61 protein-coding genes are annotated in these 55,107 nt (G+C 71.1%); 35 read left to right on the top strand and 26 right to left on the bottom strand.

What is annotated here, in order from left to right; genetic code table 11:
- The first annotated feature begins 303 nt into the window (after nucleotides 1-303).
- The 3 genes from TR50_RS18070 to TR50_RS18080 all read left to right on the top strand — a co-directional run bounded on the left by TR50_RS18070 (nucleotide 304) and on the right by TR50_RS18080 (nucleotide 2,049).
- The gene (locus TR50_RS18070; RefSeq protein ID WP_160311128.1) at nucleotides 304-1,149 is read left to right on the top strand and encodes a hypothetical protein; all 846 of its coding nucleotides are present in this window, start codon (nucleotides 304-306) and stop codon (nucleotides 1,147-1,149) included.
- A 301-nt stretch (nucleotides 1,150-1,450) separates the two neighbouring features.
- The gene (locus TR50_RS18075) at nucleotides 1,451-1,762 is read left to right on the top strand and encodes a hypothetical protein (RefSeq protein WP_042422138.1); all 312 of its coding nucleotides are present in this window, start codon (nucleotides 1,451-1,453) and stop codon (nucleotides 1,760-1,762) included.
- Nucleotides 1,762-2,049, top strand: coding sequence for a hypothetical protein (locus tag TR50_RS18080; RefSeq protein ID WP_042422140.1), 288 nt, complete (start codon nucleotides 1,762-1,764; stop codon nucleotides 2,047-2,049). Before TR50_RS18075 ends, TR50_RS18080 begins: the two co-directional genes overlap by 1 nt.
- A gap of 6 nt (nucleotides 2,050-2,055) precedes the next feature.
- Here TR50_RS18080 and ku read toward each other — a convergent pair whose 3' ends face one another.
- The 7 genes from ku to TR50_RS18115 all read right to left on the bottom strand — a co-directional run bounded on the left by ku (nucleotide 2,056) and on the right by TR50_RS18115 (nucleotide 9,659).
- Nucleotides 2,056-2,946, bottom strand: a complete 891-nt coding sequence (ku, locus tag TR50_RS18085; protein WP_042422142.1) for a non-homologous end joining protein Ku — start codon at nucleotides 2,944-2,946, stop codon at nucleotides 2,056-2,058.
- 191 nt (nucleotides 2,947-3,137) lie between these two features.
- Complete coding sequence (locus TR50_RS18090; RefSeq protein WP_152648459.1) at nucleotides 3,138-3,389, bottom strand: hypothetical protein; 252 nt, start codon at nucleotides 3,387-3,389, stop codon at nucleotides 3,138-3,140.
- 71 nt (nucleotides 3,390-3,460) lie between these two features.
- The gene (locus TR50_RS18095; protein WP_042422146.1) at nucleotides 3,461-5,704 is read right to left on the bottom strand and encodes a DEAD/DEAH box helicase; all 2,244 of its coding nucleotides are present in this window, start codon (nucleotides 5,702-5,704) and stop codon (nucleotides 3,461-3,463) included.
- A 58-nt stretch (nucleotides 5,705-5,762) separates the two neighbouring features.
- A complete protein-coding gene (locus TR50_RS18100) occupies nucleotides 5,763-6,245 on the bottom strand; it encodes a hypothetical protein (RefSeq protein ID WP_042422148.1) in 483 nt (160 codons plus the stop codon).
- Between the two features lie 35 nt (nucleotides 6,246-6,280).
- Nucleotides 6,281-6,973 carry a hypothetical protein gene (locus TR50_RS18105; protein ID WP_042422150.1) on the bottom strand — a complete coding sequence of 231 codons (693 nt, stop codon included), beginning with the start codon at nucleotides 6,971-6,973 and terminating at the stop codon, nucleotides 6,281-6,283.
- The gene (locus TR50_RS18110) at nucleotides 6,970-9,150 is read right to left on the bottom strand and encodes a hypothetical protein (RefSeq protein ID WP_042422151.1); all 2,181 of its coding nucleotides are present in this window, start codon (nucleotides 9,148-9,150) and stop codon (nucleotides 6,970-6,972) included. The genes TR50_RS18105 and TR50_RS18110 overlap by 4 nt, the downstream gene beginning before the upstream one ends.
- Entirely contained in the window at nucleotides 9,150-9,659 is a 510-nt protein-coding gene (locus TR50_RS18115; protein ID WP_152648460.1) for a DNA-binding protein, read from the bottom strand. Before TR50_RS18115 ends, TR50_RS18110 begins: the two co-directional genes overlap by 1 nt.
- A gap of 329 nt (nucleotides 9,660-9,988) precedes the next feature.
- On the opposite strand from TR50_RS18115, the gene TR50_RS18120 reads away from it, so the two are divergent.
- From TR50_RS18120 to TR50_RS18135, 4 genes are all read left to right on the top strand, one after another.
- Entirely contained in the window at nucleotides 9,989-10,603 is a 615-nt protein-coding gene (locus tag TR50_RS18120; protein WP_042422155.1) for a hypothetical protein, read from the top strand.
- Nucleotides 10,604-10,779: 176 nt separating this feature from the next.
- Nucleotides 10,780-11,289: a hypothetical protein gene (locus TR50_RS47915; RefSeq protein WP_063775096.1), complete on the top strand. Its 510-nt coding sequence runs from the start codon at nucleotides 10,780-10,782 to the stop codon at nucleotides 11,287-11,289.
- The gene (locus TR50_RS18130; protein WP_042422157.1) at nucleotides 11,289-12,344 is read left to right on the top strand and encodes a hypothetical protein; all 1,056 of its coding nucleotides are present in this window, start codon (nucleotides 11,289-11,291) and stop codon (nucleotides 12,342-12,344) included. The genes TR50_RS47915 and TR50_RS18130 overlap by 1 nt, the downstream gene beginning before the upstream one ends.
- A gap of 208 nt (nucleotides 12,345-12,552) precedes the next feature.
- Entirely contained in the window at nucleotides 12,553-13,179 is a 627-nt protein-coding gene (locus tag TR50_RS18135; protein WP_152648461.1) for a hypothetical protein, read from the top strand.
- A gap of 117 nt (nucleotides 13,180-13,296) precedes the next feature.
- Here the strand turns inward: TR50_RS18135 and TR50_RS18140 are convergent, their stop codons facing one another.
- A complete protein-coding gene (locus TR50_RS18140; protein ID WP_042422162.1) occupies nucleotides 13,297-14,496 on the bottom strand; it encodes a competence protein CoiA family protein in 1,200 nt (399 codons plus the stop codon).
- A gap of 157 nt (nucleotides 14,497-14,653) precedes the next feature.
- Between TR50_RS18140 and TR50_RS18145 the strand changes: the two genes are divergently transcribed.
- The 3 genes from TR50_RS18145 (at nucleotide 14,654) to TR50_RS18155 (ending at nucleotide 16,050) form a co-directional block, all read left to right on the top strand.
- Nucleotides 14,654-14,980, top strand: coding sequence for a hypothetical protein (locus tag TR50_RS18145; protein ID WP_042422164.1), 327 nt, complete (start codon nucleotides 14,654-14,656; stop codon nucleotides 14,978-14,980).
- Between the two features lie 133 nt (nucleotides 14,981-15,113).
- Entirely contained in the window at nucleotides 15,114-15,455 is a 342-nt protein-coding gene (locus TR50_RS18150) for a hypothetical protein (protein ID WP_152648462.1), read from the top strand.
- Nucleotides 15,456-15,660: 205 nt separating this feature from the next.
- Nucleotides 15,661-16,050, top strand: coding sequence for a nuclear transport factor 2 family protein (locus TR50_RS18155; protein ID WP_042422168.1), 390 nt, complete (start codon nucleotides 15,661-15,663; stop codon nucleotides 16,048-16,050).
- Between the two features lie 58 nt (nucleotides 16,051-16,108).
- Here TR50_RS18155 and TR50_RS18160 read toward each other — a convergent pair whose 3' ends face one another.
- The 3 genes from TR50_RS18160 to TR50_RS18170 all read right to left on the bottom strand — a co-directional run bounded on the left by TR50_RS18160 (nucleotide 16,109) and on the right by TR50_RS18170 (nucleotide 20,130).
- Entirely contained in the window at nucleotides 16,109-16,657 is a 549-nt protein-coding gene (locus TR50_RS18160) for a hypothetical protein (protein WP_042422170.1), read from the bottom strand.
- A 125-nt stretch (nucleotides 16,658-16,782) separates the two neighbouring features.
- A complete protein-coding gene (locus TR50_RS18165) occupies nucleotides 16,783-17,349 on the bottom strand; it encodes a hypothetical protein (protein ID WP_042422172.1) in 567 nt (188 codons plus the stop codon).
- Between the two features lie 96 nt (nucleotides 17,350-17,445).
- On the bottom strand, nucleotides 17,446-20,130 hold the full coding sequence (locus tag TR50_RS18170; protein WP_042422173.1) for a P-loop NTPase family protein: 2,685 nt from the start codon (nucleotides 20,128-20,130) through the stop codon (nucleotides 17,446-17,448).
- Nucleotides 20,131-20,298: 168 nt separating this feature from the next.
- Here TR50_RS18170 and TR50_RS18175 point away from each other — a divergent pair, with 168 nt between their 5' ends.
- Nucleotides 20,299-20,562 (top strand): hypothetical protein, encoded by a 264-nt coding sequence (locus TR50_RS18175; RefSeq protein ID WP_042422175.1) that lies wholly within the window; start codon nucleotides 20,299-20,301, stop codon nucleotides 20,560-20,562.
- Nucleotides 20,563-20,610: 48 nt separating this feature from the next.
- Here the strand turns inward: TR50_RS18175 and TR50_RS18180 are convergent, their stop codons facing one another.
- Both TR50_RS18180 and TR50_RS18185 read right to left on the bottom strand, forming a co-directional pair.
- Complete coding sequence (locus tag TR50_RS18180) at nucleotides 20,611-22,428, bottom strand: zeta toxin family protein (protein WP_042422177.1); 1,818 nt, start codon at nucleotides 22,426-22,428, stop codon at nucleotides 20,611-20,613.
- Nucleotides 22,429-22,522: 94 nt separating this feature from the next.
- Nucleotides 22,523-23,443, bottom strand: coding sequence for a hypothetical protein (locus TR50_RS18185; protein WP_042422179.1), 921 nt, complete (start codon nucleotides 23,441-23,443; stop codon nucleotides 22,523-22,525).
- A gap of 108 nt (nucleotides 23,444-23,551) precedes the next feature.
- Between TR50_RS18185 and TR50_RS18190 the strand changes: the two genes are divergently transcribed.
- The 5 genes from TR50_RS18190 to TR50_RS18210 all read left to right on the top strand — a co-directional run bounded on the left by TR50_RS18190 (nucleotide 23,552) and on the right by TR50_RS18210 (nucleotide 26,486).
- Nucleotides 23,552-23,740 (top strand): hypothetical protein, encoded by a 189-nt coding sequence (locus tag TR50_RS18190; protein ID WP_152648463.1) that lies wholly within the window; start codon nucleotides 23,552-23,554, stop codon nucleotides 23,738-23,740.
- Nucleotides 23,741-23,879: 139 nt separating this feature from the next.
- On the top strand, nucleotides 23,880-24,239 hold the full coding sequence (locus TR50_RS18195; RefSeq protein ID WP_042422183.1) for a hypothetical protein: 360 nt from the start codon (nucleotides 23,880-23,882) through the stop codon (nucleotides 24,237-24,239).
- On the top strand, nucleotides 24,236-24,487 hold the full coding sequence (locus TR50_RS18200; protein WP_042422185.1) for a hypothetical protein: 252 nt from the start codon (nucleotides 24,236-24,238) through the stop codon (nucleotides 24,485-24,487). The genes TR50_RS18195 and TR50_RS18200 overlap by 4 nt, the downstream gene beginning before the upstream one ends.
- 85 nt (nucleotides 24,488-24,572) lie before the next feature.
- A complete protein-coding gene (locus TR50_RS18205; protein ID WP_042422187.1) occupies nucleotides 24,573-25,826 on the top strand; it encodes an RNA-guided endonuclease InsQ/TnpB family protein in 1,254 nt (417 codons plus the stop codon).
- Between the two features lie 246 nt (nucleotides 25,827-26,072).
- Nucleotides 26,073-26,486 carry a hypothetical protein gene (locus TR50_RS18210; protein WP_042422188.1) on the top strand — a complete coding sequence of 138 codons (414 nt, stop codon included), beginning with the start codon at nucleotides 26,073-26,075 and terminating at the stop codon, nucleotides 26,484-26,486.
- 484 nt (nucleotides 26,487-26,970) lie between these two features.
- On the opposite strand, the gene TR50_RS18215 is transcribed toward TR50_RS18210, so the two are convergent.
- From TR50_RS18215 to TR50_RS18235, 5 genes are all read right to left on the bottom strand, one after another.
- A complete protein-coding gene (locus TR50_RS18215) occupies nucleotides 26,971-29,799 on the bottom strand; it encodes a S1 family peptidase (RefSeq protein ID WP_084700508.1) in 2,829 nt (942 codons plus the stop codon).
- A gap of 11 nt (nucleotides 29,800-29,810) precedes the next feature.
- Complete coding sequence (locus tag TR50_RS18220) at nucleotides 29,811-30,146, bottom strand: trypco2 family protein (RefSeq protein ID WP_152648464.1); 336 nt, start codon at nucleotides 30,144-30,146, stop codon at nucleotides 29,811-29,813.
- A 153-nt stretch (nucleotides 30,147-30,299) separates the two neighbouring features.
- Nucleotides 30,300-30,719, bottom strand: a complete 420-nt coding sequence (locus TR50_RS18225) for a hypothetical protein (RefSeq protein ID WP_042422366.1) — start codon at nucleotides 30,717-30,719, stop codon at nucleotides 30,300-30,302.
- 41 nt (nucleotides 30,720-30,760) lie between these two features.
- Nucleotides 30,761-31,132 (bottom strand): hypothetical protein, encoded by a 372-nt coding sequence (locus TR50_RS18230; RefSeq protein ID WP_042422193.1) that lies wholly within the window; start codon nucleotides 31,130-31,132, stop codon nucleotides 30,761-30,763.
- Nucleotides 31,129-31,404, bottom strand: coding sequence for a hypothetical protein (locus tag TR50_RS18235; protein WP_042422195.1), 276 nt, complete (start codon nucleotides 31,402-31,404; stop codon nucleotides 31,129-31,131). The genes TR50_RS18230 and TR50_RS18235 overlap by 4 nt, the downstream gene beginning before the upstream one ends.
- Before the next feature lie 156 nt (nucleotides 31,405-31,560).
- Here TR50_RS18235 and TR50_RS18240 point away from each other — a divergent pair, with 156 nt between their 5' ends.
- Nucleotides 31,561-33,315, top strand: a complete 1,755-nt coding sequence (locus tag TR50_RS18240) for a hypothetical protein (protein WP_042422197.1) — start codon at nucleotides 31,561-31,563, stop codon at nucleotides 33,313-33,315.
- Nucleotides 33,316-33,420: 105 nt separating this feature from the next.
- Nucleotides 33,421-33,762 carry a hypothetical protein gene (locus tag TR50_RS18245; RefSeq protein WP_042422199.1) on the top strand — a complete coding sequence of 114 codons (342 nt, stop codon included), beginning with the start codon at nucleotides 33,421-33,423 and terminating at the stop codon, nucleotides 33,760-33,762.
- Nucleotides 33,763-33,920: 158 nt separating this feature from the next.
- Here the strand turns inward: TR50_RS18245 and TR50_RS18250 are convergent, their stop codons facing one another.
- The 5 genes from TR50_RS18250 to TR50_RS46755 form a co-directional block, all read right to left on the bottom strand.
- Entirely contained in the window at nucleotides 33,921-34,415 is a 495-nt protein-coding gene (locus TR50_RS18250) for a hypothetical protein (RefSeq protein ID WP_042422201.1), read from the bottom strand.
- Nucleotides 34,416-34,634: 219 nt separating this feature from the next.
- Entirely contained in the window at nucleotides 34,635-34,919 is a 285-nt protein-coding gene (locus tag TR50_RS18255) for a hypothetical protein (RefSeq protein WP_042422203.1), read from the bottom strand.
- On the bottom strand, nucleotides 34,868-35,845 hold the full coding sequence (locus tag TR50_RS18260) for a DUF6042 family protein (protein WP_369405753.1): 978 nt from the start codon (nucleotides 35,843-35,845) through the stop codon (nucleotides 34,868-34,870). Before TR50_RS18260 ends, TR50_RS18255 begins: the two co-directional genes overlap by 52 nt.
- Nucleotides 35,846-35,869: 24 nt before the next feature.
- Complete coding sequence (locus tag TR50_RS18265) at nucleotides 35,870-37,495, bottom strand: hypothetical protein (RefSeq protein WP_152648466.1); 1,626 nt, start codon at nucleotides 37,493-37,495, stop codon at nucleotides 35,870-35,872.
- Nucleotides 37,496-37,602: 107 nt separating this feature from the next.
- Nucleotides 37,603-37,941 carry a hypothetical protein gene (locus TR50_RS46755; protein WP_042422209.1) on the bottom strand — a complete coding sequence of 113 codons (339 nt, stop codon included), beginning with the start codon at nucleotides 37,939-37,941 and terminating at the stop codon, nucleotides 37,603-37,605.
- A 539-nt stretch (nucleotides 37,942-38,480) separates the two neighbouring features.
- Here TR50_RS46755 and TR50_RS18275 point away from each other — a divergent pair.
- On the top strand, nucleotides 38,481-39,119 hold the full coding sequence (locus TR50_RS18275) for an HAD family hydrolase (RefSeq protein ID WP_042422210.1): 639 nt from the start codon (nucleotides 38,481-38,483) through the stop codon (nucleotides 39,117-39,119).
- A gap of 6 nt (nucleotides 39,120-39,125) precedes the next feature.
- Nucleotides 39,126-39,953, top strand: a complete 828-nt coding sequence (locus TR50_RS18280; RefSeq protein ID WP_042422212.1) for an NAD(P)-dependent oxidoreductase — start codon at nucleotides 39,126-39,128, stop codon at nucleotides 39,951-39,953.
- A 16-nt stretch (nucleotides 39,954-39,969) separates the two neighbouring features.
- Here TR50_RS18280 and TR50_RS18285 read toward each other — a convergent pair whose 3' ends face one another.
- From TR50_RS18285 to TR50_RS18295, 3 genes are all read right to left on the bottom strand, one after another.
- Complete coding sequence (locus TR50_RS18285) at nucleotides 39,970-40,539, bottom strand: phosphotransferase-like protein (protein WP_042422214.1); 570 nt, start codon at nucleotides 40,537-40,539, stop codon at nucleotides 39,970-39,972.
- The gene (locus TR50_RS18290; RefSeq protein WP_042422216.1) at nucleotides 40,536-41,549 is read right to left on the bottom strand and encodes a P-loop nucleotide/nucleoside kinase family protein; all 1,014 of its coding nucleotides are present in this window, start codon (nucleotides 41,547-41,549) and stop codon (nucleotides 40,536-40,538) included. The genes TR50_RS18285 and TR50_RS18290 overlap by 4 nt, the downstream gene beginning before the upstream one ends.
- A gap of 186 nt (nucleotides 41,550-41,735) precedes the next feature.
- Complete coding sequence (locus tag TR50_RS18295; protein WP_042422219.1) at nucleotides 41,736-42,479, bottom strand: GntR family transcriptional regulator; 744 nt, start codon at nucleotides 42,477-42,479, stop codon at nucleotides 41,736-41,738.
- A gap of 402 nt (nucleotides 42,480-42,881) precedes the next feature.
- On the opposite strand from TR50_RS18295, the gene TR50_RS18300 reads away from it, so the two are divergent.
- The 15 genes from TR50_RS18300 (at nucleotide 42,882) to TR50_RS42635 (ending at nucleotide 54,944) form a co-directional block, all read left to right on the top strand.
- A complete protein-coding gene (locus TR50_RS18300) occupies nucleotides 42,882-43,463 on the top strand; it encodes a hypothetical protein (RefSeq protein ID WP_052441074.1) in 582 nt (193 codons plus the stop codon).
- 187 nt (nucleotides 43,464-43,650) lie between these two features.
- Complete coding sequence (locus TR50_RS49750) at nucleotides 43,651-43,773, top strand: hypothetical protein (RefSeq protein WP_269084803.1); 123 nt, start codon at nucleotides 43,651-43,653, stop codon at nucleotides 43,771-43,773.
- Between the two features lie 29 nt (nucleotides 43,774-43,802).
- A complete protein-coding gene (locus TR50_RS18305; RefSeq protein ID WP_042422369.1) occupies nucleotides 43,803-44,252 on the top strand; it encodes an ATP-binding protein in 450 nt (149 codons plus the stop codon).
- 140 nt (nucleotides 44,253-44,392) lie between these two features.
- On the top strand, nucleotides 44,393-44,644 hold the full coding sequence (locus tag TR50_RS18310) for a WhiB family transcriptional regulator (protein WP_042422221.1): 252 nt from the start codon (nucleotides 44,393-44,395) through the stop codon (nucleotides 44,642-44,644).
- Between the two features lie 32 nt (nucleotides 44,645-44,676).
- Nucleotides 44,677-45,156 (top strand): hypothetical protein, encoded by a 480-nt coding sequence (locus TR50_RS18315; RefSeq protein ID WP_042422223.1) that lies wholly within the window; start codon nucleotides 44,677-44,679, stop codon nucleotides 45,154-45,156.
- 52 nt (nucleotides 45,157-45,208) lie between these two features.
- Nucleotides 45,209-46,576 (top strand): coiled-coil domain-containing protein, encoded by a 1,368-nt coding sequence (locus TR50_RS48895; protein ID WP_236654466.1) that lies wholly within the window; start codon nucleotides 45,209-45,211, stop codon nucleotides 46,574-46,576.
- The gene (locus tag TR50_RS48900; RefSeq protein WP_236654467.1) at nucleotides 46,576-47,358 is read left to right on the top strand and encodes a hypothetical protein; all 783 of its coding nucleotides are present in this window, start codon (nucleotides 46,576-46,578) and stop codon (nucleotides 47,356-47,358) included. The genes TR50_RS48895 and TR50_RS48900 overlap by 1 nt, the downstream gene beginning before the upstream one ends.
- A gap of 104 nt (nucleotides 47,359-47,462) precedes the next feature.
- Entirely contained in the window at nucleotides 47,463-47,654 is a 192-nt protein-coding gene (locus TR50_RS18325) for a hypothetical protein (RefSeq protein WP_042422225.1), read from the top strand.
- A gap of 1,015 nt (nucleotides 47,655-48,669) precedes the next feature.
- The gene (locus tag TR50_RS18330; RefSeq protein ID WP_042422229.1) at nucleotides 48,670-49,104 is read left to right on the top strand and encodes a hypothetical protein; all 435 of its coding nucleotides are present in this window, start codon (nucleotides 48,670-48,672) and stop codon (nucleotides 49,102-49,104) included.
- A complete protein-coding gene (locus tag TR50_RS18335) occupies nucleotides 49,104-49,472 on the top strand; it encodes a hypothetical protein (protein WP_042422231.1) in 369 nt (122 codons plus the stop codon). The genes TR50_RS18330 and TR50_RS18335 overlap by 1 nt, the downstream gene beginning before the upstream one ends.
- 114 nt (nucleotides 49,473-49,586) lie before the next feature.
- Entirely contained in the window at nucleotides 49,587-52,115 is a 2,529-nt protein-coding gene (locus tag TR50_RS18340; protein ID WP_042422233.1) for a hypothetical protein, read from the top strand.
- A gap of 94 nt (nucleotides 52,116-52,209) precedes the next feature.
- Nucleotides 52,210-52,434 carry a hypothetical protein gene (locus tag TR50_RS18345; RefSeq protein WP_042422235.1) on the top strand — a complete coding sequence of 75 codons (225 nt, stop codon included), beginning with the start codon at nucleotides 52,210-52,212 and terminating at the stop codon, nucleotides 52,432-52,434.
- Between the two features lie 70 nt (nucleotides 52,435-52,504).
- Nucleotides 52,505-53,089: a hypothetical protein gene (locus TR50_RS18350; RefSeq protein ID WP_042422237.1), complete on the top strand. Its 585-nt coding sequence runs from the start codon at nucleotides 52,505-52,507 to the stop codon at nucleotides 53,087-53,089.
- 181 nt (nucleotides 53,090-53,270) lie between these two features.
- A complete protein-coding gene (locus TR50_RS42630) occupies nucleotides 53,271-53,942 on the top strand; it encodes a hypothetical protein (protein ID WP_052441075.1) in 672 nt (223 codons plus the stop codon).
- A gap of 201 nt (nucleotides 53,943-54,143) precedes the next feature.
- On the top strand, nucleotides 54,144-54,944 hold the full coding sequence (locus TR50_RS42635; RefSeq protein WP_052441076.1) for a hypothetical protein: 801 nt from the start codon (nucleotides 54,144-54,146) through the stop codon (nucleotides 54,942-54,944).
- The last annotated feature ends 163 nt before the right edge of the window (nucleotides 54,945-55,107 follow it).

A 55,107-nucleotide genomic window follows, 5' to 3' on the forward strand; every position in this document is an offset into this window, starting at 1 on the left:
GACGGCACCGCGGGCGAAGCTGCCGAAAAGCCAGACCTGCTGCACCAGGCTCGCCGGCCAGCTCGGGTCTGCGTCCAGTCGCTTCAGCATCTGCTCAACCAGCTCGATCGCCCGCGCCCGCTTCACGGCCTGCCTCCATCTCGTTACTGAGCATCAGCATAGGCAGGGGGTCCGGCCGCGATGGCCGTCTCGCAGCAGTCCACTCGATCGTGCCCGCGCGGCGAGCGCCGCCGTGGCCGGCGGGCGGCCAGGGCGCGGCCCGGTTCCTGGACTGCGACTGGTCCGGAGCGGTACTTGTACCGGATGCGGCTGAACTGGGCGGAGGTCGAGCAGCGGGCCCGCGAGATCGTCGCGGAGTACCCGCCCGCGAGCGTCACCTTGAGGCAGCTGTACTACCGCTTGCAGTCGGCTGGCGTGATCCCGGCGAAGGCATCGGTGTACCGGAGGCTGTCCTCCCATCTCGCGCAGGCCCGGCGCGAAGGCCGGTTCCCGGACCTGGTCGACACCGTCAGGCGGATCCACGTCCTACCGCACTGGGATGATCATTCGCAGTTCCTGGCGCAGATGCCACAGTGGTTCCGGCTCGACCGGACGCGCGGGCAAGAATGCGCGCTCTACCTCGCTGCGGAGAAGGACACGCTGCGGTCGATGTTCACCTCCTGGGTCGAGGACCTGGGCATCCCGGTCGTCGTGGTCCGCGGCTACGGGAGCCAGTCCTACGCGCAGCAGGTCCAAGAGCGCGTCGCCCGCGATCCGCGCCCCGCCTGGCTCACGATCTGCGGGGACTTCGACGCGTCCGGGGAGGACATCCAGCGGGACTGGGTGGAGCGGACCGGGTGCTGGGCAGGCGTGGAGCGGCTGCTGCTCTCCTGGGAGCAAGTCCAGGAGTACGGGCTGCCCGCGACGGAAGGTAAGCGCGGAGATCCTCGCTGGCCGGCCTTCGCCGAGCGGTACGGCTTCGATGTGGAGAACCCCGTGCAGTGGGAGGTCGAGGCGCTGCCCCCGGAGGAACTGGAGCGCCTGGTCCGCCGCGCCGTCGAGCCCTTCGTCGACCGGGCGGTACTGCGCGAGGTCCTGGCCGAGGAAGCCCAGCAGCGTGCCGAGCTGGACGCCTTCCTTGGCACCTGGCAGTCGCCGGGAACTGCGTAGCGGTGGTCAGCGTCGGCAGTGCCGGGCCGGGGAGTCGGTCGGCACGGGGCTGTCGGCCACGCGGGCCGGGCCGGGTCTCGTCGTCCCCGGCCCGGCGCGCGGTCGGCCCGGTGCCGCGAGAGGGCGCCGGTTGGTTGGCCGCGCCTGGAAGTTAGCGTGCCCACGCCATTTGAGGAAATGGCGCGCTCGTCGCCCGCCTGGCAAAATCGAACGTGTGTCCGCAGTAGATGACTCCTGGCCCGCCGATCTTCCCCGCCGTCGCGACGGGGACCGGGCTTGGCCTGCGTTGGCTCGCGCCTGGGTGGCCGGCGTCGCGCCGCCGTACCTGGCACAGGACCCCGATCTGGTTCCTCACCCGACGCTGCTGTGCTCGCTCACCCGGCACCACGTCGCCGGGCAGCTCGCCGGCTGCCGGGAAGCGTGGACCCGCATCAGGACGCAGTTGAACGACGACCAGGTGCTGCCGGAAGTGGCCGCACGGATTCTGGCGGCCACGGAGGCGGAGGGCCGACGCCTCGCCGAGCTCGAACAGCAGCTGTTGAGCGTACGCAGCGAGCTGGCGATCGCGAACTGGGCGACGATCCCGTACAAGAAGCGCAGCGGAGGCCGCTGATGGAGGGCCACGTCGACCTGACGGGGGTGGCGGCCGAGCTGGAGGCGGCGCTCGACGCCGCCGGCGTCTCCCATCGGCTGACGGCGGGAGACGGCTGGCTCCAGATCGAGCTGTCCTCGGCGACGGACAACGCCCCTGCTCCGGGGCTCATCAGTGCGCTGCACCGCGCCGACGAGTACGCAACGAGCCACAGCACGCTCCACACCGCGTGCGTCTACCCGGCGCAGGCCCGCTGGCTCGCCGAAGGCCTGCGCGCGCTGGTCGCCTCGGGGGCAGCCCCGCGGTGACCGTGGTCAGGAAGCGCGTTTCGGAGCGGTGCGCCTTGGCGTCTTCTTGGCTGCGGGCTTCTTCGCCGAGGCAGGGGCAGGGGTGGTTTCACGCTGGGCCTGGGTCTCGGCGATCGAGGCGCGCAGGGCGGCCATGATGTCCATGGGCGGCGCCGCGCGCTCGGGCGCCTCGGCGGCGTGCTCGACCTGGCCGCCGCCGGCCTTCGCGGCCAGCAGCTCCTGCATGGCGACGATGTAGGCGTCGCGCTCGGCGTCCAGCTCGTAGGAGTCCGACATCGCCTCGGCGAGCTGGAGCACCATCTTCACCTCGTTCTTGTGGACCGGCTCGTCCGCCGTGGGCACCTTGATGCCTTCGGTGGGGCGTACTTCGTCGGGCCAGCGGATCGTCTGGAGCATGAGGACGTCGTCCAGGACGCGCAGCACGGCCAGCGACTCCCGCTCCCGCAGCGTCACCTTCGTCACCGCTACCAGGCCGGAGTCGCGCATGACGTCTCGCAGCAGCAGGTAGGGCTTGGCGGGGGCCTTCTCGGCGAGCCCGACGAAGTACGGGGTGTCGAACAGCAGCGGGCTGATCTGCCCTGCGGGTACGAATGCCAGCACGTCGATGATCCGCTTACTGGGGACCGGCAGGGACGCCAGGTCCTCCTCGGTCAGGACTACCACGCCGCCGTCCGGGGCGTCCCAGCCCTTGGCGACGTCGCCGTAGTCGATCTCGCGGTTCTCGGCTTCGCACCACCGGCGCAGCCGGACTCGGCTTCCGTCTATCTTGTGGACCTGGTGGAGCTCGGGGCCTACGTGCGACTCAGTGGCCGGATACAAGCGCACGGGCACGGCGACCAGGCCGAACGTGATGCTGCCCGACCAGGCGGGACGTGCGGCGGCTGCCGGTGTGGCCATACCGCAACGCTATGCCCGGCCCCGACCGGCCGCCTCCGGGCGTCGGCGGGCATGTCTGCCGATCGCCGCCTGGGACAGGTCGGCGCCTGGTCGTTGCGACCGACGGGCTGCCCCCGCCGTGGGCTGCCGGAGCTCGCATCGAGGTATCCGAGGTTTGCCGGACCGGTTCGGGGCGCCCTCGTCGGCAGGGCTCAGGCGCCGACCGGCGCGTCGGCTGTCCGCGTCATGCGGCTCAGGTGGGCGTGGAGTGCATCCATCGCCGGGGCGAGCGAGTCGACCTCGGCGCTGTCAGGGTGGTGCGCCTTCAACTCGCGGTAGTGGGCCTCGGCCAGTTCCAGCAGACCGAGGGCCCGGACCATGGGTGCGGAGCGCTCGCTGGATTCGGATTCGACCAGCCAGCGCATGGCGAGCGCCCGGGGGCCTGTTTGTGACGGATAGTTCATGCGGCGATTGTGCCTGATGCCGGCTGCGTGGTCGCCGTGGTTCGTGCTGAAGGTGCCGGCCGCTGGACCGCTTACAGGTTCCGCCAGGTGCCGAGACCGTCGAGGAGCTCGATCTGGTCGGGGTGGAGCTTGTCGGCCTGCTTGATCTGCTGGTGCTGCCACACGCCCGGGCGGAAGGCGGTGTCGTCGCCCAGGCCGGGGCGGTTGCGCGGCCCGGCGAGCGTGCCGCCGGCCGCGAGGTAGGCGGCCAGGCGCCGGTAGCCGCGCTGCCACTTGGGGTCCCAACGCCACAGCGGGTCCAGGTCGTCGAGCAGCTGCTGCTGCTCCTTCGTCAGATCCGGGTTCAGGCGCTGGACGCGCATCCAGCGGCCGACGGTGTAGCCGTCGAGCTTGGCCGTGGCGGGGATGGCGAGGTCGCCGTAGATGGTGAGCCACGCCTTCGCGTAGGCGTAGCCGCGGGCCCAGGCGTGGGCGTGCTTGTCCCAGATCATGCCGATCCGGTCGAGTTCACTGATCCGGGCCGCGTCGAGCCGCCCGGCCGCGTACTGCTCGCGCTGCCGGTTCAGCCAGTCGACGAGGTCGCCGTCGCGGACGTCGAGGTGGCCGTGCAGCTTGTAGAAGGCCTCTGCCTGCTCGTACCACTTCTCCCACTCGGTGGTGCGGGGGCTGAGCGTGCGCAGTTTGAGGGTGCGCAGGATCTGGTCCTCGTAGGCGGTGGTTTCGATGCGGAGCCATTCGACGTCCTCGGTGGGGAGGTTGTCCTCCAGCTCCCCGGGGTCGGCGTCCTCTTGCAGGCCCGGTTCGGCGGTGTGGGTCCGCTGCTGGGTGACGCCGTAGCGGTTGGTGCGCAGCTCGGTGATGCGGGCGGTCACGCGTTCGTCGTGGGCGGCGAGCGCGCGCAGGACCTGCCAGACCGTGGCGAAGGCGCTGCGGTTGAGTTCGGTCTCGGTCTCTTCGCGGTCCTCGGCCTGGTCGCCGGTGGCGGCTGGGAGGTAGACGGGGATGATGATGCGGGCGAGCTTGCCGGTGACGCCGAGCGGGACGCGGAAGGCGCGGCCGGCGCCCTGGACGATGTCGACGGTGGAGTTTTTGGGGTCGGCGAAGACGACTGCGTCGACGGCGGGGAGGTCGATGCCCTCGGCCAGCAGCCGGGAGTTCGCGATCAGGGCGCAGCGGTGGCCGCCCTTGGCGCTCTCCTTGGCGAAGGTGGCGAAGGCGTGGCGGCGGTCCTTGAGGCGGTCGCTGCCGGCGACGGCGACGCAGTACATGTGCTGCAGGCGTTCGCTGGGCGGGAGCAGGCGGGCGGCGTGGTGCAGTGTGCCGATGAAGTCGCGGGCGCCGCGGATGCGGGAGTGGTAGGAGATGACGCGCTCGAGGTCGTAGGTGTCGATGGCGCGGCAGGTGGCGATCTGCAGGGCCAGGCGCTGGAGTTCGTCGTTGCTGCGGCGTGAGCGCAGGTCGGCGATGCCCGGCTCGTTGAGGAGTTCCTGGAGGTCCTGGTCGGTGATGACCGGGACGACGACCTCGTAGTCGGCGATGAGACCGTCCGCGATGCCCTGGGCGACGGGGTAGCGGAACTCGGTGTTGCCGAAGGTTTCGGGGTCGTCCATGGAGCAGATCGTCTTGACGCCGTTGTCGTCGAGGCCGATGCCGGTGCCTTCGGCGATGCGCGGGGTGGCGGTGAAGTAGAGCCGCCGCGTGGCGGGGATCTGGCTGTCGTCGTGGACGGCCGACCAGGGCTTCCCGGCCGCGCCCGCGGTGCGGTGGGCCTCGTCGACGACCATGAGGTCGAAGCCGGGCATCGCGTGCAGTCCGTGGGCCTCGACGACCTTGTTGATGCTGGCGTAGGTGGCGAACACGGTGACGGGGCCGCCGGCGGCGGACCGGACCAGGTCGGCGATCTTGTGGGGCTCGGTGGTGATGTGCGCCTCCACCTTGAGGCCGGCCTCTTCCAGCTCCCGGTGTTCGGAGGAGGAGCAGACGATGACGAAGGTGCCGTGGCGGCCGCCGTGCTTCGCCCAGACGCCGGCGGTCTGCCAGACGAGCTCGATGGTGGGCATGGTGGCCAGCACCGAGCCGCGGGCGGCCATGCGGCGGGCGCTGGCCGCGGCGATGAGGGTCTTGCCGGAGCCGCAGCAGCATTCGATGATCGCGCGCCCGCCGTCGCGGACCGCCCGCCAGGCGGCGGTGACGGCCTGCTTCTGGTGCTCGCGCAGCGGCATCAGGAAGGGACCGGCAAGTTGGGGGGCCCGCTGGCGCGGTGGGGCCTGATCGGCGCTCGTCTGGACGGGGTGGGGAGCGTCGTCGGTGTCCACGGGTTCCACTTCCTGATCCCTTTCCATCGGCTTGTCCGGGTATGCGGGGGTGATTACGTCAGCTGGCCTGCGGTGCGGCGCCGCTGCGGCGGAGCGCGAGGTCGAAGTAGCCGCGGGCGAGCAGGGACACTTCGCGTCCCAGATGGGTGCTGTGGCGGCCGTTCGGATACCAGGCCCCGCATCCGCACTCGGCCTCGATGCCTGTCTGTCCGATCCGGGTGAGCCCGCTCGGGGAGTGGTTGGAGACGAAGGTGTCGGCGCGCTGGTCGAGGTCGTCCGGGACTGTAGGGGTCGGGTCGACCTGCGGGGTGACGTAGTGCCAGGTGACCCACGTGCCCGCGTCGGGTGCTCCCGGGTCGTGGTCCGGCTCCCATTCCTGGGTGTGCAGGGCGCCGCGGTCGGTCCGGAACCGAAGGAGCTGTCCCGTGTCCGGATGGACCGTTTGATGCCAGGCGTCGTGATGATCGGCCGTCAGGGTGCACGGGGCGCCGAGCGCGTAGTGGGCGACGGGACAGGGGTGGGTCTTCGGGTCGGTGGGCATGGCGCTCCTCGCTCGCGGTCAGGTGCGGTACGGGGTCATCGGCGGGGAACCCAGCCACGGACCTCGATGTAGAGGATCTCGGCGTCCTCGGTGGCGCGGCCGGTGTCGATCAGCCAGTTCAGGACGGCGGCGGTGACGTCGCCGCCGGTGGCGGCGACCATCGCCGACCATTCGCGGGCGTCGAAGCCTCCGGACACCTTGGAGCCGTAGGAGCGCTCTTCGGTGCCATCAGCGCGCGGGACCACGCCTCGGCGCAGGCCCGGGGAGTCGTCCTTGGAGCCGGAGGACAGGGCGAAGTGGCGCTTGCGCATGCGCACGGTGACGGCGACGCGGCCGCCGCGTTCGGCGGTGTCGTGGATGACGCCCGCCAGGTGTCCGGCGCCGTGGGCGATGGCCTGCCGTCCGGCGCGGCCGGCCATCGACCCGCCCGGGGTTTCCAGGACGTCGCGGCCGCGGACCCGGGCGACGCGGCCGTCGCGGGTCAGGCGCCGACTCACGTTCTGCTGGGCGATGGCGCGCAGTGCCTCGGGGTCGCGTTCGCCGCCTTCGACGGCGCGGGCCAGCTGGCGCAGCGCCGGGACGAAGCTGGCGCCCTTGTTCTTGGTGAAGAACTGGGAGACCAGGCTCGCGTTGCGGTCGAGCATGTCGGCGATCTGGCGGCGGTTGAACCCGGCGTTGATCAGCTGCTGGGCCAGGCGCGCGGCCTCTCCGGGCGGCGGCGTGGTCACAGCGCACCCCCGGCGGCGAGGGCGGCGCGGCCCTGGTCGCGCAGCGCGAGAAGTTCGTCCTCACTGCCGGGTGCCGGGACGGGGCCGGCGAGGTGGCCCTTGAGGAGGTATTCGCCGGGCTGGCCGTGGTAGGGCCAGTCGTGGCGGGCGGTCAGGTAGACGGCGTCGGTGCGGAACGCGACCACCTGGCCCGCGGGGACGTGGAGGGCGCCGACGTGGACGCCGTCGTTCTTCATCTTCATCGACAGCAGTGCGGCCCGGGCGGAGGACCAGACGTAGGCGGACCACTCGGGGTGGGCCGCCTCGTCCTTCCGGAAGCCGCTGACGCGCTGCCAGGTCACCTTGTGCTCGTCGTGGGTGAGGATCTCGGCGCCTTCGGGGACCAGGTGCAGCTCGTTCATGGGGGTGGTGCCGGTGACCATGCGGGGGCGCTGCGCGAAGCCGCCGATCCCGAACAGCAGGATGGAGCGCACCGCGCGGGCGGCCAGGTAGTTGGCCTGCCGCTGCCTGGGGTCCTCGTGGACGCGCGCTACCGCTGACAGCTGGTTCCAGGCGTCCTTGAGGTGTAGGGACCACTTGTCGATCGGCTCGCCGTCCTGAAAGACCAGCGCGTCGAGGATCTCGATGCGCCACGGCTTGATCGGGTTCGACAGGGCGGTGTAGACCTCGGGCGCGCCGGCCCAGGTGGTGAACGTCTGGCCGGGGGTGGATGGGTACTCCCAGTGGCGGTCGCCGCTGATCGGCGCGGGCAGTAGCCCGATGTGCTCCCAGCCGTGCGGCACGGTGACGCGGATCCGCAGGTGGGCGCAGCCCATCAGCAGCTTCTTCTGCTCCGCCTCGCTCATCTTCGCGAACGCGGCCGCCGTGACGTGGCGCGGGGTTCCGACCGGGCCCTTCCAGGTGTGGCGGGCGTAGGCGAAGGTCCGGTCGTACTCGACCAGGCCCGGCAGCTCGGCGGGGACCTTCGGCGGAAGGATCAGCTCGGTGCGGCCCTGCCCGGCGGTGGCGTGGAACAGGCCGCGCAGTTCCTCCGAGAGCACCGGGAAGCCGTCCGCCCACTGGCCCTTGATTGGGATGGTCCGCGCCCACAGGTCCTTGCCGGTCTGCGAGGGCGAGCCCAGCAGGACGGCGTCGGGCCAGAACTGCCGCAGGGTCTTCCACAGCAGCAAGAACACCTCGCGGACCAGGTGGGGGTCGGCCCCGGCCGGGTCGAGCCACTCGTTCACCGCACGGATCTCGACGTGCTCGGCGTTCCGGTCGGCGCCCGCGCGGGTGTAGCGGCCGACCGGCAGACGGGCGTTGCTGGGGACGAAGTGCCCGGCCAGGCGCTCCTTGTCCCAGCTGGTGTCCTCGATCCAGCGCTCCGAGGGTGTGTGCAGCCAGGCGGTGACGGCCTGCTTCATCGTCGGGTAGCGGTCGGCGTCCGCGTGCCACGGGGCTCCGGCGGTGATGTAGATGCGCTCGATGTGCGACGAGACCGCCATGACCGCGTCCAGGATCTCCCCCGGGGTGCGCGTGCCGAGATCCAGGTGGGCGACGCCGCGCCCGACCAGCACGCCGGTGGTCGCGTCGAGGAACGCGGTCTCGCGGGCCTTCTGCTGGAAGGGGGGCCGCTTGGAGAACAGGCCCTTCGTTGCCGCGGTGTATCGCGCCGCCTCCGGGCCGTCCGGGATCGCCGGCAGTTCGATCCGCTCGCCCGGCTCCTTGAACGGCGACGGCACCAGCGGCGCGGTCGCGGCCGGGGCGGGCTCCTCGGTCGGGGTGGTGGGAGCGGCTGGGGCGGCATTAGCAGTCGCGTCGGGCCGGGCGGTTCCGTGCGCGGGCAGCGTCGGAGCGATGGCGCCCTCCGGCTCGGCCAGCTGCTCCCCAGCGGCCTCGGGCGCCGACGTGCCGCCGGTAGCGGGCGCGGCGTGCAGCTGGGCACGGGCGTGCTCGGGCGTCGGGTCCAGGCGCGGCACCAGCGCCACGACGTCACCGATGCTCACCCCGGCGGCCTTGGCGAGCACGCTGGCCTTCGCCGGTTCGAAGGCGCCGAGCCTGACGATCCGCCCGTCGCGGTCGCGGTGGCGCTTCTCGATCTCCTTGTTCAGCTTCGCGGCCTCGCGCTCCAGCTTGGCGATCTCCTCGCGCAGCGGACGCAGGTCGGCGAGCCCGTTGTTGTAGGAGGCGGAGTCCATCAGCTGTCTCCCTTGTCTGCGGCCGCCGGACCGGCGGGAACGTAGGCGATCGGGCCGCCGGAGACCGACGGCAGACGAGCCCCCAGCAGTGGCTGCACCAGGAGTCGTTCGGCGGCATTCTGGTCTGCGGGGTAGCACGCGGCGGACGGGTCGGTGAGATCGGTCAGCCATCCGGCCAGGCGCGCCTTGGTGAACTTGTACCGCAGAGTCTGGCGAGTGCCGCCGTTGTGCTGCGGGGCGGCGAGGTCTGTGAGGACGGCGACGACGAACTCGGAGACGGTGACGACCAGGAGGCCTCCGGCGGCGACGCGGTCGGGGTCGCAGCGCCACCACCCCGAGAGGGCGTCGGTCAACTGGCCGGGGCTCAGATCGGCGCGGTAGCCCATCCAGTCCCGGTCGTCCTCGTTCGCGGGTGTGGCCGCGTCCGCGCGCAGCACGGCGACCTCCGGCTCGGGCAGTGTTGACAGGTCGCAGTGAGGCGCGTTCTGCAGCATCTGGAGGGCTTTCAAGGGGAAGACCTGGCGCCCCTGGGACGCTACGCCGGGCACGGCTCCGGATGCGATCAGCTTCCTGACCAGCGGGATCGAGACCCCGAGTGTCCGAGCTGCTTGACCGGTCGTGACCAGCATCCCCAACCCCAATGTCTATCCAGCTAAATCTATAGACGTAAGCGTAGCGGACCGACTACGGTCAGGCAATGCCTATCCAGTAGAAGTCATGAGCAGCCGATGGTCGGTGTCCGCGTGCGGCGCGGACACCGCCGCCGCATGCCAGCGGGCCTCGCGTCAACGCACGCAGCACCCTGGATATCAGTCAAATCCCATGAGACGGAGCAGACTTGACTATCGTCGCCTGCGCACCACTGCACCGAACCTCGGCGCCAGCGCAAGCTGCTGCGCCCATCAGGCCGTTCTACGGGCGGATCCTCTACTGGAAGCCCGACGCCCGATACACCGCCGGCGAGCGCGTCGCGCGCCGGGTCCGCAGGCGGGCCCTGGCGCTCAGCGCCACCGGCAGCCTCACGATAGACCTCGTCTGCTGTGCCAGCACCGCCGACCTCCTCGCCGAGCTCCCCGTTCACGCGGACTTCGTCATGCTCACCGGCCACAGCTGGTGGCACGGCGGCCGGCCCACCCACCTGCTGGGCAACGACCTGCACGTCATGGCCGGCCTGATCGACGCCGACGCCGTCGTGCTCGATTCCTGCTGGATGGCCACCTGCCCGGCCGACGTCGCCGCCCTGCTGGCCCGACCGACTCCGGTGGTCGCCTGCGACGAAGCCAGCGAGTTCCGCAAAGCCCCTCTCCTGCTCGGCCCGCTCCTGGCAGATCTGGCTGCCCAAGTGCCGATCACCAACTGGCCGGGCGCCGTCGGCAGAGCGCTCACCGCAGCCCAGGCTGTTGCGCGCACGCAGGTTCGGTCGAAGGTCTGGCAGGCCTGGCGTGTCGTGTAGCGGTCGTCGGGCGCCGCGCCGCCCGGCTGCTCCTGCGCGCTCTCCCCGACGGGGTACCCCGGCCCGCAGGCAAAGGCCCGGGGTACCCCACACGGGTGAACATTGCCGGGTCGGCTGCGCCAGTGGAAGGAGCGTCACCAGGCTGGAACCAGCAGCCGCCCTGGCCGGAGGTCACCATGCCTACCTGCGAAGCCATCCACCCTGAGGACCACACCGCGTGCGAGGGACCGCAGGACGCGGTCCGCGTCAGCGACCAGCTCGGCGGCTCGGTGCTCGCCTGCGTTCATCACGGTGCGCGGATCCTGGCGACGGTGACGGCCGCGACCGTGGCTCCCGCCGCCGTACGAGGCGCCGCGATCGAGGCCTACCGCAGAGCCAAGGAGACCCCGCCGCTCGCCTTTCAATGGGACGACGAACCGATGACCCTCGTCGAGCACGCCGTCTGGAAGGGCATCGACTGGGAGCCGACCCAAGCCGAGTGCGTGCGTGACGCGATCATGCTCCTGCGCTTCCGCGTCCCCGGTATGAGCCCGGACCGCGCCTTCCTCCTCGGCACCACGCAGATCGAGGCCAGCGACGCCGACCTGGCCCTTGTCGCCGCCGCCCTGGGCGTCACCCTCGAGAAGCTGCTCGCCGGGGACTTCCCGTGGCGCGCCCCGCGCGAGAACACCGAGGAGAACCACTGATGGGCAAGGCCAGCCGACGACGCCAGCAGCGACGCACGGACCGGCAATGCCGGAACGGGGACGGCGTCTCCAAGCTGTACCGCGCCACCCCTTCGGCAGTGATCGCCGACAGTGAGGAGGTGCTCCGCGCCTACACCGAGCACCGCGGCCTCCGACTCACCGACCCCGCCGTCCTCGCCGGATGGGACGCGATCATCTACGCGGAGAGCGCCGCGCTCGAGGCGCTGTCCATCCTGGCCGACCAACGCGATTCCACCGCCGACCTGTACTTCGCCGAGCTTCTCGACGAACCGGAGATCTCCCATCTGACCCCCGTGATGCCCGCGCTTCTGAGCTTCCTGCGCGCCCGCCTGGCCGAGCAGGACCCGGTCCTGCGCCTGGAACACGACACCCCGCGGCTCGCCCTCACCCTGCTCCTTCTGGCCGCGCACGCGCTCAGGCAAGCGACCGACGCACCCGCCGGTTCCCCGCAGGTTGCGGCGCTGGTGGATGCCTGCCTGGACCGCCTGGCCCGTGATCCCCTCAACGACCGGCTCCCAGCCGGGGACCTCTGCTTCGCGCTCTCGTCAGAGGAACGGCAGCACGCTCCCGTGGACCGGCTCGTCCGGGACGAGATCCGCAAGATCCGCAACAAGGCGCTGCCACCGAAGCACGTCGTGGTGCTCCCCGACCAGCCGCCCCTGCTCGTGCTCGAGCTCGGCGCCCGCCCGGACATCCAGGACCTGCTGCGCATCCTGGAGACCGACCCCCCAGCAGACGGCGCGGACACCGCCAACTGGTGGCAACTCCTCCCCCTGCCGCATCAGATCCTGCTGCGCCTGCAACTCGACTGGCTCGACCCGGTCCGCGCGCAACTCGTCCTGCTGCTCGACGCCGACACGCACCGCGACGCCCTGACCCGGATCGCCGATCACGGCTGCCTCGACATCACAGCCGGCCTCCCCGACGACCCCGCCACCTCCTTCTTCCGCGCCCGGGTGCTCCTGGACGGCAACCACCTCGCGGACCTTCTCCACCTTGCCGAGACACGCCGCGCCGAGCTCACGAAGGCCTGACCGGCCAGGACGCGCCCGCGAGTCCAGCGCACGGGTGGTTCGGTGGGAGCGGCCTCTCGAACCGGCTGCTCGCTGAGACACTGTCAGCAGGCACTGACGGAACACGGGGGTAAGCGTGACGGTGCACATGAGCGCGGACGTGCGCCGTGCCCTGGGTCCTTTCGGAGTCGCACAGGCCGAGCGCGAAGCCCAGACAACGGACTGCGTCATGTGCTCCCACCGGGTCGAGCCCGGGCAAGGTGTGAACGTCCAGGTCGTTCGTGACCCCCTCGGGAACCTGAACGTCTGGTTCACCCACCCCGGCTGCGGGCCGTCACGGCTCGTCGACGGCACCAAGACGCTCGCGCCGGACCCGGACGGCGAGGACATGCGGATGACCGCGCTGCCGCCGAGGACCGGACACGGCCTGCCGATCCTGGCGGCCCAACTCGTCCGGCCCGTCTTCACCAAGCCCGAGGAGCAGGGTGGTGAACTCACCGAGGTTCTGGCGCCGTACCTCCTCTCCCAGGGCTTCTCCATGCTGGGCGAGCTCGACTCCACTCCCCCGCACCTGGAGCAGTGGATCGCGGTCCTGATCGCGCATCCCGCCCCCGACGCCGGAACGGCGCGACTGCTCATCCTTGACCCCGAGGCCAGCCAGTTCTTCTCCGGCGTCGTCTGCACACCGGGCGGCTGGTGTCGTGAGGCGCTCGCCCGAGGCGGAGCGGCGCTGTACGTGGGCGACGCCGGCCTCGACCCGACCAGTCCCCATGTCCACCAGCAGCACGAGCGCCTGGCGCGCGCCGCGCGCCAGGGGCGGCTGCTGGCCGCCACCATCTCCGTCATCGAGCGTTGAGCAGAACAAGGGGGGCCGAGCGGTCTAGGCCTGGCCTTGATCGGCTCTGACAGCCTCGGGTCCGCCTGGCGGTCGATCAGCGTCTGCCCGCACGGGGGTCCCGGCGAGGCGGGGTCGCTAGCTTGAAGCCTCGGTGTCCCGGCCCGGATCGTCTTCCCCGATCGGTGGGAAGGCCGGAGGGGTGGACGGCATCGGCGGCACGTCCACGCCGATCTGCCGCGCGACGTCCTCCCACCATGGTCCTGCCTCAGCGGGCGGCGGGGCGGGCGTCGCGTCGGTCGGCGGCTCCAGCTCCACGGTCCGCGCAGGGTCGGCTTCCTGGGTGGGTTCCGGGTCCGGGATGATCTCCGGCACGGGGGCCGGTGTGGCGGCGGGCTGCTGGTGGCGCTCCTGGTAGAGCGCGAAGGCGCGGTTGCGGCGCCAGTTGTGCCGGGCCGATTCGGCGCGGGCCAGGCTCTCCATCACCTGGTGGGCCTGCGCTGGGCGGAACCTGGCCTCGGTGCGCGTCAGCGTTGACAGGGGAAGGGGAACCAGGCCCCAGGCGTCTGCGCCGATGCGGGGGCGGGGGTGGCTGAGGCGCCAGTCCTTGCGCGGGTCCTCGCCGCGGCGCCAGCGAGGGAAGTCCCAGTCCTGCTTGGCGCGGACCGGGTGCAGGAACCAGTGGACGCCGTACGGGACCTGGACGAGCTGGCCGTCCAGCCAGTAGACGCTGCCGCCGGACTCCGCGATCGCTTCCTGCTGCTCGGTCGGCGCGACGGTCTCGTGTTCTTCGTCCTTGCCGTCGATGCGGACCTGCAAAGTGCCGACCTTGCCGAACTGGAACCGGTCCCGGCGCAGGAACCACACGTGCTCGGCTCCGCCGTGACCGTCGCGCACTGCGGTGATGCGCCGGCGGATCTTCCCGGTGCCGGGCAGCTCGATCCCGGGCCGCTCCACCACGACGGTGGTGCCCGGGGCGGTGCACACGATGAGGGCAGGCGGCAGGCCGATCGGATCGGTTGGGTCGTCGTCGCCCGGTGCGGCGAGCGTGCACGTGATCCCCGGGTTCGCCTTGCGCAGGCGGTCGCGGAACTTGATGACGACCTCCAGTTCGGCGTCCAGTTCCGCCTCCCGGCCCGGGTTGGGGCAGGGACCGCCGCTGATGTGGGAAAAGTGGGGAACGACCTGCGAGTCCTCCTTCAAGCCCCGCAGCGTCAGCGCCGACCCGCACGAGCGGCAGCGGTATCGGCCCCCGGCCATCAGGGGTTCCAGGCCCTCCACTCCGTCCGTGAGCCGGATGATCCGGCCGGTCGCCGTGTCCTTCGCGCTGTAGCTCACGCTCCGCCTCCCCCATGTCGGTCAACCGATCATGCGCCCTTTGACGCACGCTGATCAACCGTGGGCGGGTGTGCGGCGACACGGTCCCGGCCGGGTTCACCCGGCTGCCGCTCGCGCCGCTTGCAGATGTGTCAGTGCCAGCCTCTAGCATCCCCGGGTGCCCGACGACATCGTGATCCCCGACGACTTGATCGACCTCCAGTGCGAGGCCTACGCCGCCCAGGCCCTCGTGGAAGCGTTCAGTAACACCGTCGACGCCGAGTTCCGTGAGGTGTTCCCCGAAGAGGAACGGTGGCGGCAGCGCATTTGGCCCGAGGACGGAGACGAGCGCGCTGAACTCCAACGGCTTCGCGCGGAACGCAACACCGCGCTGGACCGGATCCGCGACCATCCCGCGATGGCCGCCGCACGCGCCGACGGATCGCGGGTCCAGCTCGACGCAGCTCTGAAACGCGCGGGCCAACGACGGCTGTCGGGCGCGTAGGAGGCGACACCGCAGGCTTGGGAGCGCCGGGTCACCCCTACCAGCGGGATGATCATCCCCGCTGGGACGGAAGGAGTCGCGCTTCTTCCTTGAAATGCTCCGCCCGGCAGGGGCGAATCGGCACACTGACCCGGTGACTACTTGGCTGCTGCGCCGCTGGATTGGGCTGTGGACCTGGGTGCACGAGAACGTCGACAGCGCCGATCCCGTGTCCAAGTGGGGCTCGCGCGCCGCCGGGACGCTGCTGACGGCGGCGGTGATCACCTCACTCGGCCACACCGTCGTATGGGCGTCCCAATCAGCGGGTGCGTCTGCGGCCGTGACCGCATGGCTCGCTCTGTGGGTTGTCGTCGCCGTGTTCGTCGTCGCTCTGGTCGCGGTCCTGGAAGGGCCGGGCCGTACCCGAAAGCCAGCGTTGATCGCATTCGCCGCTGTGAGCGCTGTCGTCGCGCTCACGTCCTGGCCCTGGCACTGAAACGCCGAAGTCGACCCAGACGCCTGACCGCCCGCTGCCACCTCGACAACCAGGCGCCGGCTGGCTGCGCGAGAACCGACGGACGCGCGACCACGTAGCCTTCCCGGCGCCCCCGGGGAATAGGCTGTCGATGCATGGCCCTCCACCGACAGGAGCACGCATCGCCGCAGGCCGACGGGTCTGACCTGCCAGAACAGGAGAAGCGATGAGCGGGACCGCAGAAACGTTGGCCGGCCGGTTGACGGAGGCCTTTGGCACCAGCAACCTCGCGTTGCTGGGCGAGTTGCTGAGCCCGGACGTGCGCTGGGGCGGCGAGGAGGAGACGCCCGAGACCTGCCACTCGCGCTCCGACGTTCTGGCCTGGTACGGCCGTCTCAACGCCTCGGGCCTGCGCGCCCAGGTCACCGAGACCATCGTGCGCGTCCAGGCCGTCGTCCTCGGCCTGGACGTGAGCGGACCCGAACGCGGCCCGGATGGCGAGCGCCCCAACCAGGTCTTCCGTATCGCCGACGGGCTGGTCGTCGACATCCGCGGCTACCCGCAGCGCGCGGTGGCCCTGCAGGTCGCCGACACCCCGGTTCCCGCCCAGGGATAGCTGGTGCTCGGCCCGGTCAGCGCGAGGTGAGGAGCCCGATGTGGCACTGGGGCGCTCTTCACGGTCGGCGCCGTCGCCACCAGCGGCTCGGATGGGGCGCGGGCTGCCGTTGAGGCGCGGCTTCCTGTTCAAGAAGGCGGTCCATCGACCCGTCCTGCACCTCGGTCCGCTGCTCGCAGGACTCTGCGAGCCACTCCAGCTCCTTGATCGGGATCGTCGCCCAGGTCCAGGGCTTGCCACCTCCGCGCCGGCACAGGTTGATGCTCAGGACACCGGAGTCACGGATCCGGAGGATCGCGGCCTTGCGGCGCTCCAGTTCTTCTGTGGGTTCCGGGGTAGGCGCGGCGGGCTCCGGCTCCAGGACCAGATCCGGCTGCGGGCGGCTGTCGCCGGCGGAGGCACTCCCGTCGTGGACCGTGCGCTCGCTTGTCTCCGCGAGCGATTCGAGCTGCTCGATGGGGATCGTCGCCCAGGTCCAGGCCTCGCCAGCAGGGCGGCACAGGTTGATGTCCTGGACACCGGCGGCGCGGATCCGGAGGGTGGCGGCCTTGCGGCGCTCAAGTTCCCCAGCGGACTGGGTCCTGGTCGTGGTCGCGGCGGTGTCCATGAGCTTCCCCGTTCTGATGCATCAGAAGGTCACCGTACATGCCTTAGTGCCCTGACCAGCACGTACCTGCCCGGGGGCGGTGGTCGTGGACTGCGGGGAGACGGGGTTCCGCGCGCTGAAGTCGGTCAGATGGTCCAGGGGGCTTCCAGGGAGGCGGCCACCAGGTACTGGAGGACGTCGTTGAACTGGATCTCGTCGGTGCTGAGCTGCATCAGCGCGAGGGAGTAGGTCAGTGCGCGGTACTCGCCGGCCCCGGGGTGGCGCAAGCCGACCAGTTGCTGGGCGATGTTGCCGGTGTTGACCGCCCGCGTGGCGTAGGCCTTCAGGTCTGCGGCGGACATCTGCTCCATCTGCTCGTGGTCCAGCATGGCCACCAGGGTGCGGGTGACGTGTTCGGGTGTGACCTGGTGGGGCATGATCCGGTCGAGCACCGGTACACCGTGCTCGTCCCGCGCATCGTCGGGAGCGTTCGCGGTGATCTGCGAGATGAAGAGCCCCAGTAGGTCGAACTGGACCTCGCCGCCCCACTTGCGGTCGAGCTCAACCAGGGTCCACCGGTACAGCAGACCGGGTTCCCCAAGGCCCTTGTCGAAGATGTTCCGCAACTGGACGGCGGCGGCGATAACGTCCCGGCGCTGCTCGGCGGCCTCCTCGGCCGTCGGTCCGCCCCAGTAGTCGGGGATCTCTCCCACCGTCAGCCTCCCCGTGGTGATCGTCGTGAGCGGCCGAGCCTATCTGTGACCAGGTCATCCGCCCGGATCGGGTCTCCCGGCTTTCCGCGCAGCGGTCTACGCGGTCGGACCGGCCGGACGCAGAGCTGTGCGACGGCGGTCGGCGACGGTGGACCAGCGCTGCCGGACGGTGGCCTCGGGCTCGAGCCACATGGTCGTCGACGGGGCGGGCAACGGGCGGCCGGCCATGAAGCAGGCGATGTCCACGTAGTACGCGAAGTCGCCGTTCGCGGTGACCTCGCGCAGGCGGGCGATGGTGGCGGTCAGCTCGTCCTGGGTCCCGCGGACGGTGTGGTGGAAGGCGAGAGCGGTCTCCAGCAGGGGGATCAGCCAGGGCAGGCCGGCGACGTCGATCTGCGTGCGCAGGACGGTGACGCGATCGGTGAACCCGCGGTCGGTGCCGGCGTCACGGACCAGGGTGGCCACCTGGAGCAGCAGGTCGGTGGCGCGCTGGTCCAGGGGCTCCAGGAGCTGGCGGGCGAGGGCGATTTCCTCGTCCGCCCGATCCGGGTCGGTGAACGCGGTGACCAGGGCGAGGCGCGTCTGCGTGATGGCTCGCTCGCCGGGCGCAGCGTGCTGCTCGGCCTGTTCCCTCCCGGCCTCGAAGGCGCGGGCGGCGGCGCCGAACTGGGCGTGCGGCCACAGGACGTCGCCGTGGACGCGGTGCTGGCGGCCCTTCCAGTCCAGCGTGGGAATCACGGCCTGGGCGGTGGGGAAGTCACCGGCGATGCGGGCGAGGTTGGCCATGCCGCGCCGGGCACGCGAGGCAAGGCGGCCCCCGGCGTCGGCGACATGGCGCATGCCCTGGAGGGAGTCGGCGGTGCGGCCGAGGTCCTTGTCGGCCTTGGCCCGGTAGTACCAGGCGAGCTCGGCCAGTTCACCGGACAGCAGGCCGCCCTCGAGGACGGCGGTCAGCCGGCGAACGGTGCGTTCCCGGTGTTCGTGCTGGCGGCGGCTGATTGCGGTCAGCAGCTCGGCGAGGGCGTCGGCGGGCGTGTCCGTGGCCGGACCGGCGGCCGCCGCGGAGACAGGCGGGGCGATGGGCTCCCACACGGAGTCGTCGACGTAGGCGAAGGCGGCCTCGGTGAGCCAGGCGAGATCATCGAGGTGGTGGTCGCGGGCCAGGCGCAGGCCTTGGCGCAGGCACGCGACGAGAACGGCGCGGCTGCTTGCCCGGGTCTGGTGGCGCTGCCACTGCGCGCCGAGCGCGGCCAGGGCGCGGGTGGCGGCCTGGTGCCAGTCGGCGCTGGTCCACCGGTCCGCGGTGTGGGTGTCGTCGATGCACAGTGCGTCGCGGACGGCGCCGTGCAGGTGGTAGGGCCAGATCGCGTAGGGGTCTTCGCTGATCATCGGCCGTTCCACCAGGCGGCGGGCGGCCGCCTGGTGGGTCAGGCCGGCGGCGGCGGTGGCCAGGTCAAGGTCGAAGGCGTCCAACAGGCTGGCGGAACGCAGCACGTGGCGTTCGTCCGCGGTCAGGTCGGACAGGGTACGGGCGATCAGGGCGGGGAAGGTGTGGTCGAAGTCGGCCGCGGCAGGGGTGCGGCCGGTGCGGCGGATCTCCAGGTAGCGGCCGACGGCGAGGTCGAGGTGGAGGGGCAGGCCGTGGGAGCGCGCGGTGATGACCGCGCGGATGTCCGGGCCGATGAGCGGCTGGCCGTCGTGGGTGAGTCGGCGGGCGAGGTAGCTGTCGCAGTCCTGCACGGAGAAGTCGCCGAGCAGGTGCTGGGCCGCTCCCCCCGCCGCGCGGGCCGGGTGCTCGCCGTGCGGCGCGAGTCCCGGCCAAGCGGCCGGGCCGGTGTAGTCGAGCTGCCCTTCCAGGGTTTCCTCGCCCCAGGACAGGCGGTTGCGGCCGGCGATAACGAAGAAGCAGTTGGGCATCAGCCACACCAGGCGCTGCAACAGCCGCTCCAGGTCACGGTGCCGGTCCTCGGTGTCCTCGAACGTGTCCAGCAGGATGACCGGCGTCACCGCCTTCTTGGCGGGCAGGCGGCCGATGTCCCACGCCAGCAGGTGAGGGTAGAAGGACAGCGCCTCCAGGTCAGGGGTGGCCTCCAGCAGGGCGGCGGTCCGGGCGGCGCCGGCCAGGGCGCGCGCACGTTCGTGGCGTGCGCGCAGGGCGTGGACGAGCGCGGTGGTGACCTGCCCGGCCGCCGAGCCGATGATGCCCGGCAGCTGCAGCTGACTGGCGACCTCGCCGACCGCGGCCCGCAGTTCCTCGGGCAGCATCTGACCGGCCTTGCCCATCAGGCCGGTTCGCCGCAGGTACTCCTCCAGCGGCTCGCCAGGATGCGCCACGTCCCAGTACCGGCGCAAGGCCAGGTCGAATCCGGGCAGGGGACGTCCGACCGCGCCGGCCAGGGCGAGACGGATCGCCAGAACCACCCGCTCGAAATCAGATCCACTCGACACCGCGCGGGACAGGTCGATGCGCACCGGCAGCAACCGCTCCCCGGCCCCGAGACCCGAGCCCCACTGCGGAGGTCGCTGGTCCGCGGCCGTGAGCGCGGCCTCGATCTTGCGCAGCAGCGTGCTCTTCCCAACGCCGCCGACACCGTAGAACGTGATCACGTTCGTCCGCGGGGTCTCCAGGTCCTCCACGTCGAAGCCCGGGGACGCGACGGTGCGCAGGTGCTCTTCCACCGCCGCGGCAACCAGGCTCCACTGGACGTGGCGGTTGGTGAACGCCTCCGCGCTCTCCGCCGCCGGGTCGTTGGAGCTGAACAGCGCGCGAAGGTCGGCCACTTGAAGTCCCCCCAGGACAGATCATCTGCGCGCCCAGTATGCCTTGGACGACGTCGCAGGGCAGGATCGCGACCAGACGAGGCCGGGAGGCAGCGGCCGGCTCCCCCGGAACCGGCCGCGGCGGCATCCTGGCCGCAACGACATGCGACAACCTGAGGTGGCCCAGCCGTGCACGCACCCGAACCCGCATCCTCCGACGGGGACACAACCACGGAGGCCGTCCAGCGGCTGATCAGCGCTGTCATCACCCGGCGCCAGGCGCAGCTGCTGACCGCCCGACGCTCCGGCGACCAGCAGCGCCAGGACGAGATCGACACACGCCTGCAGGCCTGCCTCCAGGACCAGAACCGGCTCGCCGAGGCCGGGCCCGAGGAACTCGAGCGCCTCGCCGCCCAGTACACCGAGCAGCTCAACGCCCTCAGGACCGAGTAGCCGGCGCCGTCCGGTCAGGCCGGCACCGGCCAGCAGGCGGTCCCGGGCCTACCCGGCGCGGCACAACGCAGGCAACGCAGCCACGCGACCGTACAGGTCGAGTCGCCGCGGCTGCCGGGCATAGGGCATGAGGGCAATGGCCCGGGCCGCGATGTCGACCAGGTCGTCGCGGTACTGCGGCATCACCTGGTGCAGGTGACGCTGGATCGCCCAGAACTGGGCGGCCTCCTGGTCGGTGTAGGGGCGGGACTGCTCCGCCAGCAGCGCCAGCGCCGCCCCGGCATGCCGCAGTGAGCCCTCAGCGGTCGGGTCGCTGCGGTAGAGGGCGCTCGCGTCGCGCCGCATCACGGTGACCTGGTCCACGACCGCCAGCCGCTCCGCCGCCGCGACCACGTCAGGCAGCACCTGGAAGACGGCGTCATGGCCGGCCCCGGTGGTGAAGCGGGCAGGCGCGCCGAGCTTGGTCACCCGGGCGTAGCGGTGGGCAGTGCCCTGCCGGGAGTCGGCAGCTCGTACGGCCAGCACCAGCAGCTCAACCCGGTACCCGGCCCGACGGAACGTCAGTGCACCCGCGACGAAGGAGGCGGCGTCTTCGGGCGTGGTCTCGATGAGGAGAGTCCCGCGGCGCTCGCGCACGTACGCCTCGGCCTTGGCCTGCCAGGCCCGGTAGTCCGCCCGGATGGCCGCTGAGGCTCGGCGCGAGCCCGAGGTGAGCAGGTCCCAGTAGTCCGGGTGCAGAGCCTTGAAGTGGTCGCCGGACAGGTGCACCACGTCCGGAAGGGTTCGGTGCACCAGGAAGGCGGCCCGGGTCTTCCCGGCACCGGGCTGCCCGGCGACGTAGACCACCCGCGGCCGCTCCTGGGCGACGACCTGCTTGAGCATCATCCCCGCGACAACGTGCTCGAAGACGAACTCGTGCTCGTCCGCGTTGAGCCGGTGGTAGTCCACCCCGGGGGCACGCGTCAGCGGCTGAGCGGTCCGGCGCAGCGGCTCGGCCAGCGCCGCAGCCCGCTCGACGTCCCGGCGTACCGCCAGCGCCCAGTCCTCGGGCAGTCGCGGGTCGTTCACCCTCCGGTCGGCGGCAGCCAGCTCCCGGCGGAACCGGCCCGTCTGCGCCGCGTCCCACGGGCGCCGGCGCTCAGCCAGCACCGCCTTCGCCGCCCCTGCCGGGCGCACCAAGCACCCATCGGCGCCGACCTCGTTGACGTACACGGCCTCCAACGCCAGGTCGGTGCTGCGCCGTACAACGGTGACCCGGTCGGCCAGCCCCTCCGCCTCCACCACCTCCAGGACCGCGGGCAGCGCCGCGGCGCAGGCGTCATGGTTGTCCCAGCCCACAAACCGGGGCCGGCCCTGCTTGGCTAGACGCAGGTAACGGTCCAGCACCCCGAGCACGCTCAGTGCCTCCGGCACGGCCAGCGCCACCAGCTCCACCCGGTAGCCCGCCCGCCGGTACGCGGCGACCTCGTCCAGGAACTCCTCCGGGCGGCCCAGCGGGGCCTCCACCACCGCGTCGAACCGCCTGAGCCGGACCTGCTCCTCCACCCGGGCCGCCCACGCGTAGGTGTCGGCTCGAACGCGTACCCCGGCCGTGCGCACGTCCTCGGCCAGGAGCCGGTCGTAGCCCGGGTGGGCCGTCTTGTAGGCGTCGCGGTCCACGCGCACCGCGCCTCCTCGGGCGGCGAGCGCCGCAAGCACCAAGTCCACGACCATCGTCTTGCCGCTGCCCGCCTGCCCGGCGACGAACACCGCCACCGGCCGCCGCTGCGGTACAGCGCCGGCCAGCACTGCGGGCGCGAGCTCCTCCGCGAGGATCCGCGCGCCCTCGCTCGGGTCCAGCTCGTCAAAGGCATCCCCCGCCTTCATCTAGGACTCCAGTCGGGGACGTCGATGGCCAGCGCGGCCCTCATGCTGCTCCTCTCAGGTGGCCCCGCCCCGTGGGCGGAGCCGGGGTGGTCGGTCAGTTCTCGGCGTTCGGGTCGTAGCTGGCCGGTGCGACCACGGGGACGATGAACCAGTCCGTCGCGACGGGCTCGTCCCGCCACTCCACGGCGTGGAGGCGGACCATGCCGGGCTCGTCCTCGTGCCAGCCCTTCCAGGAGAGGCTGTCGTTCGCGCCGAACCGCCGGGTGTACTCGGTGATCCCGTGGGCCTTCGCCGCCTCGCAGTTGGCGTAGAGACCGCGGCTGACCGACTCGTCGAGGGTTCCACGCCGCAGCGAGTAAACCGTCACGTCGGCCATGCGCTCGCTGTCCTCGACGTCGTCCTCGGCCTCGTCGACGGGGAACGTCGGGTCGAACTTCCTGGCCAGTGCGAGCATCTGGTTCAGCTCCTCCAGAGCGGCCTGCCACTGCGGGTTCTTCGGGTCGAGGAGTTCGCGGACCGTCTCGGCGGCGGTGGTGGAGCGGTTGCGGATCGCCCACAGCGCCGTGTTGGTCGCGGCCGTCAGGTCCTTCTCGTGCCCGGTCTCCTCCTGGTGGGCGTCCAGGCCGGCGGGGGTGTCGAACACGGCACCGCAGGCAAGGCAGAACCGGGAGCCGATGTCGGTGGCGTGCACGACCTCCAGGCCCTCCAGCCGCACGGCCTCGACGCTGCGCCCGTCGGAGAGGACGACGTTGTGGGTGCCGCTGGTCCAGGGCTCGCGGTCCACCGTCACGGTGATGCGGCCGGGGTTCGGGGTGTTCGTGGTCAAGGTGCCGGTGACCGTGTCGCCGGCCTTGATGCCGAAGGCGTCGAGCCGGTTCTTGGCGTCGGCCTTGGCCTGGGCGTCGGTGCTGGTGGTGTAGGCGGTGACGTCCTGGTCGAGCCGGGCGTCGTGGACGACGAAGCCGGCGGGGATGCGCTCCTGGACGGTGAAGCGAACGGACTCTTCGGCGGTCATTCCTGACTCCTCGGGGTATCGTTATCGCTGTTCAGGGGTGGTCAACCACCTCTGAACATGTAAGCACACCCTTGCGAGGTGGTCAACCACCCTGTCACCATGGCTTTTATGGCCAACCAGCACTCGCACAAGCTGCGGGGTATCCGACAGATCCCCCAAGACCTCTGGGACGAATTCGAAGCCGCCGCTGCCGAGATGGGCAGCGATCGGAGCGACATCACCAAGCGCTTCTACGAGTGGTTCGTGTGCCGGCCCGGCGCCCAGCTCCCCGACCGACCCGAGCCGAAGCAGAGCTAATGAGCGGGGACGTGACGGGGCCAGGGCCGCGCCGCAAGCGATCGGACCCCGAAGCCCTCGTCGCCACCTGGGTCCCGAACGCACCGAGGCCCCAAGCTCCTGGGTACGCTGAACCAGGCCAGGCACCTGGGAGGACACAGTGAGCACCCACCACGCGCACCCCGAAGACGCGGAGCTGATCCCAGCCCCGGCGCATACCCCGGAGGCACTGCGCGCCGCGCTGGCCAAGGTCGCGCCACACCGTCTGCCCGAGATGGAGCAACAGAAGAACGAGGTGTTCGCGCTCGCCGTCGAGTCCGGGTCGATCACGCCGCTGCGCACGTTCATTCTGACCTGGGCCGCCCACATCGAGATCGCCCGGAACCTGGAGACGGCTGCCCGGCTGCGGGCCGCCGAGCACCTCATGCAGGTCCTGGACCCGGCGACCGAGCAGTGGCGCGACGCGGCCCGCGAGTGCACCACGCTCTTCGACACCGCCTACGCGACGGTCAGCGCGTGACCTGGTCCTGGGAGTACAACCCCAGCGAGGAGTACCTGACCGAGGGAGCCCCGGAGGCGTTCATCGCGGAGGTCGAGGCCAAGGCCGACGAGCTGGTCCGTGCCGCCCACGCTCTCCATCTCGACGGCACCACCTACCAGGGCGCCGGGGAACCGATGAAGACCGCGATCGTCCCGAGCGGCTTCTTCCTCTACACCGTGGTGCCGCGCAGCGAGCGCGTCTACATCCTGCGCCTCCACGCCCTCTGATCGTGATGGGAGCCGCGAAGCGGCGGAGCGACCTTCGGAGGTTCTGACGTGAGCCGTTGTCAGTGCCTGCCGGTAGGTTGATCGTGTGCATCTCCGGTACGCCTACCGCATCTACCCGACGGCGGGTCAGCGCACTGCGCTGGCCCGGACGTTCGGGTGTGCTCGGGTTGTCTACAACGACGCTCTCGCAGCACGGAAGGAAGCCCGGAAGAGCGGCCTTCCCTATCCGAAGAGCACCGAGTTGCAGAAGCAGGTCGTCACGGCGGCGAAGAAGACTGCCGAGCGGGCGTGGCTGGCATCCGTGGGTGTGGACCCGCTGATCCAGTCCTTGCGGGATCTGGACACGGCCTACCGGAACTTCTTCGACTCAGTGTCCGGCAAGCGGCAGGGCCGTCCTGTGGGGCTGCCCCGGTTCAAGTCCCGCAAGGACGCGCGACAGTCCCTCCGGTTTACGCGCAACGGGTTCCGCGTCCGGTCCAATGGGAAGCTGAACCTGGCGAAGATCGGCGACGTGCGGGTTAAGTGGTCGCGGGCACTGCCCGCTGAGCCGTCCTCGGTGACGGTCGTGCTGGACCCGTCCGGCCGCTACCACGCCAGCTTCGTCGTGGACGTAGAGTCGGATGCGCTGCCCGAGCTGGACACCGAGATCGGCATCGACCTCGGGCTGACCACCTACGCCGTCCTCTCGGACGGCGGCGTGATCGACAACCCGCGCTTTCTTCGCAAGGCGGAGAAGCGGTTGAAGGCCGCTCAGCGGGAGCTTTCCCGTAAGGCCAAGGGGTCGAAGAACCGGGCGAAGGCCCGGCGCAAGGTCGCCAAGGTGCACGCCAAGGTTGCCGACACCCGCCTGGACTGGCTACACAAGCAGACCACCAAGTTGATCGGCGAGAACCAAGCCATCTACCTGGAAGATCTGAACGTCCGCGGGCTCGGCCGTGGCCGGCTGGCCAAGTCCGTCCATGACGCCGGATGGTCCACCTTCCGGCGACTTCTCGAAGAGAAGGCAGCCCGGTACCGGCGCATCGTCGGCGTCGTGCACCGCGCTTTCCCGTCCTCTCAGCTCTGTTCGGCGTGCGGGCACCGCGATGGACCCAAGCCCCTCGCGGTCCGCGCGTGGGCATGCGGCTCGTGTGGTGTGCTGCATGACCGTGACCTCAATGCTGCTCGAAACATCCTGGCCGCCGGGCAGGCGGACAGGCTAAACGCCCCTGGAGGGCCGGTCAGTCCAAGCGTGGCAATCCCACGCCAGGCACGGCCCGTTGAACGGGGAACCCACCTCCGCGACCTGCCACGCACGGGTGTCCGTGCCGCAGGCGCGGGAGGAATCCCCGTCCTTTAGGTCGGGGAGGATGTCAACTGGATGTTTTCGCCGAACTGCGCGGCGCCTGCGGGCAGCAGGCCTGGCTGACGCACTGTGTTCCTGCCGGGATGCCGTGGTCCCAGCTGGGAGACCTGTAGGGCCCGTCCCTGCAGCGGGCGCGCGATCTGGTTCCCGCGCCCCGAGATCCGCAAAAAGACTGGTCAAGCGTTCGAATATCGGCAATGATCACCGACCACCACCAGCACGATGCAAGGGGGTAGGGGCATGGGCGCCGCACCCGAGAACACTGCGACCACCGAACAGGCCCGCGCCGAGCTCGGCGCTCAACTGCTGGACGACTACGAGGCCCGCGTGAGCGTCCGCCTCCCGCGCCATACCAGGACTGCCGCCCGCGTCCACAAAGTCCAGGCCACCGCCGCTTTCGTGGTGATCCCCGCGTGGAGGCGAGGCGCGATCCTGGCCAGGGTGGACATCCGTGAACTGATCACCGCCACCGGACTGATCCACCAACAGATGAAGGGCCGCGAACTGACGGTGGAGGTGCGCCTGGACGCCCTCTTGGAGGAGGAGCTCGACGCTCGGGGGTGGCAACTGGCCCGCCCCTCCTCCGTGGACTCAGGGTCCTGGCGCCGCGCCGATACGTCCTCCGAACCGCTGAGCTGGCCGGAAAGCGCCTAGGAGGCACGCGCCGCCCAGGTAAGGCCGCCGGTGTTGCACAGGGTCGGCGGCTCCAGGATGACGGTGGCTGGCGTCTCCCGCCCGGACGGGCCGACGGGGCGGCCCGAAGGCCGGTGCTGTTTTGCCCAGGGGCAGTTGAAGTTCTACGCCGTCCGGCGGGGGCGGGCGTATCGTCGCGGACATGCTCCCCAATGACGACGACGAGCTCGTGGCAGTTCGGCAGCAGCACAGACCGGAGATACCTCGGCTGCGGATCGCGCCCCCCGAGATGCTGTTCGACCGCCCGCGCCGGGACGAGCACCGGGACGTCCTTGACCCCCTCGCTGCGCTCGGCTGCCCCGCCGACCAGCGTTGCTGAGCGTGATCGGGGCGCGCGTACACCCGCCACGCCAAGGTCTTGTGACAGGCTGACCGGCGGCCCACCCAAGGCGTGCCGTGCCCGAGCTCTCGGTGCGAGGACGCAGCGCTCCTCCAGGCCCGCTCGTCATGCTGGGAGGGGAGGGTCGTCATCGGAACCGGCCTGTTGCTGCGGCTGGAGTCGATATTCGAACTGTCCGAACCACATCCGGGCCGCCTGGATCGACACCGCCGTGCCGACGAGGGTGACGGCCAACCAGATCCCGGCGCCGGCGATGTTGTACGGGACGGGGCCGTGGTGCTCGCTGAACATCATCGCGCAGGCGGTGGCCAGGCCCGAGTTGATCAGCAGTGCAGCCGCGCGGGTGGGAATCGGCAAGTCCGCTTGCGGCCCAAACAGGAGGGCGACGGCCACGTTGGTGAGAACTGCCACCACGGGAATGCCCCAGAGCGACAGGTCGGCGCCGTGCAGGGGCAAGGTCAGACACGCGCTGACGGTCAGATAGCCGAGCAGAGCGGTGTAGGTCAAGGCTGCTGTCGTCATGGTCCAGCGCAGGGGTCCACCACGCGGAGCGGCGACCAAGGCCCGCACGGACAGCAGCCTCGGGCGGGCCGGAGGCAAGGCGCCGAAATCAACCCGTTGGTACGGGCCTGCTGCCCGAGGCACCGGGGTCGCGGCCGGTCGTCGCGGGGGACGTCGTGCTGGTGAGCGTGGGCGTTCCGGTTCCCGGAGAGCGGGGGATGTCCGTGGTTTCGCCTGACCGGCCGCTTTCGGCGGGGCCTCGGGCTCGCGGCGCGGGGCTGGTCGGATCGGTGGTGCGGGTGACGGTGGGGGCTGGATGTGCCGCTGCTCGAGGGCCGCGTTGATCAGGGAGCGGGCCCACTCGCCCTGGGCGCCCCCGGTTCGGGGGCTGCGGGCAGGTTCGGTTGTGACGGCCTGGTGGATGCTGAGGAGGAAGGCGTGGGCCGCGGATGGGGCGAGCTCACCGGGGATGGATTCGGCTGCCAGAGGGAGTAGCAGTTCGGGTGCGGCGGCGATGGCCTTGGCGGTGCTGGAGGCGAGCGCGGGATGGGTGTCGGCGGCGCGGGCCAGCAAGGTGAGGGCCTGGTGGCGCTGCGGTGTGGAGAGTTTGGGCGCGGTCAGCAGTTGAGTCAGGAAGGTGTCGCGGCTGCGGGCTTCGACGTCCTCGACCAGGGCGACGCTGAGGGCGTCCGGGCCGATTCCGCCCCAGCGGGCGCCGGTGCCCGAGGGGTAGAGGTCGCACAGGGCTTGCTCGTAGGCGGCCAGTTCCCGGGCCGGGGGGAGTGGTGCGCCGGGGAAGTTGCTGTAGTGGGCTTGGACGCAGGCCTGCACGGTGGTGCTGGCGTCTTGAGGGTCGTGTGCGCCGGCCAGTCGCTGGGCGGCGACCATCGCGCGCATGAGCGCTGGGTCGTAAGAGGTGCCGGGGAAGTGGGCGGCGGCGACGCGCCGCCAGTACTTCTCCTCGTGCGCGAGCAGTACGTTCAGGGGGTGGCCGAAGCGCGCGAGGTCGGGATGGATCTCGGTGAGGACCTCGGCCAGGACGGTGGCGTGCAGGGACATCACCGTCTGCTGGCTCTCGGGTCCCAGTATGGCTTGCACGGCTTGGCGCCACGGCGACGGGGGCAGAGGGCGGCCGAGGGGGCGGAGGTCGCCGATCCCGGCGCCGGCGAGCATGGTGATGCGGTCCTGGAACGCGGTCTTCGCCTGGGCGGCGGCGTGGTCGCGGCCGCGGGTCAGCGCGTCTTGGACCTGGACTTCGACGCCCACACCTGCACCCATGACGGCGGTGCCGTGGTACGCGCGGCGCAGCTCGTCCCACCAGTCGGCCTGTGATCTGGCCAGGAGCAGGACCCGCACCCGGCCGCCGAGGCGATGACCGGCCAGAAGGCTGAGAAGTTGTTCCAGTTGGCGGCGGCGAGTCTCCGCGTAGTCGACGATCACGAGCAGCGGCTTGCGGCAGTGCGCCAGCGCCTCGATGCCGGAGCCGTCGCCGCGTGGACGCTCGGCGAGCGTTCCCGTCACCCACGGACGGCCGTCTTCATCGCCTTGGGAGGCCAGGCGTGCGGCAAGCTCCGTGGCCAGGCGTGTCTTGCCGACGCCGCCGGTCCCGCTGACCACGGCCACGTCGGTCGCCCGGGCTGTCGCGCACCACTCCTGGAGTTCGGTCAAGGCATCGCTCTTGCCGCCCAGCGGGACGACGCGGGAGCGCGGATCGAGCAGGTGAGAGGAGGACATCTGCGGGTCGCCGACGTCCACGAACAGATGGTCCAAGTCCGCCGCGCGCAGTTGCGGCGGCGTCCCGGATCCCTCGGCGACGGCCTGGACGAAGCGCTTGGCTGCCAGCAACCGGGCGGCTGGCAAGACCAGCAGCACTTCTTCGCCCCAGCGGTCGGCCGCGGCGTAGGTCAGGCCGACCACCATGTCGCCGCAGAACACTGCCGCTCCCGATACGCCGCGCCAGAACTCCAGTTGGTCCGGGGCCGTGTCGTCCAGCTCCAGCATGTAGAAGCCGGACCGCTCCGCGCTGCCCGGCTTGATCGTGCCGTCCACGGTCTTCGAATCGTTCAGGTCCTCGCCGGAGGGGCCTTTGCGGAGCATCCCGCGCGGAAACCCGGTCAGTGTGCACACTGGCCGGACGGTGGCGTACTCGCATACGAGCTCGCCCCACCGCACCGGTGAGAGCCCGGTCCCCAGCACCTGCTCGTCGGCGCGGACCAGTACGGCGTCCAGGCCGGGGTCCGTCCACACCACCTGGGCTGGCACCTGGGGTCCGCCTGCCAGCGGGGCCACGTGCACCCCGGCTGTATCAGCCCCAGGACACGCCACGTGATAGGCCGTCAGCACCAGACCCGGCGCGACCAGCGTTCCCGTACCAAAACTCCCCGTCCGCAGGTTGCGCACCTCCACGGTGCGCTGGGACGGCGTTCCCCCCATCGGCGCCCCTCCTACGGGCGCTCGGGCTGCGACTGGAAACCGGGACGCTGGTCGCCGACCAGCAGGTCACCGCCGTTCAGGTCCTCCGCGCCCAGCGTCACCGTCAGCTTCTGCGTCCGACCCTGGGCCCGCTCCCCCTTCGCCTCCGCGTTGACGACGTACGCGCGTACCCCGCCGCCGGCCGACGTCGTCTGCCGTAGCTCGATCTCCAGGTCGAGCGTGATCTCCTTGACCCGGAACCGCAGCCCCGATCCCGCACCGTCCTGCTGCGCGGCCGCGAGCCCGTCTCGCACCGCCCGGATGGCCTGCGACAACTCCGTCGATTCCAGCTCCACTGACTCCCCCACTCGCTGACGGAACATCATCCCGACATGAGTGTGCACCGCCAACCTGGCGGGCGGTGGGCGTTCCCGCCAACCGCGGCCCCGACCTGGCGAACGCTGCATCGGGGCCGCACGCCGACGCTGCCGGCTCCCGCGGCCTCCTCTCCGCATGGATTCTCAAGGCCTGCCGGGTTCGGCCAGAAGAAACCGGCGCGGCCCTGCCCGGTAGAGCAAGGCGTCCCATCCCGCCTGGCCCAGCAACTCTGCGGCCGCGGCCAGGTCCGCTTCGCCGGCGTCAACCGCACGATGGCCGCGCCGGTAGCGCCACAGCACCCGAACGCCCCCGCGGTTCTCCGTCTCCACCGCCGCGCCGGACTCGACGACCACGTCGCCGTCGACCGCGCAGAGCGGGACGCCGAAGGCTTCCACGGCGAGCGCCACCGCGCGCACTGGCTGCGCCTGCTCCCACGGCGCGGGAAGGTCCGGGTGGTCGGTTTGGACCAGGCGGCGGATCTGCAGCAGCGACTCCCATGCCTGAGCCACTTGCCGCGCCCGCGCCTCGGGATCCCGCTCGGGTGGCTCGTGGCCGGTGCGCACGGCGAATCCGCTGGCGTCGGACGCCCCCGGCCCGGGTGTGCTCACAGGGTCGCGAGGTCGATCGCGGTGATGTCGGGGATGCGGGAGTAGAGCTGCGGCTGGGTGGTGATGACGACGGAGTCCGCGCGGTCGTGCGGGCGGGGCCCTGCGGCCAGGATGACGTGCGCGGCGTGGCCGGCCTGCCAGGCGATCGGCAGCTGCTCGATGTGGGCCCGTGCGGTCAGGTCGTAGGGCGCGTACTCGACGAAGGCGAAGCCACCGAGGTCGCTCACGGCCGGTGGTGTGGTCGCGGCGTGCCAGCAGAGCATGGGGATGACGACGGTGTCTCCGTCGGCCGGAACGTCCACGACCAGGTCCAGCAGTGCCGGGTGGTGCGGGAGGGCGGGGATGGTCGTGTGGTCCAGAACGATCATGCAGCGGTGTCCTTGCGGCCGGCACGGGCGCGTTCGCGGGCTGCGGCGAGGCGGGCGCGGGCGTCGGCGCGGCTCTCGGGGGTGGAGGTGTAGCCAAACCTCTCCTGGGCGACGGCCGCGTTGTGGGCGATGGCGGCTTCGCGCTGCTCACGGGTCGGGTGCGCGGCGGCCCAGGAGGCGATGAGAGCGCCCATGTTCGTGCCCTGCTCGGCGGCCAGGGCCGCCAGCTGGTCCCGTGTTTCTGTGTCGACCTGGATCGTCGTCTTGCTCATCTCGACCCTTCCGTCCGCTCCTACGCCATAGCATCACTATAGCGAGGGCAGGCGTTGGAGAGCAGCCCCGGCACAGCTGCCAGAGGTTGAGGATCCCACCGATCCCGGGCCTTCTACGATCCGCATGAGGCAGTTGTTCGGGGGCAGGGAGTGCAGATGTACGAGGACCGGGGGCAGCAGGGCTTCGGGGACGCCGCGGACGGGGAGGATCCGATGCCGGAGCCGATTCCCCCTCTGCCGCTGCCGACCACGCTTACGGACGACCAGACCTTGTTGCTGCTGGAGATCGCCCGCCCCTTCGTGTCCACCTGGGAGTGGCCGACCTGGGACTACGTCCAGCGCACCCTGCGCAAGAAGTACCGTCTCGACGCACGCGACGTGCTGAAGTCTCTGCCCCGCGTTGGCGCCCAGGGCACGCTCGGCCCCTCCTACGGCTTCACCACCGGCGGCGATGCGCGGATGCTCGGCCCCAGCGACCGCGTGCGACTGACCGCCGCGGCGGGGCTCGTGCTCGGCGAGCTGCGGTCGGCCACGAGTGAGCCCTTCCTTGCCGTCCTGCACCACATGATCGCGCTGCAAGCCGCGACGGATCCCTCGCCGAACGAGGTCACAGAGGTGTGGCTGGAGTCCGAAGAGCTCGCGGCGGCCCTGCCCGACCTGAGCGCGGAATTCCTGCTGGCGCTGCCCGAGATCCTGAGCGCGGAGCCCGCCACCTGGGGCGGCGGCTCCAGCGGGCCCAACCCTCCCCACGACCTGACCTGGCGCAAGGGAGTCCGGGAGACGATCGACGAGTACCAAGACGTCACGACGCTGGAAGCCTATGTCGCCCGGACCTGCGAACTGATCGAGGCGCAGCTCAAGGAAGCCCGCCAGCACTACCGGCCCAACCCCCTGCTGTCCGCCAACCTCCTGCCCAGCGAGCTATTCACCGTCCCCGCTGACGCCCTGGCGGTCGTCGATGCCGCGGAAGCCGAGCCCGAGCCGGCGCCCGAGCCCCTCGACCCCGTGAAGGTGTACCTGCCGCGTCTGCTCCTCCATCTCGGCGAACGGCAGCTGGCGCCAGTCTGGCTGCTCGACCCGCCTGACACCTCGCCGCAGGAGTGGGCAGAGCAGCAAGGGATCTCCTACCAGGACGTCGGCGTCCTGGCCGCCATGCTGATCACGCGAGGCTTCGCGGAGTGGACCCTCCCGCCCGGCTTCGCAGGCGTCAGCCTGACGGAAGCCGGTGTCGCCGAGGCCGCCCGCATGCGCGCGGAGATCGTCGACCTGGGCGCCCGTCACCGGTTCGCCCGGAACAGCCTGGTCCGCTGGCTGCTCGAGTCCTGCGACTGCGGCCCTTCCGACGCGGCCGCGTTCCTGTGGTCCAGCGACTCCTTCCTCCACGGCCATCAACTCACCGCGGGGCAGGTCGACGCGGCGGTGACCTACCTCAAGGAGCGCGGGCTGCTAACGTCCGCCGGCGAGGGGTTGTTCCGGCTCACCGCCGACGGGCAGGACTACGCCATCCAAGGAGGAGACGTGAACGACCACCGGACCCCGCCCGCCGTCGGCGGGGACGTCTACAACATCGGCTCCGTGCAGGGCGCCGTCGGCGGGCGCCACAACACCATCACGCAGACCAACCACCACGGTGTGGAGCTGGCCCAGGTAGCCGAGCTCCTCAATGCCGCGAGCCTTGCCCGGCAGATCGCCCCGACGCTGGACCTGCCCGAGGCCGAGCACGCGGAGATCGTGGAGAGCGCGGCCGCGGTCGAGCTGGAGGCCGGGGCCAGCCCGCCGGACCCCGGCAGGCTGCGGCGGGCAGCTGCCCGACTCAAGTCGGCCGTCGACTCGGCCACCAAGGTCACCACCGCTCTCACGCTGCTTACCGAGGCGGTACACAAGGCCTACACGGCGACCTTCGGCGGCTGAAACATCCCACAGAATGCGGAGTTCACGCCCCCACCCGATCAAGCATCCGACTTCCCGTGCCGGCTGTGGGGCGGATGTGTCAGTGGCCGCCGCTAACCTCCGGCCATGACCAGTGGACTCTGCACAGCTGCCGTCACCTTCACCCCGGAGGAGCGCACGTTCCTCGAGAGCCTGCCCGACGTCGCCAATGAGGTCGTCGAAGCCGACGGCTGCATCTACAAGGCCGGCCACTCTGGGCTGCACGCTGTCCTCGCGCAGACGCAGGAGGACGACGAGTTCACACACTGGTGGGCCGTCTGGGATGGGCCCGAGCAGCCAGACAGTGTGGGCTACGAAATCGTCGCGATCGCACCGTGCAGGGAGCCCAAGCCCGGCAGCATCCCGGAGACGAATGACTGCCAGCTGCCGACGGGCCACGCTGGCGATCACCGATACTGGCGCGACTAGCGTCCCGCGCTCCGTCAGCCGGCCAGGGCCAGGAGCGTGCGCGCCCAGTGCAGCAGGCCCCACACCTCGGGTTCCCCCACAGGGCGTAGCGCCCGCGTGTGCTACCGGACGTAGTCTCAGGCCCGCGTCGACTGCACCCGCGAGCGCGTTCGCCGTCCTCACATCTCAGGGCGGCAGGTCCGGCAGAGCCGATATTTCTTCCCTCCGGCAGGACCGGTTCGAGAAGTGATCCACGAGGCCGCCTCCCCGGCTGTGAGAGGAGACATGTGCATCCCGAAGCTCACGTACTCGCCGGGAATCCGTGACCGGTGCGCGTGCTGACGCAGCTCACTGGTGTAATCGAAGGGCTCCGTCATGGGATGGTCACTGCCCACGTCGAAGACGGTGAACTTGCAGGAGACGCGGTGCAGGGTGTTCTTCCCGGCGGCGTAGGGGTTGTGCTCGGGATCCTGGGACCGCTTCCAGCGCTGTGTGAACCGGGCGATCTCGGCATCGAAGGCGGGTCTGCCGGCCTCGCAGATCTGGCAGAGGGCCCCCGGATCGCACCACTGCGCGATCGCGTCGTCCCGGTCGAGCCGCTCCAGGTAGCAGGAGCTGCAGCCGCACTCGTCGTCGTAGTGCGGCTCAGCGGGCTGCCACGTTTTCACTGCCATCGGCGTCCTCTCTCACGTCTGCCCCGGTCAACGAGTGAGGCCGGCCACGGCTGCGCAGGGTCCCCTGTTCGGCGGCCGAGTAGGACCCGTCCGAGCCGAGCCTCTTCCGCTGGGATCCAGCGGGAGAGGCTGCGTCGATCGACGGCCACCTGATACACGGTCAGCCGTTACCTCGACCCGAACGGATTCACGTCGACGCCGTCGAGGCGATGGCGGCAGTCACGCGGCCGAGCCTCCTGCGGCAGTGTGACCGGCGCGCCGCTCGGTGACCCGGCCCAGCAGCGCCTTTCCTGCGGCTTCCATGTCTGGGGTAACGCTCGAGCCAGTGGCCTTGCGCAGGTAATCCCGGGCTTCGGTGGCGCGCTGCTCGCGCTCCGCGGAAGTCAGCGTCTCCTGCGCCAGCTTCTCGACCAGCGCGCGGACGGTGGTGTTCCGCTCAGCAGCGAGGATGTTCAGTCGGTCGCGCGTTGCGACGCCGACCTTGATGCTGGTCTCATCCGCCATGTGCCGACTCTACTGCCGCCAGAGAACGGCGCCCGGCACGAAGCGTGTGTCCCCGCGGCTGACGACCAACGGGACACCAAGCCCGCGACCACCAGCGGGAGCAAGGTCGCTCGGTCGAGCAGGCTGTCCGGAACGGTGACGCGGATGCGGTCCTGCTCGTCGCGGCCGTGGACGCCGATGCGGTGTGCGTCGAACGCCTTCCAATCGCAGCACAGCCGGAAGACCTTGTGGGGAAGCATCCCGGCCACAGGCAGGCTGGTGGTGAAGTCGCCTGCCTCCACCAGGAGCAAGACAGCTTCGCGGGCGTCGTGCGGATGGCCGTCGATGACGCGAGCCAGCCGGTCAAGACTGGTGGTGATCTCCTTCCGGCGCTCACCGCGCGGCTGGAACAGCTCGATGATGCGCGAGGCGTCGCCGCCGTAGGCGGCGCTCCACTGCAGCTGGTGCTGGGCAGCCAGCTCCGCCTCGTCCAAGGGGAAGACGTCCTGGGGGCGCGGCAGCGGGCAGGCCGGGTACAACCGCAGGACACCCGCCGGATCGGGCACCAGGTGAACGACACCGGCCGTGGTCAGCAGCGTCAGCATGTCCCGCAGCGTCTCGAGGGGCGGCAGACCGTACTGCGCGGCGTACCGGGCTGTGTCCCGCTGACGCGCCGCAAGATCCTGCTCGTAGTCGTCTTCGTCCTCGCCGTCGTCCCAGCAGGACCCGCTCCACGCCCCATCCGGGTTCCCGGTGCTGCGCAGGAAGCGGCGCGCCTCCTCCATGGTCAGCGGGCGGTCCTCGCTGACCAGACCAATCAGCAGCAGCGCCAGCATGCTGAGCGGGATCCGCATCCAACCGCCTCGCACGACCTGGTGGCGGTGCTGGTTTCGGTTGGCAGGCGACCAGTCTGTCAGCGGCACGGTCTCCAAAGCGCTTCCTCTCATGCAGGTTCGGGTGGTTCATGAACATCAACGACGGCCACGCCCTGATGGGCGCACTCGCTCGCGCTGCCGGCGCCGGGCGGCGAGATGCTCGCGCAAGGCGACGCCTTCGGCACTGTCCACGCTCGCCCAGGCCGGCGGCCGGTCGGGACTCGCGACCGTCGGCTCCTCCACCACCGCTGTCCCGGGCCAGGTGCTGGCCGACGGCGCGCACATCGCGCACGGAAGCCCGGACCCTCGGTGTATCGGGCATGTCCGGCCGAGATCGGCAGGTGTGGCCGGTTGGGGAACGACGGTCAGGGTGGGCAGCACCGCGCCGTCCGGAGACTGTGGCCGAGGCGCAGCCTGCTCCTGGCGGTACGCGGCAGCCGGGCCCTGCGCGCGTTCGCGGTGGTATCCGCAGGTACGGCACTCGGAACCGGTCACCAGGTCGGTGCCGCTCTCGCAGAGGGGCAGACGACAGCCGCGGCGGGTCAGCCCGCGGTGGACCAGCCAGGCGTAGGCGTCGCGGATCTCTCCGGCGTCCAGCGGGGCATAGCGGCGGAGCACCCGGTCGGTGATCCGGTCGACGTCTCCGTCGGCCTCGCGGATCGCCTGCGCGACGGCCTTGGCGGCCTGCCGTTGCTGCCAGCGGTTCATCCGCGCCACCAGCATCGGCACCACGCTGAGCACGGCGTAGATGCTCGGGCTCACCGTCAGCGGCAGTGTCGGGCTGGTCGGGGTGAACGGAATGGAGGTCTTTGTCGGGTCCGCCGAAGGCGCAACCACCGCAACCCCGCCGACGGGTGGCGTCCTTGATGGCTTGTCCACAGGCTGCTCGCGCGGTACGCACGTAGCGCCTACGGCGGAAGAGCAACCACCCACGACCTCCTGCCTACTCACAAGATCCTGATCAAGAGATCCTGCTTGTGTCACCAGATCGTGGGGGGCGGCTGTCACCAAATCCGCAGGGGTTGCTGTCACCGGATCGAGGGGGGTCACCTCGGCTCCCGCCAGACCAAACAGCTCCAGCTGCCCCGTGCAGACGGCTGCGGCTGCCACACCTGTTTCGTTCTCGCTGGAGGCCTCGCTGGGCATCGTCCGGGCCGTCTGCTGTGGCTGCGCGAACAACACTTCCTGTGTGGCCACCCCGGCCAGCGGCGCGGCGTGCACGGTATAGCGGAACGCCCCGCCCTCCGCGCCCTCGCGGCTCACCCAGCCATCCGCGACCAACCCGGCCGTGACCGTCCGTGCCGTAGCCACCGTCACCTGGCACATTGCCGCCAACTGCGCAGCAGATGTCGCCACCTGCAGGTGCTCACGCAAGGCGAGCGCGCCGTAGACCTTGAACCGGTTTCCCGCCAAGTCCGCACGAGCCCGCGCGGATACGCACACCGCCACTTCTTCGTCGCGCACCGGACGCACCACCCGGTCCCGGGTCCCGGTCCGCGGGTTGTACTCGGAGCGGATCACATCAGCCGCCTCAGCCTGCCCGACCAGACGGTTCACTCCACCCCGGGACAGGCCTAGCCGGTCCGCGATCGTCTGATCCGACGCGAAGCACCGACCCGACTTCCTGCCGAAGTCCCGCACCGTCGTCACCACGCGGATCCAGTCCCCGGTGAACTCGGCCAGCCACGCCGCCGGGAACCGCGTCACGATCTGCGCGACCATCCCGCGCTGCTCACTGTTGCTGCCGTTCCGGACCTGGGTCGGAACCGACCCCGCTCGGCGACTGGCAGCCACGCGCTGATCCGGGATCACCGCCGCCGACGTCGCCCTCATCGGCCCGTCCCTGTCGCGAAGACCGCGGAGGTGGTGTCCGGCCTGACGCGAAGACTGCCGACAGGCCAGGCAACAGGGCCGATCGTGCGACCCGCCAACTGTGTGATCTGCATCACACCGGGCGCGGCGTGGGCGCGCGCGTCGATGCCCTCGAAGCCCAGGTGGCACAAGGAGAGGGAGGCCAGCGGGCAGAGTGCGCGCGAGCCGACACTGAGTCGCCCCGACAGACAGAGCTGGCGCAGGGCAAGACGAATCTGCAAAATGACAACTGCCTTTCTGGACTGCAAAACGGCAAGGCAGAGCCCCTTGGGGCTGGTTCCGGAAGAACCGAACATTTCGCCCGCTCAGATCGGTTGGCGCCGATCACGGGCTCGGACGGGGTGGTACCCGACCGCACTGTTGGGCCGAGGAGTCTGGTGTTGGCGCACCAGGCCCGGCCGGCGGCTCAGCCGCCCAACGCCTATCTCATCCGTAGCTCCCCAGGAGTCCGTGCGGAAAGAGGCGTCCAGGAACGACAAACGCCCCGTCGACAGGCCAGCGACGCGCTACGGCGCTGCCCTCTCGGCGGGGTGTTGCATGTCCGCCCCTGGAGGCGGGTACGCTGACGCATGTCGCCGCCCTCCTTCACAGGGCTGTAAGCCGACGCGGTCCGGGACTCCGGACCGAGCGGACCCCCGAGAGCTTCCCGGCGTCGGGGGTTTTCGCTTGTCCGAAGACGATCACGCATAACACTGCGTGACACCTTAGCGTGTTCTGCGTCCCCTGCGGCACACCAACCCAACGGGCGCGGCGCGTCCCTGAGAAGCCTTCAGCCCCCTGCGAACCAGGGATCGATCGTGAGCCCACAACCTGGCTGCCCGTTAGAGTCCGTCCTGTGCCGCTCGCGCTCTTCGACCTCGACAACACCCTCGTCAACCGCACGGGGGCCGTGCACTCGGTGGTGACCCGTCTCTGCGCTGCGCACGGAGTCCACCCCGCCGACGTCCCCCGGATCGCTGAAGCCCTGCGGGAACGCGCGTATCCCGCAACCTTCGCCGCACTGCGGCGGGAGCTCCACTTGCCCAGCCCTGCGATCGCTTTGTGGGACTGGTACGTCGATGCCATCGCGGCCGCCGTCACCTGCCCGCCGGCAGTCGCAACCGGCCTTGCCCAGCTACGTGAGGCCGGCTGGACGGTCGGCATCGTCACCAACGGGGCTACCGACATCCAGCGCGCGAAGCTCCGCGCCACGGGACTCGACCAAGTCGTCGACGCTATCTGCATCAGCGACGACATCGGCGCCCGGAAGCCTGAGGCCCAGATCTTCCACGCCGCCGCCGAGCGCTGCGGGACGCCGCTGACCAATGGCTGGATGGTCGGCGACAATCCAGCCACCGACATCGCCGGAGCCCACGCCGTGGGCCTGCGTACCATCTGGATCGCGGCGGGCCGCGCGTGGACCCACGATAGTCGCCCCGCTGACCACGACGTCGCGGACGCCGCCGGGGCCGTCACGCACCTGCTGAACCTGTAGGAGATCATGGCCACCGTCGGACTGCTCCATCCAGGCAGCATGGGCGCGCCCGTCGGTGCGTGCGCCGTCCAGGCCGGGCACCGGGTGCTGTGGACCCCGGAAGGGCGCAGCCCCGCGACCCGGGCCCGCGCCGAGCGGTACGGCCTCGAGGCTGCGACGCTGGAGCAGCTGCTCGCCGACGCCGACGTGCTGCTCAGCCTCTGCCCTCCCGCGGCCGCTCTCGGCCTCGTCGAGCAGATCGCCAGCATCGGGTTCACGGGCACTTTCGTGGAGGCTAACGCCGTCAGCCCGGCCACAGTGCAGCGCATCTCCACGGTGCTGCCGAACTCAGCCGTCCTGGTCGACGCTGCCGTGGTCGGCTCACCGCCAGTCGGAGGCAAGACCCCAACGCTGTACCTGGCTGGAGAAGTCGTCGCGACTGGACTGGTGGAAGCCCTCTTCGCCGGAACAGACGTGCACATCCGCGTGCTGGGCACCGACGCTGGGCAGGCCTCCGCGCTCAAGCTCTCGTACACCGCGTACCAGAAGGCGTCCCGCGTGCTGGCGGCCCTCGCGACCGGCCTGGCAGCCGAGCACGGCGTCGGCCAGGAGCTCGCTGCCATCGCCGCGCGCCGCACCGGCTCGTACCTCGCGGAGACCGAGTACATCCCCAAGATCGCCGCCCGGGCGTGGCGCTGGGGCCCGGAGCTGGAGGAAGCCGCGGACATGTTCGCCGACGCCGGCCTGCCGCCGGACATACTCCACGCGGCCGCCGCTACGCTCGCCCGCTGGGACACCAGCAAGGACGTGCAGCTGACCGTCGCCGAAGCTCTCGCCCGGCTCTCCCGCCCGTAGACCACCGCCCCCGCCGTCATGTCTGCGCCGCTCCCGCCCGCTCCACCAGCAGCTGGCCGATGAGCCGCGCAGCGGCATCCGGGGTGTGGTCCGTCGTGTCCACCGTCAGATCCCACGCCCAGCCCGGGTTGGCGCCCAGATCCGCAAGGGTTGTGTCCCACGCGGCCAGCCGGGCGGAGGTGTCAGCATCACCGCGACCGCGCGACCGCTCCGCCGTGGCCTGCCTCGAGCACCACAGCAGCACCGTCACCCACCCCGCCGAGTAACCCTCCAGCAGCGCCCTGACACCGTCGACCTGCCCCAGGTGCACCACCGGCACCCCGGACGCGAACGCGGCGCGAAGGCCGGGTCGGTCGATGACATAGGTGTTGCCGTAGCGCGAGTTCGCGTAGATGACGTCTCCCGCCGCCTCCAAGTGCGCCAGTTGTTCTGCGCTGCCCATCCTGTAGCCGACCGCCTTGCCGGACCCCACCTTGAGGCGCTGGAACTGCTGGTACCTGCCGGAGAGTTCCGCCAGCGCCGCAGTCACGGTGTCCTTGCCCGCGGCCGGCGGACCGTACAGGAGGACGCCCTGGGGCTCGCTCACGCGTACACCTCGCGGATCGCGTGCCGGGCCTGGTCGGCCAGGGAGATCGCGGTGCCGAGCCGGTTGTCGACGACCAGGTGCGGCACGACCGGTCGCAGGTCGGCGTCGATGGTCTGCAGGTACTCGTCCCAGCGCTGCAGCTTCCAGGCGTCTCGGGCCGCGCTGCGGAAGGTGATGTACTCGCGCATCGACTCCGGGTCGCACTGGACCCAGATTGGGGCGACGTCGACGCCGAGCGCTTCGCACCGATTCGTCAGCCGCTGCATCCAGTCCGCGTTCGTCATCTCCGCGATGAAGGGCGCGGTAAGGACGGTGCTGATGCGGCAGTGGATGTTGGCCCAGGCCGCCTGCATCAGGCAGTCGTACTCGACGTGCCGCACCTGGTCGCGGTACAGGTCGGTGTGCCGGTCGTTCGGGTCGCCTCCGAGCGAGACGAGCAGCCTCTCCACCAGCGGGCGCGTGAGTGGGTCCTTGTCCAGCAGCGGCCAACCGGTCAGCTGGGTCAGGAACCGCGCGAACTCCGTCTTCCCGCTGCCGGCGTAGCCACCGACCAACACGACCACGGGGCGGTGCGGATCACCGCCGGTGTGACGCCGCTTCCACGCGTCCAAGATTCGTTGTTGAACCTGCATGTGGTCGGCTTCGTTGCTGCCCGGAGCGATCCGGTGGATCGCTCGCTCGACCGCGATCACGTGCGTGCCGTTGCGGTCATCGCTCGCGGGAGTCAGCCGGAACTGGGTGTCCTCGCCGGGCAGCGCCGCGCGGAAGCCGAGCTCCGGATCGGTCGCCCGGTACAGCAGGCAGTAGGCCCGCCGGTAGTGCGGGCCCGGGTACACCTCACCCTGCTCGTGCTGCCAGAGCGTCTGCGGGTTGGCCGCCGGGATGCCCTTGAGCTTCGCCTCCGCTGCGACCTCGCGCAGCCGCTCGCCGGCCTTTTCCAGCGTCAGGCCGTGCGCCTCGCGTTGTGCGCGAAGTAGATCTGGCCGCCATCCGGGGTGGTCCTTGCCCATTCCCCCGCTCCTCACAGTCACCATGGCCGGAGCCTATGGGCGACTCATCAAATCCCGTGTGTACGTGGATGTGAACGCATGTGCATGACGTGCTGATGGAGCTGTTGACGCGGTTGTGGTTCTGATGCGACGCCAATCCGGCTCTGATTCTCCTCGGGAAGGAGGTCCCTGATGAGGCCCTGCAGATTAGGCGTCGAACTCGTAGTCCAAGACGAACGCGGTGGCATCGAGGACCATCTGGTTGACCTCGATCGGCCGTCGGTCCGCGGTGTACGAGGTGCGGATGAGGTGCAGGATCGGGCTTCCAGCCGGGAGGTTCAGGCGGGTCGCGTCGTTGGGCGAGGCGAGGCCGTAGCGGATCTCCTCGCGGTGGTGAACCGGCGGGAAACCGAGATCGTTGAGGCGAGCGAGGATGCCGCCGGGTCCCGTGTTGGGCTGGGTGATCGCCGAACCGGCGACGATTGCGTGAGGCAGGAACGACGTTGCGAGCATGACTGGTCGCTGTTCCACCACGTAGCGGCGCGATCGACGGCAGACGAGGTCACCAGGCGTCAGCTGCAGGGCCGTGGCGATGGAGTCCGTTGCCTCCACGGCCTGGACGTTGATCTGGTCAACGGTGTTCTCACGCTCGTCGTCCGTGGACCAGATGCTTGCCCCGGAGGCCCATCGGTCGCGCGCAAGGCGTTGGATGCCGTGGCGGCGCACTGGCTTGAACGACTTCACGAAGACGCCGGCGCCTTGCCGGGCCTCGGCGAGGCCTTCGCTTCGGAGGAGCGCCAGCGCTTGACGGACGGTCATGGCGGCGACGCCGTACTGAGCCGCCAAGACGCGCTCGCCAGGCAGTCTGTCGGTGTATTGGCCGTTCGCGATTGCCAGCCGCAGATCAGCGGCGATCTGCTCGTACTTGGCCAGCGAGTCCTCATCGCCCACTACGCCATCACCTCCTTCGCCTGGCCGTTGATCTTAGGCGTTGCCGCCTGGCTGAGCCTCAGGGGCTCGCCTCATTCGTAGCATGCGCAAACTGCTCTAGGGAAGTTCTTGACAGCTCTAGAGCAATTGAGGCTTACTGGTCTGGCGCCGAACGACTCCGGCAAACCCCGGATCGGAGTGCGTCCCGTTCCTTGAGAACTCCACAGCACGGCCTGCGACGGCTCACTACAGGCGGATGGTGACGGACCAGCTCGGTCCAGCGGTCCCCCGCCGGGTTCGGTCGCAGGCGCTGATCAGAGCAGTTGCGCTGCCCAGTACCCACGGTTCGCTGAGGCCCGTGGTCACCGGAGAACGCAACGCCGATCCGTCTTCCCGTCTCCCGGACCGAAGGGAACTCCGCTCGTGCGACACAACGGCCGTCCGGCTCTCCCCGTCTCCCGCATCACCCCGACCGAGATCTCCGCCCTCCCCGGGCAACCCATCCTGATCGTCTGCCCGGACTGCCAGACCTGGCGGCGCCTGACCCGCCACATGATCGTCGCCCACCGGGCCACCGACCACGGCCGCGAGGCCGGCGATCGCCGCTACCACGGCGAGGCCCCCCGGGACCGCCGCTGCAAGGGCTCCGGCCAGCGGATCGTCATCGACACCCCGCTCACCGGCAAGACCTGGACGACGCACTGGGCTGCGGAGCACCGCCTCGCGAGCACCGAGGTTCGGGCCTCGCGGCCGACGCAGCCGACGCCGAAGCCGCACTCGGCTGCGCCGACGCTGGCGCCGACGCAGATGCCGGAGGCAACGCGGGCCGTGCGCCAGGAGCTCGCGGCCCACCGGCACGACTGCGAGCGCTGCCGCTCGGGCCTGTGGTGCGAGACGGCCTCCTCGCTCGCGCGCCGGGCGAAGCGAACCCTCCAGAATCTCGAGCTCGCTTCCCAGATGGTCCTCGGCCCTGACGGAAAGCGTCGTCTGCTCACCACCCCCTGACCGGTGGCCAGGCGCGGCTGGAGCCGTCTCCTCATCAGCTCCTTGCACGTTCCGTCGGTCCCGCCCGCCACCACGCGGGGCGGGACCAGGCGGTGGGTCGCAAGGGGCCCGAACGCGACGACGACCCCGGCGGCTACCGAGGTCGTCACAGGTCGCGGCACTCCGATCAAAGAGCGAGGTAACGACCTTGAACACGATCGTAGCGGCGGCCACGGCCGCCGACGACCACCCCAACCAGGCCGACGAGGCCCTGCGACGGGCCCGCGAGGACGCCGCCCGCCGCGCCGAGCAGAGCGGCGGGAAGCGGTGAGCACCCCGACGGTGGCGGGGACCGGAACCATGTCCGTGGAGCAGCTGCTGCTCCCGCCCTCCTCCCCCGGCCTGTACCTGCGGCACCGCAACCGCGGCTTCGCCGCCCACATCACGGCCACGGCGGAGACGCTGAGCGCCGTCCGCCAGCTGGCGCGGTCGGTGCTGGTCGCCTACGGCGCCGACGACGACTCCGCCGCCGACGCGCAGTTGGTCCTGTCGGAGCTGGTCGGCAATGCCGTCAACGCCTGCGGCCAGCACGTGCCGCTGGTCATCGAGGTGTACGTCACCGGCCGCGGCATCGCGGTGACCGTCCACGACCCGGTCCCCGAGCTGCTGCCGCAGCGCGCCGACGTCGACCTGGACAGCGACTGCGCGGAGAGCGGCCGGGGCCTGGCCCTGGTCGACCACCTCGCCCCCGGCTGGACGCTCGAGTGCTCCGCGCTCGGCAAGCAGATCCAGTGCCACCTCACGAAGTAGCGCAGCACACCGCCGACGGGGCGGGTGCGTGGAAGGTCAGCCCGCTGACGGTCTCCGGACCCGAGGGCCGTGATCACCGCGCACCCGCCCTTCGTCGTGGCGAACCCACCTTGACGTGCACGAATACGAAGGAGGACGAGATGGACTGGCGACACCGCGCGACCTGCCGGAGCGAGGACCCCGAGCTGTTCTTCCCGATCGGCAACACCGGACCGGCACTCCTGCAGATCGAGGAGGCCAAGGCGGTCTGCCACCGCTGCCCGGTCATGGAGCACTGCCTGCAGTGGGCGCTGGAGACCGGTCAGGACGCCGGCGTGTGGGGCGGCATGAGCGAGGGCGAGCGGCGCGCGATGAAGCGCCGCGCCGCCCGCAACCGCGCCCGCACCAGCTGACCGCGACCAACGTTTCCGGCTTGGAGGCCGCCATGGCACAGCAGCGCACCCCGAACCCGCACTTCACCTTCGACCTGTCCGCCACCGCCGACTTCGCCGCCACGCTGATCCCGCTCGGGAGGTCGGTACGGGCCGCCTGGTACGAGGCCGCGAGCCACCGCCGGTGGCTCGCCCGGCAGATCGGGCCCCGCCAGGTCGGCGGGATCTACCGCACCGGCTACTCCGGCGACGTCTACGAGGTCCTGGAGATCGACCACGGTCCGCGTTCGCAGTGGCCGGTCACCTGGCAGATCACGGTCCGCACCGTCGGCACCGACCACGTCCGCCGGCACTGCACCGCCTGGGAGGACCGCGACCAGGTCCTCGCCGAGCCCGGCCCGCTCGCCGACGTCGTCCGCGCCGCCTTCACCACGCCGGTCTCCCCGGCGGCGCTCATCGAGCAGGGCCACCTCCTGGACGAGGCCACGCACCCCCGCCTGACGGCTGCGCTCCAGCGCCTGGCCCCGGCCTGACCACGCCGCAACTGCCGCCCTGCGGGGCGGCATCGACTTGGAAGGAGGCGGCGTGGCCGCCACCCGAGCCCGTAGCAGGAAGCCCACTGCCCGCAGCAAGCCGACGGCCGGGCGTCCGGCGCCGCCCACCGCGCCTCTCGCCCCCGCCGCTCTCCCGGAGCCGGTTCCGGCCGAGACGCCCGAGGATCTGGTGGACTGGGACGCGCTGGCCCGCGTCCTGGACGCCCGGGACCGGGCCGCCGACCTGATCGACAGCGCCCGCGAGCAGTCCTCTGCGCTCCAGACGAACGCCGAGCAGCAGGCGGCGCGCACTGTCGCCGCCACCCACGAGCAGGTCACCGAGCTGCTCGCCGAGGCCCGCGCCCGCGCCGAGGGCATCACGGGCGGCGCCGATCAGGAGGCCGACGCGCACCGGGCCGCGGCAAAGGCCGAGTTGGAGAGTGCGCGCGGCGAGGCCGACCGGCTCCTGGCCGACGCGCACGAGCGCGCGGCGCAGCTGGTCGACGGCGCCCGCGCTCAGGTCGCCGACCTCACCGGCCTGGCCGAAGCCGACCGCGAGGCCACCGGCAAGGCGGTCGCCGAACTGCGGCGCCTGGCCGAAGCCGACCTCGCCGAGATCAGCGCCATGGTCGATCAGCGCCGCACCGAGGCCGGCCAGATCCTCTCCCGCGCCCAGGCGCAGGCCGACGACCTGGTGGCCGCGGCGCAGCGCGAGGTCGCCCAGGCCCGCGAGCGTGTCGACAAGCTCGCCGCCACGGCGGCCGAGCAGTACGACGCCCGGCGGGCCGAGGCCGAGCAGCTGTACACGGACGCGGTCAAGGCCGCGGACGAGCGGCGCCGTGAAGCCGACGCCCACGTGACCTCCGCCCGCAGCGAGGCGGAGCAGGCGGGCAGCGAACTGCGCGAGAAGCTGCGGGCGCTGACCGACCGTTTCGACGCCGAGGCGGCGGCCAAGCGCACCGCGCTGGCCGACGACCTGGCCGGCCTCAAGACGGCCTGCGACAAGCAGCGCGACCGGCTGCGGGAGGAGGCCAAGACGGTCGCCGCGCAGCTGCGCGACGCCGCTCAGAAGGAGGCCGAGCGGATCACCGCCGAGGCCGAGCGCAAGGCCAAGGGCATCACCGACCGGGCCCAGGCGGATGAGGCCCGGGCCCGCCGGCTGCTGGAGGAGGCCAAGGCGGCAAAGCACGCCGCCTCGCGCTGGCGCGGCTGGCACCGCAAGGTCAGCCGCAAGGCGTGGAAGACCGCGCCGTGGATCGCGCTGGCCGCCGGCATCGGGCTCGCCGCCTCCGGCGAGTACGCGCTGGCCCACATGGTCGGCATCCACCCCTACGTCGCCCCGCTGCTGCCGGTCAGCATCGACGTCTACTGTGTCACCGCGTTCCGCACCAAGCGGGACATACGGCGGCGCTCGCGTTGATGGCGTCGGCCAACGTCACCTTCCACCTGGCCGACCAGGCGCACCTGGTGCCCGCCGGGCACGCGGCCCCATGGTGGCTCACGACCTTCGTCGTCCTGATCTTTGTGGCCGTCATCTGGCGCGTCCACACGCTCATGCACGACGACGGTACGGACGGACACGACAGCCCGGACACGACGCCCGTACACACCAGTACGGGCGCTCGTACGGACGGCGCGAAGCACGCCCGTACAACCGCGCCTGGAGCGTCCTCGTACGGGCCGTCAGCCGGTACGCCGACCGCTGCGAACGCGCTCGGCCCGGCTGGTACACCGCCCGTACACGCCGCCCTCGCCCCCACCGCCACGAACGGGACGGCACCCGGGGTGACCAGCGCGTACACCGGCCGTACGAGCGGCGTACAGGCACAGTCCGCAGGCGCGCCGAGCACCGGTACGGAGCACAGCGGCCGTACCGGTACAGCGGCAGCCACCGGCGGCGGCCGTACCAGTACGGTCCACGCCCGTACAGCCCCAGCGAGCGGAGTCCCGGGCGCCCGTACAGGCACCGCGTCCTCCCGCCCGCGTACCACCCAAGCGGCCATCGGCCGTACAAGTACGACGCCCGCCCGTACGGACGAGGAACTCCTCCCCGCCGTACAGGCACTGCCCCGCGAAGACGACGGCTTCGTCAACGTCTCCCGCGCCCGCACCGAACTCAGCGTCAACCAGCCCCGAGCAGTCCGCCTGCTCGCCCAGGCCGGCCTGCTGCGCCCGGACGACGCGGACAAGTACCTGACCTGACCTAGCGTCCGACACCACCAGCGAGGGCCAGCCCGCACGCCGGACTGGCCCTCGCTGCGACTGCCGGAACCCGCAGTCGACCCCGATCCGAGAGGAGAGACCGAGTGGCGGCAGGCTCCGCCTACTGGGCCGGTGTGATCCGCAAAGCCGACAAGGAGTCGCCCAAGCGCGGCTTCGAGCGGCGCGCAGACCGACTACGCAGCGTGCTCCAGCACGTCGATCCGGTCGTCGCGACCCGCGCCTGGCGAGAGGCCGGCGACGCGCTTCAGACCCTGCTCAACCGCTACGACCGCTAGCGGTCATTCACCCATTCATTCACCCGGCCGCGAGTGAACTTGACAGCTGCCTACACGCGTACGTACGCGTACGCGCGAGGCCCGATCGTTCACCCCGCCCAGCCGAGTCCGAGACCGTAGAGGCGGTCGCGTGGAAGTCCTGATCCTGGCCTGCGCCCTGGCATGGGCAGCAGGAACACAAAGTGAGCAAACCAAGGTCGGGTTGAGCCGGCCGGACCGGGCCGCGCGGATCGAACACGCCCGCCATCAGCGGGCCGTGGAGAAGATCGCCCGCACCCACGGGAGCCCGCCGGCCATTGGTCCGGGGGCACCGGTGACGACGTACACCCACTCGCCGACCGGCCCGGTCAGGATCAGGGTTCCGGCGACGGCGCCCGTCGCCGGGGTGCCGGGGACGTTCCTCGCCGCGTACCGGAACGCGAATCCCGGCGCGGTGCCGATTGCTGGCCGCGCCGGGCACGCGGCGGGCCGGACCGTGGTGTGGGTGCGCGACGGCGCCGCGGAGGCGCTGCGCCGCTTCCGCGCCCGCCGGAACCCGGTGACGACACCGGACCCGGCGGCGACCGGGCCCGCCCCGGATGCCGCTCCGCCAGCGGAGGGTGCGTCCCCGGTTGCCCTGGTGCCACCCCCGCCCGACTACCCGCCCGCCGTCGGCGTCAGCACGCCCGAGGACAGCCCTGGAGGGGCCTCTGCCCCGCCAGCGGCCGTGCCAGGCCCGAGGAGTCCCGCCGACGCGTCAGGGCCCGTCACAGCTCCGTCTGCGCCGCCTCCTTCCCCGGACGGCGCCGGTCCGGATCCCGAAGCGCGCACCGGACCGGCCGCGCCGCCGCAGGACGCGCCACTACCCACTGCCGCACCTACCGGTGACGACAGCCCAGGGCCCGCGGATGACCCGATCGCGCCCGCTCCACCCGCTGTCAGCACCTCGACACCGGAAGCTGCCGAAGCACCCGTCAGCTCCCCCACCTCGGCGCCGACTAGCACGGCGCCCACACCCACCGAAGGGCGAGGCCGCATGGCCGCAGACATCAGCTACGACAGCGTCCTCGAGGAGTCCGACGAACTGTCGATCATGTGCGAGGACGACCAGGTCGTCTACAACCGGCTCTCCGAGCGCTGCGAACGGGAAGTCGGCCGCGCTGACGCCCTCATCGCCGAGCTCGCCGAGTTCGGCATCAAGGCGGAAAGGATCATCGGGCAGATCAACGCCTGCACCGAGCAGTACCGCGCCATGCACAACTCGCTCGCGGGGCTCGCGTTCGACACCCGGGCGCAGGCCGAGGCCGTAACCAAGGCCAAGGCCCTGCTCGAGGCCGGCCAGGGCGTCTACGCCGACATTGCCCAGGACATGGAGGAAGTCGCCGACCGCGAGTTCTACCTCTCCGACCAAGTCGACACCGAGGACCTCGCCGCCGACACCGAGACCTACGAGACCAGGGGGGTCGCCTGATGGCCGGCAACTACCTCGCCGTCCTCGCCCGCGCCAAGGCCTACGTCATCCGCGCCCAGCGCACGCGGGCCGCGGTCGAGCGCATGCAGGCCCGCTACCAGGACCGCGCCGACTCCGCCCGCTACCTCGCGGAGGGCATGACCAAGCTGCACGTGGACGAGCCCACCGTCACCGCCTACATGGAGGTCGCACTTCACGGCGATTCGGCCGCCCAGGAGGTCGGGAACATCGTCTCCTCCGCCGACGCGCTGAGCACTGCCGCCCAGGGCCTGGAGAACGAGACCCGCGCATCGCACTCGCGGATGGCTGACGCGAACCGAACCGGTGCAGTGCAGATGGCCGACCGGGCGTTCATCCAACGCCAGTAGCCCCACCAGTTCCGCCGCCGGCGCTTCCACACGCGCCCGACACGACGCCAGGGCCCCGATTCGCCACCCGAGTCGGGGCCCTGCCACTTCGAACCTGAAAGGACCATCTCCGCGATGTCCGAGACCCTGCCCCCCTCCGAGCAGCGCACGGCCGCGCTGCGCGCCCGACTCGCCCGGGTGACCAACTCCCCGGGCCTGTACGCCGGTGCCGGGCTCGGCATCGCCTCCGCTTCCCTGTCCGGCACGCCCCTGCTCGCCACCACGCTCACCGCGGGGGCCGCCGCTGCCAGCTGGACGGCGCTCGGCCTCAACCCGGGCCCGTGGCGCTGGCTCCCCGGCCACGGCGAGCCGTGGCAGTGGATGGCCCGCGCCCACGCCCGCGCCTACCGCCGCCGCGTGCGCCGGATGCGCCGCCGCCTGACCACCACCCGCCCCGCACCCCCCGGAGGCGCCCTCCTGCTGCCCGCATGGACCGGCCACCCCGACCGTGCGAGCCTCGTCCGGGCCCGCGTCGCCGACTCCCACCGCACCCGCACCGCCCTCCTGCGAAACGCCTGGCAGCGCGCCCTGCCCGGATGGGGCAGCGACTGGTGGCGCCGCTACACCCCCACCGAACTCGCGCTGCGAGCCGGGCCGCTGGCCGCGCTACCCGTCACCGGTTACCTGCCCATGCCCTGGTACGCCCACCTCGCCGCCAGCTCCCTGGCCGCCACCTGGGGAACCTGGGTGTGCACCCGCCCAGAGCGCCCCGCCACTGAGGACGCCACGAACCAGCAGCCCGCAGACTGGTACGTGGCGCGCTGGGAGGAGTGGATCGCCTGCCAGGGCGGCCCGCTGGCGGGCTCGTACCTGGTGTCCCTTGACGTCACCGCGGACCGGGTCAGCGCGGTCGTGGTCTCCACCACCGCCAAAGCGGCCGACAGCCTCGCCGTGGACGCGATCTCGATCGCGTTCGACGTCCCGGCGCGTGCCGTGAACCTGTACCGGACCGAGGACATGGCCGCATCCCGTGCCAAGCTCACGGTACGGCTTCGGGCCGCGGCGCCGTCCGCCGCCGGCGACCTGATCGCCGCCTGGCGCGACTTCAACCCCTACCCCGGCAGCATCATGGTCGCAGCCGAAGAGACAGAGTTCGGGCGCCGGATGGAGTTCCTACTCCCCCGCACCGGAACCTCCGTCCGCGACGTGCAGCCGCAGGCAATCGTGCAGGCCCTGGACCTGCCCGGCGAAGACCCTGCCGCCACCATGCACCTGCGCGTGCTCGGCGCGCGCCGCCTCGAGGTCAGCGAGATGACGAACAACCCGCTGACCGCCGGGGTCCCCCTGGACCTTGACGACCTCGTGATGGACACCGACGGCTTCGTGACCATCGGCCGCGACATCTACGGCAACCCGGCCCGATGGCGGCTTATGATCCCCAACAAGGGCAAATACGGCCTGACCGGAGTTCAGGGCGTCTCAGCGGTCCACTCGTTCGTGTCCGGCACCACCGGAGCGGGCAAGACCTCCCTGGAAGAGGCCCTGCTGATCGCTCAGGCCATCAACGGCTGCATCTCCTGGGTCGCCGACGGCAAGGGCGGCAGCGGCTACGCGTCGTGGGCCGACGACCTCGACTGGCTCGTCAAAAGCCCGCTCGGCTTCGCACTGATGGCCTCGGGCGCCGCGAAGCTCGGGAAACTGCGCTTCTCCGTGCAGCAACGCATGCAGTGGCGAGACGCCGACGGCGACATCGAGACCGGTCGCAGCTTCTTCGTCCCCGGCGAGCCGTTCGCCCTCCTGCAAGCGACGTTCGACGAGTTCAACGAAATGGTCCGCGAAGGCGGCCGGGACGTGAACGCCGCAGCGGTCCTCTCCGGGGTGTCCAACCTCGGACGGCAGACCCGCGCCGCCGGCATCGCCGCCCGCGTGCACGTCCAGATCCCCAACCTCGACGCGATCGGCAGCAACGCCGACGCCAACGCGGTCCGCGACATGCTCCAGTCCGGCAACATCGCGCTGTTCCGCACCGCCCGCAACGACGTCGCGAACATGAGCCTCGGGGCGCGAACCCCGGCCTACCGGATCTCCCCGATCCCGGAGACCTTCCCGGACGGATCCAACACCGGAGGCCTGTGCTACATCGCCGACGGTGGCGCCCAGTACACCCAGTCCCGGGTGGCCTACCACCACAACGCCGCCAAGCTCTACCGCACACTCCCCCAGCCCGCACTCACCGACGCCGAGGCCGACGCCGTCGGCGCCGCCTACCTGTACCGCGACTCCTACCGGCACCTCGACGCCAAGGGCGAAGAGGAGTTCCTGCGCGAACTGATCAAGAAGCACAACAAGGACGGCAAGACCGCAGCCCCCGCGATCGTCGACCTTGCCCCGGCCACGCCGACCGGCGCCACCGGGGCCGCCTTCGAAGGCCTGGCCGTCGACGTCGAGGACGAAGACCTCGACGACATCGCCCCACCGTCCCGCAGCCAGCTCATCTGGCACGCCGTCCATGACGGAGCACGCCGCAACAAGCAGATCGCCGAAGTCACCGACCTCAAACCATCGAACGTCGCCAACGGAACCGCGCGGCTGGAACGCCTCGGCAAACTCCACAAGATCGACCGCGACTGGCACACCCGCGAACCCCTCGACACCAGAGCCTGAAAGCAGCCTTCAGCAGTCACCAGCGCCGCCCCAGCAAGAACCATCTGGGGCGGCGCCGCGCATTCACCGACCACACATCACCTGGGAGCAACGCATGAACCTCACCACGAACGCCCTCTTCGTCATCTGCGCCGCCGGCCTCGCCATCTGGATGTGGCGCGACGCCTCCTTCCGCAAGCGGGAGTTCCTCGCCGTGTCCCTCTTCTGGATCCTCCTCGTCGGCACCCCCTGGGGCGCCGACACCGTCGCCTGGGCCCACCAGTTCCTCACCAGCAGCGCCCACGCCGCCACGACCGCCGTCAACACCGCGACCCACTGACCGCAGCCACCCCGCGACCGGCGCTCCCGCCAGAGCGTCGACCCGCCCAACCCCACTGAAGGAGACGCCGGTGCTTTCCCCCGACCCTCGCCTCTTCCCCGAGCAGACCGCGCCGGTCGTTCTCTATCCGCGACCCACCCCCACCCCATACGGCGAGCCGAACGCCCTCTTCCCGGGGCCGATCGCCGCCGACGGCCGCGCCGCCTCCACCAGGGCCCTCGTCCAACTCGACGACGGGTCCTGGGTCATCGCCCGAGTCCCCCCAGCGCCACCTGTATTCCTGCCCGCACCGCCCCAGGCCGCCGCCCGGCAGCCGCTGTCCCGCACGGAACGCGCGGCGATGCAGGTCGTCGGCTCCACCTGCGCGCTGACCCTTTCCATCGGAGGTGCCCTCGCCATGGCCGGCCCCTACCTCGCTGATCTCGCCGAACTCGCCTTCGGGATCGCTGCCGCCCTGGGCGCTGGCGCCGGCGCGCTGCTCGTCCTGCGCATCGCCGGAGCCCTCGGACTGCGCAGCCCCAATGCCACCGGCGCCGACGTGGCCACCCACACCCCCAGCGGACCGGTGGTGAACAACAACGTCACCGTGCTGAACCAGGGGCTGTTCTCCCGCGGCAACGCCACCGGCATCGGACGTGTCGACCGCATCGGCTGACCTGCGAGCACAGCCCCGCACCGACACGCGGACAGCGTTGTCTCCGAGCCCATCCATGGGCCCGGAGACAACGCAAGCGGCACGCCCGCACGACGCACCCATCAGAGATCACCAGCGCCACCCGTGACCGGACGGTCAACCAGCCCACACCGCACGCCACAACAGGGAAGGGATCCCCCTCATGACCAGCACCCAGTCCACCCCCGAACCCACCGCCCCCCACCCCGAGCCGCAGTTCCACCACGAGCGGTGGGAGAAGGCACAGGCCAGGGCCATCGCCTGGTCCCGCACCTACCTCATGCCGTTCCTGCGTTGCCGCGCCACCGAGCTGGAGAACGCCCTCCAACTCGGCTGGAACTTCACGCCGCTGTGGCTGCGCGCCCTCACCGTGCTCGCCAGCCTGTTCCTGTTCACCCTGATCTTCGGCTCGCTGGGAAGCGACGTCGTCGACGTCTACTACCGCCTCGTCGGCCACACCCACACCGGACTCCTCGCCACGATCTCCCACCCGATCCGCAGCTACCTCAACGCGCACCGCGGCGAACTGCACCTGTCCGTGCGCAACCTGTTCGGCCTGTGGGAGCTCACAGCCATCGCGCTGATCATCGCCGGGTTCTTCGGATCCACCCTGGCCCGACTCGGCTGGCTGGCGTTCGGCACCGCCACCGCCGCGATGGTCTGGAGCGCAACTCCCGACCCGGCACGCCCCGTCGCCACCGCCATCGCCGCCGGACTCTGGGGCATCGCCAGCCTGCTCGCACTGCGCGGCCTGAACCTGCGCCTGGTCCAGATCAACATCGACGCCCGCTCCCAACAGCTCCAGCCCCCCACCGTCCCGAACACCACCGCCTGACTCCCGCGACCCAAGCGCTCCCACACCGCGCCAGGCTCCTGAGTCATCGGCGCGCCGCCCGCTCGCGCACTCATCGGGTACTGAAGCTGCCCACCCGCAGTCCCGCGCCAGCAGCACGACGGCGCGGGGCCGGAGGCGCGGCGCGGCCGCCCGGCCATCATCACTCTCCACCCCGCTATTCGCCGCCTACGGAGGAACGCCATGGCACAGCACCGACCGGTGATCCACTACATGGTCACCCGGCCCGACGGAACCGTCCCGCCCACGTGCGACAGCCTCGCTCACTGGGCCCGCACCCACGGCGAGGATGTCCCCACCGTCAACCTCGCCCAGCACGTGGGCGAGACCGTCGACCACCCCAGCCCCGGCGAGAAGTGGTACACCGACAAGCCCTTCTCCTACTTCCACATGTACACCCGCCCCGGCGAGGTCCTGGAGCTGGAGAGCACGGCGGAGGGCTGGCCCGTCCGGCTGTGGATCGTGGAGCCGCGCGGGGAGACCGGCAACTGGGGCGGCCGCTACTACCCGTACTGGCTGATGTCCCACCAGATCCACGTCGTCGGCGAGACCGAGGGATGGCGGGCCTTCGGGCATCGCGGCGCCCAGGTCCTGCAGACCCTCGCCCAGATCCCCGACCTGGCCCGAGAGTGGACCGCCCAGTGGGCGGCCGACCCCCAGGCCACCCACCGCACCTACACCGCGTGGCAGCAGGAGCTGGAGGAACACCACGCCCTGGACTGGTGGGCGCACTTCCGCGCGCAGTACTCCCGCCGGACCGCCGCCCTGCGCGCGGCCACGCGCCTGGCCGCCGACAGCGCCGGCCAGGCCGCCGACGCCGCGGGCGCCGGACCCGAGACGGTCACCGCGATCCGCTCCCGGGCCCGCAGCCTGATCGCCGGTCAGCTCCTGCACGACCGCATCCGCACCGGCGAGTACGAGCGGACCGTCCGCGCGCTGCTGCTCGGCGACGGACTCGACCACCCGGCACCCGTCCCCGCCTGACGCCGGAAGCCCTTCCGGGCCGTCACGCTGACCGCCACCGCCCCACGCCAACCGCACCACAGCGCGGGGCGGTGGCGTGCGGCGCGGCCACCCGGCCGACACCCACCGACCACCGGAGGCACCCCCCATGCGCACGTCCGACCAGCTCCCCGCCTGGATCCCC

The sequence above is a fragment of the Streptacidiphilus anmyonensis genome (assembly GCF_000787855.1).
Taxonomy (GTDB): Bacteria; Actinomycetota; Actinomycetes; order Streptomycetales; family Streptomycetaceae; genus Streptacidiphilus; species Streptacidiphilus anmyonensis.

Bases quoted from the DNA above. Each gene is read 5' to 3' on its own strand.
- TR50_RS18070 (WP_160311128.1), top strand. From the start codon at position 304: ATGCGGCTGAACTGGGCGGAGGTCGAGCAGCGGGCCCGCGAGATCGTC.
- TR50_RS18080 (WP_042422140.1), top strand. From the start codon at position 1,762: ATGGAGGGCCACGTCGACCTGACGGGGGTGGCGGCCGAGCTGGAGGCG.
- ku (WP_042422142.1), bottom strand. From the start codon at position 2,946: ATGGCCACACCGGCAGCCGCCGCACGTCCCGCCTGGTCGGGCAGCATC.
- TR50_RS18090 (WP_152648459.1), bottom strand. From the start codon at position 3,389: ATGAACTATCCGTCACAAACAGGCCCCCGGGCGCTCGCCATGCGCTGG.
- TR50_RS18100 (WP_042422148.1), bottom strand. From the start codon at position 6,245: ATGCCCACCGACCCGAAGACCCACCCCTGTCCCGTCGCCCACTACGCG.
- TR50_RS18110 (WP_042422151.1), bottom strand. From the start codon at position 9,150: ATGGACTCCGCCTCCTACAACAACGGGCTCGCCGACCTGCGTCCGCTG.
- TR50_RS47915 (WP_063775096.1), top strand. From the start codon at position 10,780: ATGCCTACCTGCGAAGCCATCCACCCTGAGGACCACACCGCGTGCGAG.
- TR50_RS18130 (WP_042422157.1), top strand. From the start codon at position 11,289: ATGGGCAAGGCCAGCCGACGACGCCAGCAGCGACGCACGGACCGGCAA.
- TR50_RS18135 (WP_152648461.1), top strand. From the start codon at position 12,553: ATGTGCTCCCACCGGGTCGAGCCCGGGCAAGGTGTGAACGTCCAGGTC.
- TR50_RS18155 (WP_042422168.1), top strand. From the start codon at position 15,661: ATGAGCGGGACCGCAGAAACGTTGGCCGGCCGGTTGACGGAGGCCTTT.
- TR50_RS18160 (WP_042422170.1), bottom strand. From the start codon at position 16,657: ATGGACACCGCCGCGACCACGACCAGGACCCAGTCCGCTGGGGAACTT.
- TR50_RS18180 (WP_042422177.1), bottom strand. From the start codon at position 22,428: ATGAAGGCGGGGGATGCCTTTGACGAGCTGGACCCGAGCGAGGGCGCG.
- TR50_RS18185 (WP_042422179.1), bottom strand. From the start codon at position 23,443: ATGACCGCCGAAGAGTCCGTTCGCTTCACCGTCCAGGAGCGCATCCCC.
- TR50_RS18190 (WP_152648463.1), top strand. From the start codon at position 23,552: ATGGCCAACCAGCACTCGCACAAGCTGCGGGGTATCCGACAGATCCCC.
- TR50_RS18210 (WP_042422188.1), top strand. From the start codon at position 26,073: ATGGGCGCCGCACCCGAGAACACTGCGACCACCGAACAGGCCCGCGCC.
- TR50_RS18215 (WP_084700508.1), bottom strand. From the start codon at position 29,799: ATGGGGGGAACGCCGTCCCAGCGCACCGTGGAGGTGCGCAACCTGCGG.
- TR50_RS18230 (WP_042422193.1), bottom strand. From the start codon at position 31,132: ATGATCGTTCTGGACCACACGACCATCCCCGCCCTCCCGCACCACCCG.
- TR50_RS18235 (WP_042422195.1), bottom strand. From the start codon at position 31,404: ATGAGCAAGACGACGATCCAGGTCGACACAGAAACACGGGACCAGCTG.
- TR50_RS18240 (WP_042422197.1), top strand. From the start codon at position 31,561: ATGTACGAGGACCGGGGGCAGCAGGGCTTCGGGGACGCCGCGGACGGG.
- TR50_RS18245 (WP_042422199.1), top strand. From the start codon at position 33,421: ATGACCAGTGGACTCTGCACAGCTGCCGTCACCTTCACCCCGGAGGAG.
- TR50_RS18250 (WP_042422201.1), bottom strand. From the start codon at position 34,415: ATGGCAGTGAAAACGTGGCAGCCCGCTGAGCCGCACTACGACGACGAG.
- TR50_RS18255 (WP_042422203.1), bottom strand. From the start codon at position 34,919: ATGGCGGATGAGACCAGCATCAAGGTCGGCGTCGCAACGCGCGACCGA.
- TR50_RS18260 (WP_369405753.1), bottom strand. From the start codon at position 35,845: ATGAGAGGAAGCGCTTTGGAGACCGTGCCGCTGACAGACTGGTCGCCT.
- TR50_RS18265 (WP_152648466.1), bottom strand. From the start codon at position 37,495: ATGGTCGCGCAGATCGTGACGCGGTTCCCGGCGGCGTGGCTGGCCGAG.
- TR50_RS46755 (WP_042422209.1), bottom strand. From the start codon at position 37,941: ATGTTCGGTTCTTCCGGAACCAGCCCCAAGGGGCTCTGCCTTGCCGTT.
- TR50_RS18280 (WP_042422212.1), top strand. From the start codon at position 39,126: ATGGCCACCGTCGGACTGCTCCATCCAGGCAGCATGGGCGCGCCCGTC.
- TR50_RS18290 (WP_042422216.1), bottom strand. From the start codon at position 41,549: ATGGGCAAGGACCACCCCGGATGGCGGCCAGATCTACTTCGCGCACAA.
- TR50_RS18305 (WP_042422369.1), top strand. From the start codon at position 43,803: ATGTCCGTGGAGCAGCTGCTGCTCCCGCCCTCCTCCCCCGGCCTGTAC.
- TR50_RS18310 (WP_042422221.1), top strand. From the start codon at position 44,393: ATGGACTGGCGACACCGCGCGACCTGCCGGAGCGAGGACCCCGAGCTG.
- TR50_RS18315 (WP_042422223.1), top strand. From the start codon at position 44,677: ATGGCACAGCAGCGCACCCCGAACCCGCACTTCACCTTCGACCTGTCC.
- TR50_RS48900 (WP_236654467.1), top strand. From the start codon at position 46,576: ATGGCGTCGGCCAACGTCACCTTCCACCTGGCCGACCAGGCGCACCTG.
- TR50_RS18330 (WP_042422229.1), top strand. From the start codon at position 48,670: ATGGCCGCAGACATCAGCTACGACAGCGTCCTCGAGGAGTCCGACGAA.
- TR50_RS18335 (WP_042422231.1), top strand. From the start codon at position 49,104: ATGGCCGGCAACTACCTCGCCGTCCTCGCCCGCGCCAAGGCCTACGTC.
- TR50_RS18340 (WP_042422233.1), top strand. From the start codon at position 49,587: ATGTCCGAGACCCTGCCCCCCTCCGAGCAGCGCACGGCCGCGCTGCGC.
- TR50_RS18345 (WP_042422235.1), top strand. From the start codon at position 52,210: ATGAACCTCACCACGAACGCCCTCTTCGTCATCTGCGCCGCCGGCCTC.
- TR50_RS42630 (WP_052441075.1), top strand. From the start codon at position 53,271: ATGACCAGCACCCAGTCCACCCCCGAACCCACCGCCCCCCACCCCGAG.
- TR50_RS42635 (WP_052441076.1), top strand. From the start codon at position 54,144: ATGGCACAGCACCGACCGGTGATCCACTACATGGTCACCCGGCCCGAC.